Annotated in this window: 54 protein-coding genes and 1 tRNA gene (2 of these 55 cut by a window edge); 24 read left to right on the top strand and 31 right to left on the bottom strand. The window is 71.2% G+C overall.

The annotated features are described in order from the left end of the window. The 8 genes from ppk2 to CFRA_RS03675 form a co-directional block, all read right to left on the bottom strand. Window positions 1-704: the 5' portion of a polyphosphate kinase 2 gene (gene ppk2 / locus CFRA_RS03710; RefSeq protein WP_075663515.1), read on the bottom strand. 217 nt of this gene lie to the left of the window's left edge; 704 of the gene's 921 nt are visible here — the first part of the coding sequence; it begins with the start codon at window positions 702-704; the stop codon falls past the left edge of the window. Between the two features lie 40 nt (window positions 705-744). Beyond that, the gene (locus CFRA_RS03705) at window positions 745-1,068 is read right to left on the bottom strand and encodes a putative quinol monooxygenase (protein WP_075663514.1); all 324 of its coding nucleotides are present in this window, start codon (window positions 1,066-1,068) and stop codon (window positions 745-747) included. 19 nt (window positions 1,069-1,087) lie between these two features. After that, on the bottom strand, window positions 1,088-2,794 hold the full coding sequence (locus CFRA_RS03700) for an alpha/beta hydrolase (protein ID WP_075663513.1): 1,707 nt from the start codon (window positions 2,792-2,794) through the stop codon (window positions 1,088-1,090). Further along, window positions 2,795-4,648: an ABC-F family ATP-binding cassette domain-containing protein gene (locus tag CFRA_RS03695; RefSeq protein ID WP_075663512.1), complete on the bottom strand. Its 1,854-nt coding sequence runs from the start codon at window positions 4,646-4,648 to the stop codon at window positions 2,795-2,797. Window positions 4,649-4,654: 6 nt separating this feature from the next. Further along, entirely contained in the window at window positions 4,655-5,560 is a 906-nt protein-coding gene (locus tag CFRA_RS03690) for a 4-(cytidine 5'-diphospho)-2-C-methyl-D-erythritol kinase (RefSeq protein ID WP_075663511.1), read from the bottom strand. Next, the gene (gene rsmA, locus CFRA_RS03685; RefSeq protein ID WP_075663510.1) at window positions 5,560-6,417 is read right to left on the bottom strand and encodes a 16S rRNA (adenine(1518)-N(6)/adenine(1519)-N(6))-dimethyltransferase RsmA; all 858 of its coding nucleotides are present in this window, start codon (window positions 6,415-6,417) and stop codon (window positions 5,560-5,562) included. The genes CFRA_RS03690 and rsmA overlap by 1 nt, the downstream gene beginning before the upstream one ends. A 3-nt stretch (window positions 6,418-6,420) precedes the next feature. After that, complete coding sequence (locus CFRA_RS03680) at window positions 6,421-7,557, bottom strand: resuscitation-promoting factor (RefSeq protein ID WP_075663509.1); 1,137 nt, start codon at window positions 7,555-7,557, stop codon at window positions 6,421-6,423. 275 nt (window positions 7,558-7,832) lie between these two features. Next, entirely contained in the window at window positions 7,833-8,669 is an 837-nt protein-coding gene (locus tag CFRA_RS03675) for a TatD family hydrolase (protein WP_075663508.1), read from the bottom strand. A gap of 32 nt (window positions 8,670-8,701) precedes the next feature. On the opposite strand from CFRA_RS03675, the gene CFRA_RS03670 reads away from it, so the two are divergent. From CFRA_RS03670 to CFRA_RS03630, 9 genes are all read left to right on the top strand, one after another. After that, the gene (locus CFRA_RS03670) at window positions 8,702-9,688 is read left to right on the top strand and encodes a zinc-binding alcohol dehydrogenase family protein (protein WP_075663507.1); all 987 of its coding nucleotides are present in this window, start codon (window positions 8,702-8,704) and stop codon (window positions 9,686-9,688) included. Window positions 9,689-9,962: 274 nt separating this feature from the next. Beyond that, a complete protein-coding gene (locus CFRA_RS03665) occupies window positions 9,963-10,178 on the top strand; it encodes a hypothetical protein (RefSeq protein WP_245797670.1) in 216 nt (71 codons plus the stop codon). A gap of 6 nt (window positions 10,179-10,184) precedes the next feature. After that, window positions 10,185-10,889, top strand: coding sequence for a DUF981 family protein (locus tag CFRA_RS03660; RefSeq protein ID WP_075663505.1), 705 nt, complete (start codon window positions 10,185-10,187; stop codon window positions 10,887-10,889). Window positions 10,890-12,137: 1,248 nt separating this feature from the next. Next, the gene (locus CFRA_RS03655) at window positions 12,138-13,562 is read left to right on the top strand and encodes a hypothetical protein (protein ID WP_156887956.1); all 1,425 of its coding nucleotides are present in this window, start codon (window positions 12,138-12,140) and stop codon (window positions 13,560-13,562) included. Window positions 13,563-13,805: 243 nt separating this feature from the next. Further along, entirely contained in the window at window positions 13,806-14,897 is a 1,092-nt protein-coding gene (locus CFRA_RS11715; protein WP_245797669.1) for a trimeric intracellular cation channel family protein, read from the top strand. 12 nt (window positions 14,898-14,909) lie between these two features. Further along, complete coding sequence (locus tag CFRA_RS03645; RefSeq protein WP_083666808.1) at window positions 14,910-15,809, top strand: phosphotransferase family protein; 900 nt, start codon at window positions 14,910-14,912, stop codon at window positions 15,807-15,809. 14 nt (window positions 15,810-15,823) lie between these two features. Continuing rightward, window positions 15,824-16,558 (top strand): cyclase family protein, encoded by a 735-nt coding sequence (locus tag CFRA_RS03640; RefSeq protein ID WP_075663501.1) that lies wholly within the window; start codon window positions 15,824-15,826, stop codon window positions 16,556-16,558. A gap of 105 nt (window positions 16,559-16,663) precedes the next feature. Further along, on the top strand, window positions 16,664-17,563 hold the full coding sequence (locus CFRA_RS03635; protein ID WP_211272336.1) for an aldo/keto reductase: 900 nt from the start codon (window positions 16,664-16,666) through the stop codon (window positions 17,561-17,563). A 63-nt stretch (window positions 17,564-17,626) separates the two neighbouring features. Continuing rightward, a complete protein-coding gene (locus CFRA_RS03630; protein WP_075663500.1) occupies window positions 17,627-18,118 on the top strand; it encodes a GNAT family N-acetyltransferase in 492 nt (163 codons plus the stop codon). On the opposite strand, the gene CFRA_RS03625 is transcribed toward CFRA_RS03630, so the two are convergent. The 6 genes from CFRA_RS03625 to rsmI all read right to left on the bottom strand — a co-directional run bounded on the left by CFRA_RS03625 (window position 18,008) and on the right by rsmI (window position 28,447). Then, window positions 18,008-20,356, bottom strand: coding sequence for a hypothetical protein (locus CFRA_RS03625; protein WP_075663499.1), 2,349 nt, complete (start codon window positions 20,354-20,356; stop codon window positions 18,008-18,010). The two genes, CFRA_RS03630 and CFRA_RS03625, sit on opposite strands and share 111 nt — an antisense overlap. 105 nt (window positions 20,357-20,461) lie before the next feature. Further along, window positions 20,462-22,555: a RecQ family ATP-dependent DNA helicase gene (locus CFRA_RS03620; protein ID WP_075663498.1), complete on the bottom strand. Its 2,094-nt coding sequence runs from the start codon at window positions 22,553-22,555 to the stop codon at window positions 20,462-20,464. A 10-nt stretch (window positions 22,556-22,565) separates the two neighbouring features. Then, on the bottom strand, window positions 22,566-23,777 hold the full coding sequence (locus CFRA_RS03615; protein WP_075663497.1) for an MFS transporter: 1,212 nt from the start codon (window positions 23,775-23,777) through the stop codon (window positions 22,566-22,568). Next, window positions 23,756-25,588, bottom strand: a complete 1,833-nt coding sequence (gene metG, locus CFRA_RS03610) for a methionine--tRNA ligase (protein ID WP_075663496.1) — start codon at window positions 25,586-25,588, stop codon at window positions 23,756-23,758. Before metG ends, CFRA_RS03615 begins: the two co-directional genes overlap by 22 nt. Window positions 25,589-25,634: 46 nt before the next feature. After that, a complete protein-coding gene (locus CFRA_RS03605) occupies window positions 25,635-27,377 on the bottom strand; it encodes a BCCT family transporter (protein WP_245797739.1) in 1,743 nt (580 codons plus the stop codon). Between the two features lie 206 nt (window positions 27,378-27,583). Next, on the bottom strand, window positions 27,584-28,447 hold the full coding sequence (rsmI, locus tag CFRA_RS03600) for a 16S rRNA (cytidine(1402)-2'-O)-methyltransferase (RefSeq protein WP_075664844.1): 864 nt from the start codon (window positions 28,445-28,447) through the stop codon (window positions 27,584-27,586). A gap of 44 nt (window positions 28,448-28,491) precedes the next feature. On the opposite strand from rsmI, the gene CFRA_RS03595 reads away from it, so the two are divergent. Beyond that, the gene (locus CFRA_RS03595) at window positions 28,492-30,063 is read left to right on the top strand and encodes a dolichyl-phosphate-mannose--protein mannosyltransferase (protein WP_415684039.1); all 1,572 of its coding nucleotides are present in this window, start codon (window positions 28,492-28,494) and stop codon (window positions 30,061-30,063) included. 35 nt (window positions 30,064-30,098) lie between these two features. Here the strand turns inward: CFRA_RS03595 and CFRA_RS03590 are convergent, their stop codons facing one another. Together CFRA_RS03590 and CFRA_RS03585 are read right to left on the bottom strand one after the other, a co-directional pair. Then, the gene (locus CFRA_RS03590) at window positions 30,099-30,812 is read right to left on the bottom strand and encodes a zf-HC2 domain-containing protein (RefSeq protein ID WP_075663494.1); all 714 of its coding nucleotides are present in this window, start codon (window positions 30,810-30,812) and stop codon (window positions 30,099-30,101) included. Continuing rightward, the gene (locus CFRA_RS03585; RefSeq protein ID WP_075663493.1) at window positions 30,809-31,213 is read right to left on the bottom strand and encodes a DoxX family protein; all 405 of its coding nucleotides are present in this window, start codon (window positions 31,211-31,213) and stop codon (window positions 30,809-30,811) included. Before CFRA_RS03585 ends, CFRA_RS03590 begins: the two co-directional genes overlap by 4 nt. Window positions 31,214-31,270: 57 nt before the next feature. On the opposite strand from CFRA_RS03585, the gene CFRA_RS03580 reads away from it, so the two are divergent. Continuing rightward, on the top strand, window positions 31,271-31,879 hold the full coding sequence (locus tag CFRA_RS03580; protein WP_075663492.1) for a DNA-3-methyladenine glycosylase I: 609 nt from the start codon (window positions 31,271-31,273) through the stop codon (window positions 31,877-31,879). Window positions 31,880-31,942: 63 nt separating this feature from the next. Further along, a complete protein-coding gene (locus CFRA_RS03575; protein ID WP_245797667.1) occupies window positions 31,943-32,410 on the top strand; it encodes a DUF4442 domain-containing protein in 468 nt (155 codons plus the stop codon). On the opposite strand, the gene CFRA_RS03570 is transcribed toward CFRA_RS03575, so the two are convergent. Continuing rightward, entirely contained in the window at window positions 32,411-32,674 is a 264-nt protein-coding gene (locus CFRA_RS03570; protein WP_075663491.1) for a hypothetical protein, read from the bottom strand. It lies immediately after the preceding gene. Between the two features lie 289 nt (window positions 32,675-32,963). On the opposite strand from CFRA_RS03570, the gene CFRA_RS03565 reads away from it, so the two are divergent. Beyond that, window positions 32,964-33,584, top strand: a complete 621-nt coding sequence (locus CFRA_RS03565; RefSeq protein WP_075663490.1) for a DJ-1/PfpI family protein — start codon at window positions 32,964-32,966, stop codon at window positions 33,582-33,584. A gap of 83 nt (window positions 33,585-33,667) precedes the next feature. Here CFRA_RS03565 and CFRA_RS03560 read toward each other — a convergent pair. The 5 genes from CFRA_RS03560 to CFRA_RS03540 form a co-directional block, all read right to left on the bottom strand. Beyond that, window positions 33,668-33,740 (bottom strand) — tRNA-Ala (locus tag CFRA_RS03560). A 78-nt stretch (window positions 33,741-33,818) separates the two neighbouring features. Further along, window positions 33,819-35,003: a divisome protein SepX/GlpR gene (gene sepX / locus CFRA_RS03555; RefSeq protein WP_245797665.1), complete on the bottom strand. Its 1,185-nt coding sequence runs from the start codon at window positions 35,001-35,003 to the stop codon at window positions 33,819-33,821. 93 nt (window positions 35,004-35,096) lie between these two features. Beyond that, complete coding sequence (locus CFRA_RS03550; RefSeq protein WP_075663488.1) at window positions 35,097-35,789, bottom strand: GNAT family N-acetyltransferase; 693 nt, start codon at window positions 35,787-35,789, stop codon at window positions 35,097-35,099. Between the two features lie 6 nt (window positions 35,790-35,795). After that, window positions 35,796-37,094 (bottom strand): molybdotransferase-like divisome protein Glp, encoded by a 1,299-nt coding sequence (gene glp / locus CFRA_RS03545; RefSeq protein ID WP_075663487.1) that lies wholly within the window; start codon window positions 37,092-37,094, stop codon window positions 35,796-35,798. A gap of 57 nt (window positions 37,095-37,151) precedes the next feature. After that, complete coding sequence (locus tag CFRA_RS03540; protein WP_075663486.1) at window positions 37,152-38,099, bottom strand: UTP--glucose-1-phosphate uridylyltransferase; 948 nt, start codon at window positions 38,097-38,099, stop codon at window positions 37,152-37,154. Window positions 38,100-38,175: 76 nt separating this feature from the next. Between CFRA_RS03540 and CFRA_RS03535 the strand changes: the two genes are divergently transcribed. The 3 genes from CFRA_RS03535 (at window position 38,176) to mscL (ending at window position 39,999) form a co-directional block, all read left to right on the top strand. Continuing rightward, window positions 38,176-38,790 (top strand): 5-formyltetrahydrofolate cyclo-ligase, encoded by a 615-nt coding sequence (locus CFRA_RS03535; protein WP_075664841.1) that lies wholly within the window; start codon window positions 38,176-38,178, stop codon window positions 38,788-38,790. A gap of 84 nt (window positions 38,791-38,874) precedes the next feature. Then, entirely contained in the window at window positions 38,875-39,540 is a 666-nt protein-coding gene (locus CFRA_RS03530) for a CpaB family protein (protein ID WP_075663485.1), read from the top strand. A 42-nt stretch (window positions 39,541-39,582) separates the two neighbouring features. Continuing rightward, window positions 39,583-39,999: a large conductance mechanosensitive channel protein MscL gene (mscL, locus tag CFRA_RS03525; RefSeq protein WP_075663484.1), complete on the top strand. Its 417-nt coding sequence runs from the start codon at window positions 39,583-39,585 to the stop codon at window positions 39,997-39,999. On the opposite strand, the gene CFRA_RS03520 is transcribed toward mscL, so the two are convergent. The 5 genes from CFRA_RS03520 to CFRA_RS03500 all read right to left on the bottom strand — a co-directional run bounded on the left by CFRA_RS03520 (window position 39,996) and on the right by CFRA_RS03500 (window position 43,135). Next, window positions 39,996-40,235: a hypothetical protein gene (locus CFRA_RS03520; protein WP_075663483.1), complete on the bottom strand. Its 240-nt coding sequence runs from the start codon at window positions 40,233-40,235 to the stop codon at window positions 39,996-39,998. The two genes, mscL and CFRA_RS03520, sit on opposite strands and share 4 nt — an antisense overlap. Continuing rightward, window positions 40,232-40,837, bottom strand: a complete 606-nt coding sequence (locus CFRA_RS03515; RefSeq protein ID WP_075664840.1) for a MogA/MoaB family molybdenum cofactor biosynthesis protein — start codon at window positions 40,835-40,837, stop codon at window positions 40,232-40,234. Before CFRA_RS03515 ends, CFRA_RS03520 begins: the two co-directional genes overlap by 4 nt. A gap of 223 nt (window positions 40,838-41,060) precedes the next feature. Then, on the bottom strand, window positions 41,061-42,230 hold the full coding sequence (locus CFRA_RS03510) for a S1C family serine protease (protein ID WP_245797663.1): 1,170 nt from the start codon (window positions 42,228-42,230) through the stop codon (window positions 41,061-41,063). 431 nt (window positions 42,231-42,661) lie between these two features. After that, window positions 42,662-42,835 (bottom strand): 50S ribosomal protein L32, encoded by a 174-nt coding sequence (rpmF, locus tag CFRA_RS03505; protein ID WP_075663482.1) that lies wholly within the window; start codon window positions 42,833-42,835, stop codon window positions 42,662-42,664. Between the two features lie 21 nt (window positions 42,836-42,856). Next, a complete protein-coding gene (locus CFRA_RS03500; RefSeq protein WP_075663481.1) occupies window positions 42,857-43,135 on the bottom strand; it encodes a type B 50S ribosomal protein L31 in 279 nt (92 codons plus the stop codon). 358 nt (window positions 43,136-43,493) lie between these two features. On the opposite strand from CFRA_RS03500, the gene rpmB reads away from it, so the two are divergent. The 6 genes from rpmB (at window position 43,494) to CFRA_RS03470 (ending at window position 46,346) form a co-directional block, all read left to right on the top strand. Beyond that, a complete protein-coding gene (gene rpmB / locus CFRA_RS03495) occupies window positions 43,494-43,730 on the top strand; it encodes a 50S ribosomal protein L28 (RefSeq protein ID WP_075663480.1) in 237 nt (78 codons plus the stop codon). 3 nt (window positions 43,731-43,733) lie between these two features. Further along, window positions 43,734-43,898 carry a 50S ribosomal protein L33 gene (rpmG, locus tag CFRA_RS03490; protein ID WP_075663479.1) on the top strand — a complete coding sequence of 55 codons (165 nt, stop codon included), beginning with the start codon at window positions 43,734-43,736 and terminating at the stop codon, window positions 43,896-43,898. Window positions 43,899-43,901: 3 nt separating this feature from the next. After that, window positions 43,902-44,207 (top strand): 30S ribosomal protein S14, encoded by a 306-nt coding sequence (rpsN, locus tag CFRA_RS03485; protein WP_075663478.1) that lies wholly within the window; start codon window positions 43,902-43,904, stop codon window positions 44,205-44,207. Between the two features lie 19 nt (window positions 44,208-44,226). Next, window positions 44,227-44,475, top strand: coding sequence for a 30S ribosomal protein S18 (gene rpsR / locus CFRA_RS03480; RefSeq protein ID WP_075663477.1), 249 nt, complete (start codon window positions 44,227-44,229; stop codon window positions 44,473-44,475). A gap of 183 nt (window positions 44,476-44,658) precedes the next feature. Next, the gene (locus tag CFRA_RS03475; protein WP_075663476.1) at window positions 44,659-45,612 is read left to right on the top strand and encodes a putative nucleotidyltransferase substrate binding domain-containing protein; all 954 of its coding nucleotides are present in this window, start codon (window positions 44,659-44,661) and stop codon (window positions 45,610-45,612) included. 62 nt (window positions 45,613-45,674) lie between these two features. Continuing rightward, on the top strand, window positions 45,675-46,346 hold the full coding sequence (locus tag CFRA_RS03470) for a TetR/AcrR family transcriptional regulator (protein WP_075663475.1): 672 nt from the start codon (window positions 45,675-45,677) through the stop codon (window positions 46,344-46,346). A gap of 34 nt (window positions 46,347-46,380) precedes the next feature. Here the strand turns inward: CFRA_RS03470 and purH are convergent, their stop codons facing one another. The 3 genes from purH to CFRA_RS03455 are packed head-to-tail and all read right to left on the bottom strand — an operon-like array spanning window position 46,381 to window position 50,565. Next, window positions 46,381-47,958: a bifunctional phosphoribosylaminoimidazolecarboxamide formyltransferase/IMP cyclohydrolase gene (gene purH, locus CFRA_RS03465; protein WP_075663474.1), complete on the bottom strand. Its 1,578-nt coding sequence runs from the start codon at window positions 47,956-47,958 to the stop codon at window positions 46,381-46,383. A gap of 53 nt (window positions 47,959-48,011) precedes the next feature. Continuing rightward, window positions 48,012-48,590, bottom strand: coding sequence for a phosphoribosylglycinamide formyltransferase (gene purN / locus CFRA_RS03460; RefSeq protein ID WP_075663473.1), 579 nt, complete (start codon window positions 48,588-48,590; stop codon window positions 48,012-48,014). A 52-nt stretch (window positions 48,591-48,642) separates the two neighbouring features. Next, a complete protein-coding gene (locus CFRA_RS03455) occupies window positions 48,643-50,565 on the bottom strand; it encodes a cell division protein PerM (RefSeq protein ID WP_075663472.1) in 1,923 nt (640 codons plus the stop codon). Between the two features lie 291 nt (window positions 50,566-50,856). On the opposite strand from CFRA_RS03455, the gene CFRA_RS03450 reads away from it, so the two are divergent. Then, window positions 50,857-51,564, top strand: coding sequence for a M23 family metallopeptidase (locus CFRA_RS03450; protein ID WP_075663471.1), 708 nt, complete (start codon window positions 50,857-50,859; stop codon window positions 51,562-51,564). 171 nt (window positions 51,565-51,735) lie between these two features. Then, a complete protein-coding gene (locus CFRA_RS03445; protein WP_075663470.1) occupies window positions 51,736-53,361 on the top strand; it encodes an IS30 family transposase in 1,626 nt (541 codons plus the stop codon). Between the two features lie 68 nt (window positions 53,362-53,429). Here the strand turns inward: CFRA_RS03445 and pcrA are convergent, their stop codons facing one another. Further along, window positions 53,430-55,870, bottom strand: the 3' portion of a protein-coding gene (gene pcrA, locus CFRA_RS03440; RefSeq protein ID WP_075663469.1) for a DNA helicase PcrA. 106 nt of this gene lie beyond the right edge of the window; the window shows 2,441 of its 2,547 coding nt (coding positions 107-2,547); the start codon falls outside the window, past its right edge; it ends in the stop codon at window positions 53,430-53,432.

Below are 55,870 nucleotides of genomic sequence, written 5' to 3'. Positions count from 1 at the left end.
GAGATGACGTTGATGCGCGAGCGCTTCTTGTCCTCGCTCTCGACCGTGTACCAGGGCGCGGCCGGGATGTCGGTGTGGATGAACATCTCGTCCTTGGCGCGCGAGTAGTCCTCCCACCGGGTGATGGACTGCAGGTCCATCGGGGAGAGTTTCCAGCGGCGCAGCGGGTCGTTGCGCCGGGAGCGGAAGCGGGCGATCTGCTCCTCGTCGGAGACGGAGAACCAGTACTTGCGCAGCATGATGCCGTCCTCGACGAGCAGGCGCTCGAAGATCGGCGCCTGGTGCAGGAACCGGCGGTACTCCTCGGAGGTGCAGAAGCCCATCACGCGCTCGACGCCGGCCCGGTTGTACCAGGAGCGGTCGAAGATGACGATCTCGCCGGCGGTGGGCAGGCGCTCGACGTAGCGCTGGAAGTACCACTGGCCCTTCTCCCGTGAGTTCGGGGCGGGCAGCGCCTCGATGCGGCACGTGCGCGGGTTGAGGTACTGGGTGATGCGCTTGATCGCCGAGCCCTTACCGGCGGCGTCGCGGCCCTCCATGATGATCACGAGCCGCGCGCCCGTCTCGACGACCCACTGCTGCATGTCGACCAGCTCGGCCTGGAGCCGCTTGAGCTCCTTCTCGTAGGCCTTCTTGTTCAGCTTGGGCGGGTCGGTGGGCTCGTCGACGGTGCCGTGCTCGCCGGTGGTGGCTTGTGCGCTCATGTCACATAACCCTACCGCCCCGCGGGGAGGGGGTGAAACGTCAGTCGACCTTGAACTCGGCCATCGCGTCCCACTCGGTCTTGCCCTCGATCAGCGTGTTGATGATCTCCGGGGTACGGGTCAGGAGCTGCGGGAACAGCTCCTGGGCGGCCTTGAAGTGGTCGCTGCCCACGTGCGCCTCGGCGGCGTCGTCGTGGAAGGCCTCGACGAGGATGTACTCCTCCGGGTCGTCGGTGTTGCGGAACCAGTCGAAGAAGATGTTGCCCTCCTCGGCGCGCGAGGCGTCGGTGAAGTCGGCGACCTTCTCGCGGAAGTTCTCCACGTACTCGGGCTTCGGACGGAACTTGACGTTGATGAGAATCATGGGCCCGATGGTAATCCCTTTAGCTTGACGACGTCGCGGCCACGACCGCGCCGAGCGTGCGCTCGGCGTCGGCCACGCGCGCGGCGTCGTCAATCCCGCCGACGGCGGCGAAGCCGGCGACGAGGGCGTCGCCGTAGTTGTGGCCGTGGCCCTGCGGGACGTTCTGGCTGACGGGCAGGTCTGCCGAGACCTGCAGGAAGGTGACCACGGGCAGCCAGGTCATGCCGGGCAGGCGGTCCGCCCCGGCCGGCTCCCGGAGCCAGTCCGGCTCGGTGAACAGCAGCTGCGGCGACCACCACACCACCGGGTCGGAGGCGTGCTGGATGTAGAGCATGCGCGTCGGGCCCCACTCGACGTCGTCGTCGCTCAAGCCCCGCACCTCGGCGGCGTCCTGCGCGAAGCGGACGACCAGGCCCGCGGAGTACTCCGGGTCGACCTCGCGGGTGCCCGGGTCGCGGCGGTCGACGAAGGTGCGCCACAGCGGGTTGAAGTTCGGCGGGCCCGTCAGGAGGATCCCGTCGACGGAGTTGGCGATGTCGCGCATGCCGGAGAAGGCGGACTCGACCGCCGAGGAGCCCAGCGACTCGCCGTAGAGGTAGAGGCGCGGGCGGTCGTCCTCGGGCAGTCTGTTCCACCAATCGACCACGGGGGTGATCATCTCGCGGCCGGCCTCCTGGACGCGCTGGCCGCCGGCGAGGAAGTGGAAGGCCGAGGGCAGGTAGGAGTACTGCGCCGCGGCGACGGCGGTGTCCCCGCCGTAGAGCGCCTCGAAGGCCTGCGCGGCGTGCGGGTTGACCCAGCCGGTGCCCGTGGTCATCACCAGCAGCAACGCCTCCCGGTCGCGCGCGCCGGTGCGCTCGAGTTCGTCGATGAGCAGCTCCGCGCGCTCGCGCACGTCGGCCGCGCTGCGCAGGCCCGCGTAGACGCGCACGGGCTCGCGGGCGGGCCGCCCGGAGACCTCCTCGAGCTCGTGGGCGCGCAGGCCGCCGTCGACGAAGCGCATGCCCTGGGTGCCCAGGGTGTCGAAGGCGACCGCGGACTCCGGCGAGCCGGAGCGCTCGGCCTCGGCCGGGGCGTGCACGCCGGGCTCCGGGTCCGCGTCGCGGCCCGCGAAGACGGCCTCGCCGACGCGCACCGCCGTGCCCGGGATGACGCGCTCGACGGCGAAGACGCACAGCAGCACCACGGCCGTCCAGCCGACCAGGCGCCGGCCGAGCCCGCGGCGGTCGCGCTCGGAGACGGGCAACCGCGCGGTGATCGCGTGCGCCAGCCGGCGCAGCAGCCGGCCCAGGGCGACCATGGCCAGGAAGACCGCGAAGCCGACGGGCACGACCAGGAAGAACGTCCACACCGAGTAGGCCTCCGCGCCCGTCAGCGCGGCGATGGCGTGCTGCCAGCGCACGGCGAAGAGCACCCAGCCGATGACGACGGCGACCACGAGGACGGTCTCGGCGACCTCGAGTCGCATGCGGGTGCGCTCGGAGAGCCGGTCGAGGCGCTCGACGGCGCCGCCCAGGCGCGGGTGGATCCACCGGCGCCACACCTGGTGCACGCCGAGGGCGGTGACGTAGCCGATGCCGGCGGCGATGCCGGAGACCACGCCCTGGTAGAAGAAGTCGCGCGGCAGGAGCGAGGGCGTGAGCCCCAGCATGAACATCAGGCCCGCGCCGACGAGTCCCCACGGGTCCAGCCGGAAGCTGAACCAGAGCCGGGAGATCCGGCCCACCTAGCCCTCCATCTCCTCGGCGGTGGCCAGCCACTCGGTCTCGGCCTCCGAGTGCTTCTCGCGCACCGCGCGCAGCTCGCCGTCGAGCTCGGTCAGCCGCGCGGTGTCCGGGCCCTCGGGGTCCTGGGCCACCCGCGCCATCTCGGCCTCGAGCTCCTCGATGCGCGTGGAGTGCTTGGTCATCTCGCGCTCGAGGCGGCCGAGCTTCTTGGACAGCTCGTGGTACTCCTTGCCGCTCAGCTTCGGCGCGGGCTTCTCCTGCTCCTGCTCCTGCTCCTGGGGCCGGGTCGCGCCGCCGGCACCGCCGGCACCGCCGGCGCCGGAGAGGTCCACCGGGCCGCCGCCCCCGGCCCCGGCCGCACGCCGGGCGGCGAGGTACTGCTCGATGCCGCCGGGCAGGTTGGTCAGTTCGCCGTCGCCGAAGAGCGCCCAGGTCGAGTCCGCGATGCGCTCGATGAGGTAGCGGTCGTGGGAGACGACGACGAGCGTGCCCGCCCAGCCGTCGAGGAGGTCCTCGAGCTCCTGGAGGGTGTCGATGTCCAGGTCGTTGGTCGGCTCGTCGAGCAGCAGCACGTTCGGCTCGGCCATGAGCACACGGGTCAGCTGCAGGCGGCGGCGCTCGCCGCCGGAGAGGTCGCGGATGAAGGTGCGCTGGCGCTTGGCGGAGAAGCCGAGGCGCTCGGCCAGCTGCGAGGCCGAGAGCTCCTTCTTGCCCAGCTGGACGTAGGTGGCCACGTCCTCGACGGCGTCGATGAGGCGGCGGTCGCCGTCGAGGTCGTCGAGCTCCTGGCGCAGCCAGCCCAGCCGCACCGTCTGGCCCTCGACGCGCTTGCCCGCGGCCAGCGGGTACGCGCCGGCGAGCACGCGCAGCAGCGTCGTCTTGCCGGAGCCGTTGACGCCGACCAGTCCGATGCGCTCGCCCGGGCCCAGCCGCCAGGTCAGGTCCTCGACCAGCGTGCGCCCGTCCGGGGTCTCCACGCGGGCGTCCTCGAGGTCGATGACGCGCTTGCCCAGCCGGCGCTTCGAGAACGCGGTCAGCTCGACGGTGTCGCGCGGGGCGGGCACGTCGGCGATGAGCGCCTCGGCGGCCTCGATGCGGTAGCGCGGCTTCGAGGTGCGCGCCGGCGCGCCCCGGCGCAGCCAGGCCAGCTCCTTGCGGGCCAGGTTGCGGCGGCGCTGCTCGGCGGCGTCGGCCTGCCGGGCGCGCTCGGCGCGCGCGAAGGTCCAGTCGTTGTAGCCGCCCTCGTAGACGTCGACGGTGCCGTCGTGGACCTCCCAGGTGTGGTTGGCCACGGTGTCGAGGAACCAGCGGTCGTGCGTGACGACGACCACGGCGACCCGGCGGGCCAGCAGGTGGTCGGCCAGCCACTGCACGCCCTCGACGTCGAGGTGGTTGGTCGGCTCGTCGAGCAGCACCAGGTCCAGGTCGCGCACCAGCGCGGCGGCCAGGCTCACGCGCCGGCGCTCACCGCCGGAGAGCGAGCCGACGGGGGTCTCCAGGCCCAGCTCGGCCACACCGAGGCCGCCGAGGACCTCGCGCACCCGCGCGTTCGAGGCCCACTCGAAGGTGGCCACGCCCAGCGGGGCGAGCACGACGTCGGCGACGGTGGCCTCCGGGTCGAGCTCGGCGCGCTGCGTCACCACGGCCATGTCCAGGTCGCGGTTGTGGCTCACGCGCCCGGAGTCCGGCTCGATGATGCCGGCCAGGATCTCCAGCAGGGTGGTCTTGCCGCCGCCGTTGAGGCCGACCACACCGATGCGGTCGCCGGTCTGTACGCCGAGGCTGACGCCGTCGAGCAGGGTCTTGAGCCCGTAGGACTGGGAGACGTTCTCCAGGTTGATCAGGTTCTCCATAACGGCTCACCAGTCTAGGCCAACCACCCCGGGCCGCGGCCCCTCGGCCACGAACGCCGCGCGGCACAGGTTCGCGCCGGTCAGTTCGTCGGCCACGGCCTCCGCGTCCGCCCCCGAGGCGCACAGGAACGCCATCGTCGGGCCCGAGCCCGAGAGCATCGCGCGCAGCGCCCCGGCCTCCCGCGCAGCCTCGCGCAGCCGGCGCAGGTCCGGACGCAGCGAGAACGCGGCGGCCTCGAGGTCGTTGTGCATCGCCTCGGCCAGCGCGCGGGCGTCGCCGGCGGCCACGGCGGAGAGCACCGCGGTGGCGTCGGTGCGCGGGCCCGGGGCCTTGCCCGCCGCGCGCAGCTCGTCGAGCTTGGCGAAGACCTCCGGGGTGGACAGCCCCCGCGCCGAGATCGCGAAGACCCAGTGGAAGGTGCCGCGGGCGAGCACGGGCACGAGCTTCTCGCCGCGCCCGGTGCCCAGCGCCGTACCGCCGCGCAGGGTGAAGGGCACGTCCGAGCCCAGCTCCGCGGCCATCTCGAGCAGCTCGGCCTCGCCGAGCCCGGCGTCCAGCAGCCGGTCGGCGGCCACGAGCGCGCCCGCGGCGTCCGCGGAACCGCCGGCCATGCCGCCCGCGGTCGGGATGCCCTTGTCGATGTGCACGCCCAGCTCCGTCTCGCACCCCACGTGCTCCGCGACGGCGCGCGCCGCGCGGGCGGCGAGGTTGGTCGGGTCGGCCGGCACGCGCTCGGCGTCGAGTCCGGCGACGGTGACCTCGTCGCTCCCGGCGGTGACCGTCACGTCGTCGTGAAGCGAGACGGCCTGAAAGACGGTGGACAGCTCGTGGAAGCCGTCGGCGCGCCGCTCCCCCACCCCGAGGAAGAGGTTGACCTTGGCGTGCGCGCGCACGCTCACCGCATCCGCCATCACTCGACCCCCGCGAGGCGGACGAAGTCGGCGACGCCGAGCTTCTCGCCGCGCTGGCGCGGGTCGATGCCGGCGGCGACGAGGGCCCCCTCGGCCGCGGCGGCCGAGCCGAAGTGCCCGGCAAGTGCCGCGCGCAGGGTCTTGCGGCGCTGGGCGAAGGCGGCGTCTACGACGGGGAAGACGCGCGCCCGGGTCGCCTCGTCGGGCTCCCAGTCCACCGCGCCCGGGGCGTGGCGGGTGACGGACACGAGTCCGGAGGCGACGTTGGGCGCCGGCCAGAAGACGTTCCTGCCGATCGCCCCGGCCCGGCGCACCTCACCGTAGAAGGCGGCCTTCACGCTGGGCACCCCGTAGATCCAGGAGCCGGGCGCGGCGGCGAGCCGGTCGGCGACCTCGGCCTGGACCATCACGAGCACCCGCTCGATCGTCGGGAAGGTCGCCAGCATGTGCAGCAGCACCGGCACGGCGACGTTGTAGGGCAGGTTGGCCACCAGCGCGTCCGGGGCGTCGAGCTCACCGGCGCCGATGCGCAGCGCGTCGCGGTTGAGCACCTCCAGGTGCTCGGCGGCCTCGGGCGCACGCCAGGCGACGGTGGCGGGCAGCTCGGCGGCCAGGCGCGGGTCGATCTCGACGGCCGTCACGCGCGCGGCGGCGTCGAGCAGGCCGAGCGTCAGCGAACCCAGTCCGGGGCCGACCTCGACGACGTGGTCGTCCGCGCGCACGTCGGCGGCCGCGACGATGCGGCGCACCGTGTTCGGGTCGACGACGAAGTTCTGGCCGAGTTTCTTGGTCGGGGTCACGTCGAGGCGCTCGGCGAGCGAGCGGATCTCGGCGGGCCCGAGCAGCTGCGCGGGCACGCGCTAGCGCAGCCCGAGCTTGGCGGTGCAGGCGGGCCAGGCGCCCCAGCCCTGCGCGGCCTGGGTCTTCTCCGCGATGGCGATCTGCTGCTCGCGGGTGGCCTGGTCGGCGGTGGGCGCGTACTGGGTGCCGCCGTAGGCCGCCCAGGTGCCCTGGTTGAACTGCAGGCCGCCCTGGTAGCCGTTGCCGGTGTTGATCGACCAGTCGCCGCCGGACTCGCACTGCGCGATGGCGTCCCACACGGAGCCGTCGGCGACGGCCGGGGCGTCGTTGGACTTGGTGCCGCGCTTGATCGTGGCCGGGGTGGCCGGGGCGATCTCCTTCTCGTGGAGGATCGTGTTCTCGGTCTCGTGGCCGTCGACGGTGACGATCTTGCGGGTCACGGTGCGCTTGCCCGGGGCGCCCTCCTCGACGACGGTCTCCTCGCCCTCGGGGGCCTCCGGGTCGTCGACGTAGTTGGCCGGGACGTCGAACTCCTCGTCGCCGGTGACCTCGTTCTCCTCGACGCGGTCGATCTTGACGGTCATGCCCGCGCTGACGGTCTCGCCGGCGCCCGGCAGGACACGGTCGTGCTCGCCGAGCTTGACGCCGCGGTCCTTGAGCACGTCGCCGACGGTCTTGCCGGGGGTCGAGAGGTAGGAGACGGTGCCGCCGTCGTTGAGCGCGATGATCTTCGGGCTGGTGACCTCGAGCTTCATACCCTCGGTGACCTTGCCGTCGGTGTCGCCGGAGACCGAGGAGCCGGGGCGCACACCCGGGACCTCACGCAGCAGGTCCTCGACGGTCGCGGCGGTGGAGGTCAGCTCGTGCTCCTGGCCGTCGACGACCACGGCGACCGGCTTGGCGGTGCGCACGGTGACGGTCTCGCCGTTGCTCAGCTTCTCCGAGGGCGCCGGGTAGACCAGGTCCTCCGTGCCGACCTCGATGTCGGCCTGGTCGAGCACGCCGGCGACGTCGCCGGACATGCTGGTCAGCTCCATGGCCTCGCCGTTGACGTCGAGGGTGACGCTCTTCTGGGCGGCCGCAACACCCACGCCGCCGACCACGAGGGTGGCGAGCACGCCACCGGTGGCGAGCCGCAGCGGCACGCTGCGGCTGGCGTTGATCCGGGAGATCGGGGACTGGTGCTGTGCGGTCATTCGGTGCGGCATCCCTTGTCTGCGTCTGCGTCTGAGTATGTGGGGTCTGTGGGGCCAGGGTCCGTCCGTCCAGGGCCTGTCGGCCCGGGGACTGTGACCCTGGAAAACGTAGGTAACAGTACGGTAACGGTCCGCCGGTGTCCAGTCGCCGTTCCGGCCCCGTCACATGCCCGTGGGCAGGATCACAGGGGCTGCGACCACACCGGTCACAGCCGCCTCACCTGCACCTTGAATTCCGCGAACCGCCTCAGATCCCGTAGCCGCAGCCGCGGTCGTCAGACCCCGTAGACGCGGTCGAAGGTCGCCGAGACCTCCGCCGCCAGCTCCGCCGGATCCTGCCCGCGCGCCTCGGCCACGCAGTAGGCCGTGTGGCCGACGAAGGCCGGCTCGTTGCGCGTGCCCCGGTAAGGCTCCGGGGTCATGTACGGCGCGTCGGTCTCGATGAGCAGCTGGCCCGCCGGCGCCGCGGCCGCCGCCGCGCGCAGCTCGTCGTTGCGCTTGAAGGTCACGTTGCCCGCGAAGCTGAGCACGTACCCACGCTCGATCGCCTCGTGGGCGACGTCCAGCGGCGAGGAGAAGCAGTGCAGCACGGTCTCGCGCGGCTTCGGCGAGTCCGCGAGGATGCGCATCAGGTCCGCGTCGCCCTCCCGGTTGTGGATCATCAGCGCCTTGCCCGTGGCCACCGCGAGGTCGATGTGCCAGCGCAGCGCCTCCTCCTGCACCTCCAGCGGGGCGGTCTCCTCGGGCTTGTGCCGGATCCAGTAGGTGTCCAGGCCCGTCTCCCCCACCGCCACGCAGCGCGGGTCGCGCGCCATCTCCGCCAACCGGGCACGCGCGGCGTCGTCAAGCTCCCGTGCCCGGGTGGGGTGGATCGCGCACGCCGCCCACACGCGCGGGTTGTGCTGCGCGGCGGCGAGCGCGTCCTCGGCCTCGGCGAGCCCGTCGCCGACGGTGCAGATCTTGCCGACGCCCGCGGCCACGGCGCGTTCGACGAAGGCGTCGACCTCGGCGCCGGTGCGCGCCCCGCAGCTGGCCAGGTGCGTGTGGGCGTCGACGATGCCGGGCAGGGTCTCGGCGGGCTGCGGCGTGGGCTTGGGCTTCTTCTTCGACATGCGCCCGATTCTAAGCGGCTAGCCTGGGCGCCATGAGAGCCGTCGCCGTATTCGATTCCCTGCCCGTCGACGCCCCGGACGCCTTCCGCGACGTCGAGGTCCCCGAACCCACACCCGGCCCGCACGACGTGGTCGTGCGCGTGGCCGCCGCCTCGCTCAACCCCATCGACACGAAGATGCGGATGCGCGCCGGCAGGCGCGAGGAGCCGCTCGTGCTCGGCTACGACGCCGTCGGCACCGTCACCGCGCTCGGCGCCGAGGCCTCCCGCTTCGCCGTCGGTGACCGCGTCTTCTACGCCGGCGCCAACAACCGCCCCGGCTCGAACGCCGAGTTCCAGGCCGTCGACGAGCGCATCATCGCCCACGCGCCCGCCACGCTCTCCGACGCCGACGCCGCCGCGCTCCCCCTGGTCTCCCTGACCGCCTGGGAGGCGCTCTTCGACCGGCTCGCCGTCTCCACGCTGAGCCACGGCCGCCTGCTCGTGCTCGGCGGCGCGGGCGGGGTGCCCACCCAGGTCATCCAGCTCGCCCGCGCGCTCACCGGCCTCGAGGTCGTCGCCACCGCCTCGCGCGAGGCCTCCCGCGACTGGGTCCGCGGCCTTGGCGCGCACCGGGTCGTCGACCACTCGCGTGACCTGGTCGAGCAACTCGGCGAGAACTCGGTGGACTTCGTGTTCTCCTCGCGCACCGACGCCCGCGAGGCCGAGCTCGCGAAGACCATGAAGGCACAGTCGAAGCTGGTGCTCATCGACGACCCCCGCGACTTCACCGTCACGCCCTTCAAGTCGAAGGCGATCCAGGTCGGCTGGGAGTCGATGTTCGCCCGCCCGGTGCACAACACCCCGGACATCGCCGCCCAGGGCGAGGCGCTGCGCCGCGTGGCCGACCTCGTCGACACCGGCCGCATCCGCACGATCACCGGCGAGGTGCTCCACGGCCTCGACGCCGCGACCGTGCGCCACGGCCACGAGCTGATGGAGGCCGCGCGCGCCGTCGGCAAGGTGGCGCTCGTCTACTGAGGTTCTGCGACGCCGTCGCGACGGGTGTGTGACGCCGTCGCGGCCGGGACGTGACTCCGTCGTGGCGGGGGATGTGGCCCCCGTCGCACAGGTCCTCTGACCTGCGGGGGTAGCGCTTTTCTGACCGGGGGTAATGCATTGCCGTTTAAACAGTACGCATATACGGTAAGGGTGCCCTAGCTTTGGAGTTGCCTGGCAACTCACTGGGTTGATCATCACTTCTCAGAGAAAGAGTCGTATGTCTGCTAGTGACACTCGCGGCGATGCGACACCGGTGGAGATTGACGCGAAGACGGCCAAGTGGGCCGATCTCTGCGCGAAGCTCTCGCTGGTCGTCATCGCCCTCGGCGCCGTTGTCGGCGCGATCATCTGGGTGGCCGTCGACGGCGCGCTCGGCGAGGACCTCGGCGCACTGACCTGGGTCGCCGGCGGCTCCGGCGCCATCGCCCTGATCTCCATTCGCCAGGCCCTGCTCGCGGAAAGGATCTGACGCACCATGGAGATGCAAGGAATCACCTACAACACCACGATGGGCCTCGTCGTCGGTGTCATCATGATCCTGGTGCCGATCTTCCTGCGCACCGCCCTGGCCCGCACGGGCCGCACCCTGTCCGGCTTCGGCTACGCCTTCGTCATCCTGGGCCTCTACCTGGGGGCCACCGGCCTGCACATGACGCTGACCTGGCCGCTCGAGCAGATCGACGGCGCGTTCTGCTGCGCCGTCGACAACGTGACCTTCGGTGAGCCCGCCGCGTTCTACGGCATCATCACGCTCATCGCCGGCTTCGCCATCATCCGAGGCGAGGACCGCGCCGACCGCGGCATCCGCGACTTCGACCTCGTGGCCACGCTGCGCCCGATCCTCTACGTCGCCGCCGCCGGTGGCGTGGGCCTGATCTTCTTCGCCATCGCCGGCCTGCACTTCGGCCAGTGGCGTCCGCCGGCAGTCGAGCCGATCGCGCGCATGCTGGAGGGCAGCCTGCTTGAGCCGCTGACCGTGTTCACCATGTACTTCGGCACCGGTGTCGCGGCGATGCTCTCGCCGTTCGCACTGACCAACAAGAAGGTGCGCACCATCTTCATCTGCATCACCTGGTTCATCGGCATGATGTGGACGTTCCTGGGCTTCACCCTCTTCTACGGGCACGTCGGCTTCTTCCCGTTCCCGTTCAACGAGCCGGTCCCGCACCCGACGCTCTAGCCGTCGCGCCGTGACGCCCTCCCCTCCCGGGAGGGCGTTTTCGCGTATTCAGGGGCTTGCCGTTCTTGTGGTTCTTCAACTCAGGCGCGGCGTTCCCCGCGTTCAATTGCCGACGTCGTCGTGGTCACCGTCGGCGGAGTCCGTGCGGGTGGGTGCGGGGTACGTGGTCGGTGACACGGGTAGGTGCGGCGACTGCAGTGATGTACTGCGTCCCTCTTCCACACTCCCCTGCACCCCCTGCGCCCCTTGCACTCCTCCCCTGCTCCGGCTGACGCACAGTGATCCACTGCAGAGGCCTTCCCCGCCGCCAGACCCGACCGCAGTGATCTACTGCGACTCTCACCATGAGACTCCACCGCGACCAGCGATGCAGTATTCCACTGCAAGCCCCCTCCCCTTCCGGAGTCTGCTGCGGGCACAGTGCTCTGCTGCCGGGGACAGCGCCTCCGCCGCTCCGCCGTTTCCCATGCCGCAGTGCAGTGACCCACTGCAAAGCCACCAAGCGTCAGGACTTCGTTGACTCCCGTGGCCCGCGCAGTGATCTACTGCAAGCGCCTGCCATCAGAGTCCACCGAGTAGCCGTGCAGTGATCCACTGCAAAACCCAAGCCGGCACCGACGGCACCACGGGAACCGCCACCTCCGCGTCCCGACGCAGTGATCCACTGCAGCGCCCTCCGGAGTCCACCGCCGGCGGGGGATCGACTCCCCGGGATCGCGCCCCTGGGCTTCCACCAACCTTCGCCCCTGTTGCAGTGACTCACTGCAAGCCCCACTCAGTCCCCGTTGCCGCTCCGCCCCTCGGCACCGATGCAGTGACCTACTGCGATGCCACCTAGCGCCAGGACTTCGTCGCACCGGGTTCACCGCGCAGTGATCCACTGCGAGCCCCCTTTCCCGGTCCGCACCCCCTCCGACGCAGTGACCTACTGCAACACCCATCCAGTCCCGCCGATGTCGGCTTCGGGGCGGCAGTGCAGTTACTTACTGCAACCACCACCCACAGCAGTCAGGCGGCGTCTCACCTGAAAACCACAGCCCATGGTCGAACACATCAGCGAACCCTGTCACGCCCCTCCACTACACTGAAACCCGAACACACAAGACACAACAAAACACCAGCACACACCACATAACCAAGGGGGTAGAAAGGACCATGCGACACCACCTAGGACAACGCAAAGGCCACCACAAAAGATCGAACACCCACATCAGAAAACGACTCGGCCTCCGACGGGCCGGACACACGATGGCCGGGCAGGAGACCACCCGACGCCAACGCATCGCCGCCAAGAAAATCAAGACCAGACTGCGCACCCGCCAAGCCGCCCGCGACAAACGCGAAGAACAACTACTCCTCATGCGGGCCAACCGGTGGCGGAAAAACCAGACCCCCGCAGGACACATCCCACCACAAGACGGCACCAACCCACCCAACTACTTCTCCAATACCGACCAGACCGACCCGGTGGCGGTGAAAAGCCGGCTGAAGCGTCGTCTCGACTACGAGATCTGGATGGACAACCAACCCCGCGCGAATGAGACCATCACCGCCTACTCGACACGCATGGCCGCCTCCACCGCAGTCAGCCGCTACACCATCAAAGACTCCTACGTGACCTCGCTGGGTGCCTACACAGACAAACTGCCCCGCCTGAAGGCGCTGCAGGAGATGCTGTTCCACATCGAGGTCGGATCCCTTCGCACCATCGGGGCCGCGGTCATGGCCGTGAAAGACCCCGAGATACTCGCCCGCATCGATGAGGGCATCACCGACTTCCTCACCCCGACAGCACCCCGGCAGGCACTTCCCACCACCTCGAAGATCAGTGACAAGATCAACGAACTGGTCAACCTCTACGACCCTAAGATCCGCCTGCCCCGCGACTTCGACGACGGCGGCAAACCCGCCCCGGTGCCCGGCATCTTCGAAACCGACGACTCGATTCCCGGGCTGACCGAGTACCGCATCACCCTGCCCGATGACCAGGCCAGCATCCTCAACAGTGTGCTGCAGACGAAATCGATCTCCGATAAGACGAGTCTGACTGAGGCGTTCTACGACACGTTGACCGACAACACCACCGTCACGGTCACCAAGTGGGTCTATAAGGCAGCGGATCTGACTGACGCGCCGATGTGGCTGCCCGGTGCCGGCTGGTTGTCGCCTGCCGCGCAGGCCCGGTGGGAGGAGATGGTCACCGTCGTCAAAGACGCCACTGAAGGAAGGCAGGAGGAAACCCAGGCCCATGATCCGACGATGGGTCTGGTCGCCTGGGTGACGGGTGTGCACGACTGCTGTTCCGGTCCGTCGTCGACGACGAAGACACCTGCCACGCAGTTCGAGCACCGCATCCCACATGAGGAGGGCGGGGCCACGGCACTTGATAATGCCTCTCGGGTGTCGCAGCACTGGCACAACCTGAAGACCGACGGGCAGGTCAAATACCTCCATGATCCGGTCACGGGGATGACGGTGTGGTTGTTGCCGGGCAACATCTTCCAGGTCAGTGTCCCGGATGGTCCTCTGACGCCGGGTGGTGCGCGGTTGGCGATGACGGTCTCGGAGCACCGCCAACAGGCTGAGGAGCGGGCGCGTGCTCGTGGTGAGGCGAGGCGGGCTGTGCATAACGAGAAGATCGGTTACGACCCGGCAGCCCCGGTGCCCTTCTGAGCCGGTCCGGTCATGGACCATCGGTGCCGTTCTGGGGCACCTGGCCGGCGGCACCGGTCCCGTTCTGGGACACCTGGCCGGCGGCACAGGTTTCGTTCTGACCCGGTGCCCCGCAGACGAAGAGCACCGCCCAACCGCGGGGTCGGTCGCCGACGGCGACCGACGGGACGTCGGCAAGCGGTGGGAAAGGAGGGGTAAAGGGCCCCTGTGTACAGCACATTTACGGCAGCTAGGATGGTGGCCGTGGAGTTTGACTCGGAGTCGTTGTTCCGGTTAGTCGACGTCTCGGGCGTGGTGGCCAACGGCCTGCTCGGCGGAGTCGCCGCCCGCGCCTTCCGCTTCGACATGATCGGGTTCATCCTGCTCGCCGTCGTGACCGGCATGGGCGGCGGCATGATCCGTGACGTGCTCCTGGGGCACGGCTTCCCAGTCATGCTGACCGACCGGGCCTACCTCCTCGGTGCGCTGATCGCCGCGGCCGTCGCGTTCTTCATCGACCTCTCGGGCAAGTGGACCAACCGCGCGCTCGTGCTCATCGACTTCTTCGGTATGGGCTGCTGGACCGCCACCGGCGTCACCAAGGCACTGAGCCTCGGGCTCGGCTGGCTGCCGGCGGTCGCGATGGGCGTGGTCACCGCCGTCGGCGGCGGCATGCTCCGCGACGTGCTGCTCAACCGCATCCCGTCGATCTTCGGCGGCAGTGTCCTCTACGCGACCATCGCGATCCTGAGCTCGGCGCTCGCGGCGACCGTGATCGGGGTGCTCGACCAGCCGACGATCGCGATGCCGATGTGCATCGTGCTGTGCCCGGTGCTCGGCGTGCTCTCGCGCTGGCGCCGCTGGACCCTGCCCGAACCGCAGACACTCTCCGTGCCGCGACCGCGCCTGTCCTGGGCGCGCCCGCGCACCCTGCGACGCCTGCGCGGCATGGGCTGGGTGCCCGGCGAGCCGGTCAACCCGACCACCCATCCGGTCACCGCCGCGACGGGGGCGCCGCCGACGGGCGCCATGCCCGCGCAGCAGGCCGCGGGTCAGCCTGGCCAACCCGGGCATGACGGAACCGTCGCGGAGCCCGTGATCGACGCGACCGGAAGCTTCGAGGCGCAGCCCGGGCCGGGCGACGAACCCACGCCGACCGGCGAGTTCACCGTCCCCCACCAGTCGCTCTGGCCGCAGACCACCGAGTTCCCCGCGATCACGGATCCGGACCTCATCGAACGCCTCGAGACCGGCGAGCCCCCTGAGCCCGAGCCTCAGCCTGAGCCTGAGCCCGAACCCGAGCCCGGGAACGCCGACGCAGAGACGGACGACGGGAGCGCCGGGCCCCGCAACTAGAATTGCGGAACCATGGATCCGGATCGTCTAGTCAAGATGGTCGCCGAGACCTGGCCCGACCTCGGGGACCTCGGCACGGTGACCGTGCCGCAGCAGGGACTCGACCACGCGGTCGTCGTCTTCGACTCCGTCGTCGCCCGCCGCCCGCTCACCGACACCTACTGCGAGCAGGCCCGCGTCGAGGCGGTCGTCGTCGACCAGCTCGCCGACCGCACCACGGTCGCCCTGCCCCGCCCGCTGCGCACCACACCCGACGGCCGGCTGACCCTCCAGCGCCGCGTGCCCGGCGTCCCGCTGGACGCGGAGCTGTGGGCGGGACTGCCCGAGGACCGGCGCGAACGGATCGTCGCCCAGCTCGCCGACTTCCTCTCCGTGCTGCACACCGCCGAACCCGCCGAAGGGGTGGTGCCCTGGTTCCGCGACGGCCGCCCCAACGACCACCCGCGCAGCCTGCCGGCGAAGATGGACCTCCTCGACGCCCGCGCCGCCGAGGCCCTGCCCGGCGCGCTGGGCCCGGACGAACTCGACGTCGCCCGCGGCATCCTCGGCGAGGCGCGCAGCCTGCTCGACCCGGCGCGCGCGACGCACCCCGTCCACGGTGACCTGGCCGTCGACCACGTGCTCATCGACGACGACCGCGTGGGCGTCATCGATCTTTCGGACATGAACGTCGGCGACCCGGCCGTCGACTTCGCCAACCTGACCGACGTCGCCGACGACCTCGCCGACCGCGTTCTCGACCGCTACACCGGCCCCGCCGACCCGGGCATCCTCGACCGCGCCTGGCTCTACCACCGCTGGGACTCCGTGTTCCTGCTGGTCGACCACCTGACCACGGGGCGCACCGACGCCGCGCTCGCCCGCACGATGTTCGCGGCCGCCGCCGAGCCGACCCGCCCGGGGGCGCGGTGAGTATCGGGGACCCGGTGGGCGCCGCCGACCTGTGGGAGGTGGCCCGCCGGCTGCGCGCCGCGAGCTGGGTGGACCTGACCCACCGCTTCGCGCCCGGCCAGCCGAGCTTCCCCGGCGACCCCGACGAGACGGTCGAGACCGTCAGCACCGTCGACGACGGCGCGTGGGTGCAGCGCTTCGGGCTGATCGGCCAGTGGGGCACGCACGTCGACGCGCCCGCGCACTTCGCCGCCGGCGGCCGCACGCTCGCCGAGCTGCCGGTGCGTGACACCGTCCTGCCCCTGGTGGTCCTCCCGCTTGCCGACGTCGCGCAGCGCGACGTGGACCTCGAGGTCACCGCCGCGCACATCACCGCCTTCGAGACGGAGCACGGCCGCATCCCGGAGGGCAGCTTCGTCGCGTTGGCCACCGGGTGGTCGCGGCGCTGGGATGAGCCCGGCGACGCGATGCACAACCCGGACGCGGCGGGTGTCTTCCACTCCCCCGGCTGGGGTGTGTCGGCGCTCGAGGTCCTCGCCGCGCGCGGGGTGGTGGCCGTCGGACACGAGACCTGCGACTGCGACCCGGGTGTGCGGGTCTCGGCCGGTGACCTGCGTGCGCAGCGGTGGTGGCTCGAGCACGACGGCTGGATGATCGAGTCGATGCGAGGTCTGGCGGCCGTCCCGCCGACGGGGGCGATGATCGTGGCGACCTGGCCGGTCCCCGAGGTGGCCTCGGGGTTCCCGGCGCGCGCGGCGGCGGTGTTCTGACCCGCGCGGCGGCGCTGCTGGGCCCCGCGAGGCGGCGGTGTTCTGACACGTCGGATCCCGGTTCTGGCACGTCGGATCCCGGTTCTGGCGCGTAAGCTTCCGGGGGTGAATTCGACTGTGGGAACCGTGGCCGTCGGCGGCCGCGAGGTGAACAGGATCGGGCTGGGCATGAGCCCGCTGGCGCGCAAGGTCGCCGGCGGCGGAGACCGCGAGGCCGCCGTCGCGCTGCTGCGCCGGGCGCGGGAGCTCGGCGTGGACTACTACGACACCGCGCGCTTCTACGGCGGGGAGACCGCCAACGAGCTGCTGCGCGAGGCGTTCGGGGACCTCGACGAGGTATTCGTGGCCACGAAGGTCGGCGCGCGCCCGGTCACGGGCCGGTTCCCGATGACCGCGGCGCAGCTGCCCGCCGAGCTGCGCCGGGAGGTCGAGGAGAACCTCCGCTCGCTGGGCACCGACCGCCTGGACCTGGTCTTCCTGCGCCGCATGGACTTCCTGCCCGGGCTGGTGGCCGAGGGCGAGCAGGGCGAGGTCTCGCTGGCGGACCAGCTCGCTGAGCTGGTCGCGCTGCGCGAGGCCGGCAAGATCGGCGCGATCGGGCTCAGCCACGTCACCACGGAGCAGGTGCGCACGGGCCTGGACGCCGGCATCGCCGCGGTGCAGAACATCGACAACCTCGCCTACCCGCAGGCACGAGAACTGCGCGAGCTCTGCGGGCGCGAGGAGATCGCCTGGATCCCCTACTTCCCGCTCGGCGGCGGGGCCGGCGTGGGGCAGGCGACGGGTCTGACCCAGGTACGCGACCTGCCGGCCGTCCGCGAGGTCGCCGCGGAGCTCGGGGCGACCCCGACGCAGGTCGGTCTGGCCTGGCACCTGGCCGAGAACCCGACGACGGTCGCGATCACGGGCACCGGCAGCGTCGAACACCTCGAGGAGAACCTCGCGACCGACGACCTGCGGCTCACCGCGGAGCAGAAGGCGCGGCTCGACGCCGCCGCGGGATAGCGCCGCCCCGTGGCGGCGCGGTGGCTTCCCGTAGCGGCGCGGTGACGCGGTACCCTCGCCCGCATGGATATCCGAGACGCACGAGCCGCCGACGTCCCCGCGATCGTGGAGATCTACAACCAGGCGATCCGCGAGGGCGACGCGGTCTGGCGCGACGAGGAGGTCGACGTCGCCGACCGTTCCGCCTGGCTGCGCGATCACCAGGACCGGGGTCAGCCGGTCATCGTCGCCGAGGATGACGGCGAGATCCTCGGCTACGCCTGCTACTCGAGCTTCCGGGGCTTCTCCGGCTACGACCTGACCGTGGAGAACTCGGTCTACCTCTCCCCCGCCGCCCAGGGCCGTGGGCTCGGCACGACGCTGATGGAGGAGCTGATCGACCGTGCCCGGGCGGCCGGCATGCACGTGATGGTCGCGGGCGTGACCGCCACCAACGAGGCGTCGCTACGCCTGCACGCGCGTCTCGGCTTCACGGAGGTCGCCCGCATGCCCGAGGTCGGGCGCAAGTTCGGCAACTGGCTGACCCTGGTCTACCTGCAGCGCATCCTCGACTGAGCTGCGGGGCGGCTCCTCGCCGGCGGCCTCGCGCCTGCTCTCCATGCCGCACAGGAAGAGGAACTTGTTCCAGTTCCGCTTGATGAACGCCTTGCGGGTCCCCGGCGCCTCCATGAAGGTGATGAACAGCCCGACCAGCGCGAAGATCACGAGGGCGATGCCGACCGTCCACAGGAGCGCGAGCGGGTCCTTCTCGACGCCCATGATGTCCACGATCGCGGGCGCGCCGATGAACGCGGAGGCGCAGGCCAGGGCGAGGTTCATGCGGCTCGAGGACTTCTCCCGCCGCTGCTGTTCCTCCTCGCGCTCCTCCTGGCGCCTACGCCGGTGGGCGTCCTCCTCCTGCTGCTCCCTCGCGCGTCTCTCCTGGTCCTCCTGACGCTGCTGTTGCTGCACCTGCCATTCGTGCTCCCGTTTCTGCTCCTGCTTCCGTTCGTCCTCCTGACGCTGCTGCCGCCGGCGGCTCTCCGCCCGCTGCTGCTCGGTGCCGAGGATCGAGAACTGCGCGTTGTAGATCTCCTCGCGCAGGGCGAGCTCCTCCGTGAAGTCCTTGAACATGATGTCGAGCCCGAGCGAGCACTTCGTGTCGAGCATGAGCCGCTCGTCGAAGGGGTGCCGGTAGACGGAGCTGAACCAGAGTCTGTCCCGGAACTCCACGAAGTCCGTCTGGATCTGCTGCAGTCTCCCCAGGTTCCCGCGCACCTCGTCCAGGAAACAGCCTTCCGACTCGTTTCCGGGGGCCTTCCCCGAGACCCGGCAGTTCCTCAGGTTGGTGGTGAGCATGCTGATCGTCTCGAGGGCGCGCATCTGGAGGACGATCAGATCGACGTAGCGTGTCGGGACCAGAGACCAGAACTTGCCCGCGACCGGATCCGCGGTGTCTATCCGCACCATCGCGAAGCCCTCGGTCGCCGACGACACCCGCCAGTGCTCCAGGGGGACGTCGGTCGGACGCGCGACCGCGCGGTGGAAGTCCGGCACGGCGTCGAAATAGCGGTCCGCCCCCGTGGACAACTGCCATGCGCAGATGTCCGCGTCGGACCAGGCGACGTCCGTCTCCTCCCCCTCCTCCTCCGCGCGCAGCAGGTAGTTCTCGACCTCAGGGAACGGAGCGACCTGGGCCTTTGCGGGGATGGCCACGACGACGCGCTGCGGGCGGCTGTACTGCCGTTCTGAGAGCGTCGGGGCCCCGGGCTCATTTCCCTTGCCCGCTTCCCGGTCCTCCATGGTCACGTAATCGAGAAAACCGCCGGACTTCAGTTTGATCGGCGCCGACTTCTCCTCCGGCCAGATCCCGTCGATCGCGAGACCGGCGAAGTGACTGACCGGGGAGAACTTCTCGATCTTCTCCTCGTCACGGGTGTAGGCCGTGAACTTCCCGCGGGGCCGAGAGAGGCTCTGCGAGAGCCTCTCGAGCTGCCAGGAACTGCAGTTCTGCGCCCAGACGTGCAGCACGAGAAATCGGCAGATCACGGAGACCTCGCGGGCGGACTCGGTCAGCAGATTCGCGCCCGGCGTGGGTTCATCGGACTTCCTGTCGGAGTTCCGGAAGTCCTCGTGCACACGGACATCCTGGTACTCGAGTACCTCGACCGCCTTGAGCTCGCAGCTTGCGCCGTTTCTCCGCTCCTTTCCGTCGACTTCGTCAGCCAGCTCGAAAGTGACCTCGTCGTCACCGTCGAAGGTGACGTTGTGCATGTGCATCCTGTGCTTGTGCCGGACACCGACATCCGCCCACGTCTCCGGCGCGCGGAAGTCGTCACCGTCGTTCCGCGACTTGAGGTCGCAGTCCGAGAACTCCGCGCCCACCGCCTCACGGAGTCCTCCCGGGAACCGGGATTTTGCGCCGTGGTAGAACGTCGACTTCATGTTGTCCCACCTGTTTTCACCGGCGGGGTGCTCTCCCCACTTGGGCGAGTCCGAGCCCGAGTCAGAGTTCGAGGTACCCCGCTGCCACAGGACCTCAACGCCCTTCATCCCCTTGAAACGCCCGGGCCGCCACGGTCTCCCCGCGATCTCCTTCCCCGCGAGATCCAGCAGACGCTCATCACCCCCGTCTTCCGAGCACCCGCCGAAGAGCTGCGGCATGGGGAGGATGATCGCGAAGCTGGCGATCCGCCAGTCCGGCAGTTCATCGGTCAGGTACCCCTCGGGGACCCAGGCGAGCTCCCCCGCGTTCCAGGTCGAGTGGCTCCTCCCACCCGACTTCTTGCCGTCCGCTTCCGCACCCTTCGTCATGGCCCGCCTCCGGTCGTCTCTTCTCGTTTTGTCTGCCGAGGCAGAGGCTAAACGGCCGAGTCACCCACCGCTCCCCCGGTGCGGAGCGCTCCCCGGAGCGCCGGCTCAGCCCCGGAGGGCGAAGGCGAGCGGGAGCACCTCGGCGCCGGTGGCCTCGTGCAGACGCCAGCCGGCGACGGTGACCGACCACCCGGTGTCGACGAGGTCGGTGACCAGCAGGATCGGCCCCTCGACGGGCCCGGCCGCCGACCACTCCTCGATGTCGAAGTGGTCGAGCAGCGCGGTGACTCGGTAGGCGGAGTTCTGCGCGGCGACCTCGCCGCGTCCCGCGCGCACGGGCAGCAACCCCGCGAAGCTCATCTGGCCGACCTCGGCGAGCGCGCGGGCGGCGGCGAGCACCATCTCCGTGCGCGCCGGATCGGTCGAGCCGAGCGCGACGACGCTGACCGGCCGGCGGTCCCAGTCCCAGTCGGCGAGCACGGCGACCAGGCGCCGCAACCACTCGTCCGCGCGCCAGTTCGCACCCGGGCGCCACGACGCGGCGTCGAGAAGCTCCTTGAGCGCGGGCCCGCGCGCGATGTCGTTGAGGCGCCCCAACGCGCGACCGTCGCCGATTCCGGCGATCCTGCCGCGCACGGCGATGCCGGTGGGCCATTGCCGACGCCGCGCGACGCGCACCCCGGGTGCGGAGAGGCGCGCGTCGACGGTGGTGGAGACCTCGGCGTCGATCTCGGGCGACCAGTGCCGGCCGGTGCAGTTGTCGCAGCGCCCGCAGCCGGGCGTGTCCGCGTCGACGAGCGGGTCGTCGAGCTGGCGGCGCAAAAAGAGCATGCGGCAACCGTCGGTGGTCTCGTAGTCGACCATGGCGCGCTGCTCGGCGCGGCGGGCGACCGTCAGGCCGTGGTAGCGCTCGGCGTCGTAGCTCCAGGGCGCCCCGGTGGGCTCCCAGCCGCCGCGCACGCGACGGACCGCACCGTCGACGTCGAGGACCTTGAGGGTCTGCTCGAGGCGGGAGCGCGAGAGGTCGACGCGGGCCTCGAGTTTGACCGTCGAGAGCGTGCCCTCGGCCTCGAGGACGCCGAGCAGCTCGCGGACGGTGTCCTCGTCCGGGAAGGAGACGGAGGCGAAGTAGGCCCAGATGTCGGCGTCCTCGGCGCCCGGGAGCAGCAGGACCTCGGCGTGCTCGGTGCCGCGGCCGGCGCGGCCGACCTGCTGGTAGTAGGCCACGGGTGACGACGGCGCGCCGAGGTGGACGACGAAGCCGAGGTCCGGCTTGTCGAAGCCCATGCCGAGCGCGGAGGTGGCCACCAGGGCCTTGACCTCGTTGTTCAGCAGGGCGCGCTCGAGGCGCTCGCGCTCCTCGGCCTCGGTGCGGCCGGTGTAGGCGGCGACGTCCCAGCCGGCGGCCTCGAGGGCACCGGCGAGGTCCTCGGCGGCGGCGACGGTCAGGCAGTAGACGATGCCGGAGCCGGGCAGCTCGCCGAGGTGGGCGGCCAGCCAGGCGGCGCGCTCGGTGGTGTCCTCGAGGCGCAGCACGGACAGCGACAGCGACTCGCGGTCGAGCCCGCCGCGCAGCACCCCGGTGTCGGCGCCGAGCTGGGCCTGGACGTCGGCGACCACGCGGTCGTTGGCGGTGGCCGTGGTGGCCAGGACGGGGACCTCAGCCTGCAGCCCGGCGAGCAGGTCGCGGATGCGGCGGTAGTCGGGGCGGAAGTCGTGGCCCCAGTCGGAGATGCAGTGCGCCTCGTCGACGACGACCATGCCCACCCCGGCGGCCAGGTGCGGCAGGACCTCGTCGCGGAAGGAGGGGTTGTTCAGGCGCTCCGGGGAGATGAGCAGGACGTCGACATCGTCGGCGGCGATGGCGGCCTCGACGGCGTCCCAGCGGGTCATGTTCGAGCTGTTGAGGGTCTCGGCGCGGATGCCCGCGCCCGAGGCGGCGGCGACCTGGTTGCGCATGAGGGCGAGCAGCGGGGAGATGATCAGCGTCGGGCCACGGCCTGCGGCGCGCAGCAGCTTGGCGGCGATGAAGTAGACCGCGGACTTGCCCCAGCCGGTGCGCTGGACGACGAGCATGCGGCGGTGCTCGTTGACGAGGGCGTCGATCGCGCGCCACTGGTCGTCGCGCAGGCGGGCGTCGGGGCCGGCGATGCCGCGCAGCAGCTCCTCGGCGGCGGCGCGGGAGGTACGGGTGTCCATGTCCGCCAACCTAACAGGGGCGCGCGACGGCGAGTTCGTCGTCGACGAGCACCGGGCGGGCGGCGCGGCGGCCGACCACGCCCTTCGCCACGGCGAGGCCGGCGAGGACCAGGATGACGACGGTCCAGTCCATCTCCGGGCGGTAGACGAAGCCGACGGCCAGCGGGGCGAGCATGGCCAGGAAGTAGCCGACCGGCTGGACGAAGCCGGACAGGCGGGCGGCGACCTCGGGGTCGCGGGCGCGCACGACGATCAGGTTGAGCGCCGTGGGGAACGACCAGCCGCCGACGCCGAGGACGAAGGCCCAGAGGACCGACCAGGACGGGGCGAGGAGCACGCCGACCCAGCCGAGCGCGGTCAGCGCGGCGAAGAGGACCGGGTAGACCTGCGGCGACTCGGCGCGGGCGAGGGCGGCGGGCATGACCAGGCCGCCGAGGATGCCGAGCACGAGGGTGATCGACAGCGCCAGCGAACCGATCCCCCGGGACTGGCCGGAGTCGATGAGGATCTGCGGCAGCCAGCCCATCTGCGTGTAGGCCTGCAGGGACTGCAGCCCGAAGTAGGCGGTGAGTGCGACGGCCGTCGGCGAGCGGCGCAGCGGGACGGCCGGGCCGGAGCCACGGGTGCCGCTGCGCGGGAAGTCGTAGCCGGTACGCCAGGCGACGATCACCCAGGCGAGGACCTGGGCGACCGAGAGCCACACCCAGATGAACAGGGCGTGGCGCCAGCCGCCGGGCTCGTGGGCCAGGCCCGCGGAGAGCGGGCCGAGCGCGCCGGAGAGGCCGAGCACCGAGGAGTTGACGGTCATCAGCGTGACCATGTTGCGCCCGCCGTGGGTCTTGACCCAGGCGGGGATGAGCACGTTGGACAGCGCGATGCCCGCCACCACGCAGGCGGTGAGCACGAGGAAGGCCCACACCGAGCCGACCCAGGGGCGCACCCCGAGCCCGACGGTGGTCAGCACCATGCCGCCGAGCAGCGCGCGGGAGAGCCCGACGCGGCGGGCCAGCGGCACGGCGGCCAGGCCCATCACCCCGAAGAAGAAGCAGGGCATGGCCGTGACCAGGCCCGCCAGGGCCCCGCCGGCGGAGTACCAGGCGAGGACGTCGGCGAGGACGGGTCCGACGGAGGCGATGCCGGCGCGCAGGTTGAGCGCCGCGAGGAAGATCGCGACGAAGGCCAGCGCGGCGGTGACGCGCCCTACTCGGCGACGGGAGCCCATTCAGGTCCGGTCTCGGCGAGCTCGGGGTCGAGCTTGGCGATCAGGGGCTTCGGCTTGGCCAGCGGGGTGCCCGGCTCGACGTCGACGCGGGCCCAGCGGGCCTTCTCCTCGGCGTAGTCGCCCATGATCACCGGGTAGGTGCGCCCCTCCTCCGGCAGGCCGACGCCGACGAGGTCGACCGGCATGTCGTCGGTGACCTCCTCGACGCGCGGCTCGGCGGCCCACACGCCGGAGCGGCCGAGGGTCTCGTGGACGGCCTGGGCGGTGTGCGGCAGGAACGGGGTGAGCATCGTGTTGCAGTCGCTGACGACCTGCAGCGCGGTCCACAGCACGGTGGCCAGGCGCTCGCGGGCGGACTCGTCCTTCGCCAGCTTCCAGGGCTCCTGGTCGGCGATGTAGGCGTTGGCCTCGCCGACGACGTGCATCACGGCGGTGATGGCGGCCTTGAACTTCGACTGGGCGAGCAGCTCGCCGGCCTCGTCGAAGGTGCGCTCGGCCAGGCCGAGGATCTCCTCGTCGGCGGCCTCGAGCGCGGCCGGGGCGGGCACCTGGCCGAAGTTCTTGTGCGCCATCGACACGGTGCGGTTGACCAGGTTGCCCCAGCCGTTGGCCAGCTCGTTGTTGATGCGGCGGACGAACTCGTCCCAGGTGAAGTCGGTGTCGTTGTTCTCCGGGCCGGCCACCGCGATGAAGTAGCGCAGCGGGTCCGGGCCGAACTCGCGCAGGAAGTCCTTGACGTAGATGACCACGCCCTTGGAGGAGGAGAACTTCGAGCCGGACATCGTCAGGAACTCGGAGGAGACGACCTCGGTGGGCAGGTTCAGCTCGCCGTAGCGGTGGACCTCGCCGCCCTTGTCGCCCTTGCCGGCGTAGCCGAGGAGCTCGCCGGGCCAGATCTGGGAGTGGAAGGTGATGTTGTCCTTGCCCATGAAGTAGTAGCTGGTGGCCTCCGGGTCCTGCCACCACTTCTTCCAGGCCTCGGGGTCGCCGCTGCGCCAGGCCCACTCGATGGAGGCGGAGAGGTAGCCGACGACGGCGTCGAACCAGACGTAGAGCTTCTTGGCGTTGTTGTCCTGCCAGCCCTCGACCGGCACCGGGATGCCCCAGTCGATGTCGCGGGTCATCGCGCGCGGGTGCAGGTCGCCGAGGAGGTTCAGCGAGAACTTCAGCACGTTGGGGCGCCAGGAGTCGCGGGTCTTGAGCCACTTCTCCAGGGCGCCGGCCAGCGCGGGCAGGTCGAGCAGGAAGTGCTCGGTCTCGACGAACTCCGGGGCCTCGCCGTTGATCTTGCTCACCGGCTTGATCAGGTCCACGGGGTCGAGCTGGTTGCCGCAGTTGTCGCACTGGTCGCCGCGCGCGCCGTCGGCTCCGCAGATCGGGCAGGTGCCCTCGATGTAGCGGTCCGGCAGGGTGCGCCCGGTCGACGGCGAGACGGCGCCGAGGGTCTTCTGGCGGATCATGTACCCGTTGTCCAGCAGGCCGCGGAAGAGCTCCTGGACCACCGCGTAGTGGTTGCGGGTGCTGGTACGGGTGAACAGGTCGTAGGAGAGGCCGAGGCCCGCGAGGTCCTCGACGATCTGGCGGTTGTAGCGGTCCGCCAGCTCCTGGACGCTGACGCCCTCCTTGTCCGCCTGGACGAGCAGCGGGGTGCCGTGCTCGTCGGTGCCGGAGATCATCAGCACGTCCGCGCCACGCATTCGCTGGTAGCGGGCGAAGACGTCCGAGGGGACGCCGAAGCCGGCCACGTGACCGATGTGGCGCGGGCCGTTGGCGTAGGGCCAGGCAACCGAGACAAGCACAGTGTCGTTCATGGGTGACACTCTACTGGGCGCCCGGCCCGGCGCACCGGGGAGGGGTCTAGTCCTCCGCGGTGTCGGCCGCCGCGCCGCGCGGGCGACCGGTGCGCTCGGAGTAGCGCTCGGTCAGCGCCTTGGCGCGCAGCTGGGCGGCGCGGATGCGACGCTCGCGGGACAGGCGGCGGCTGAAGTCCGCGTCCTCGACGTAGTCGCGGTAGATGACGTCGCTGCTCAGGTCCTTCACGATGGCGAACATCAGCAGGATGATGATCACCAGGAAGGGCGCGGCCGCGACGATGGTGACGTTCTGGACGTTGTTCAGCGCGTCGTCGCCGCCGGAGATGAGCAGGGTCATGCCGATCAGGGCGGTGGCCAGGCCCCAGCAGGCGGAGACCCAGGGGTTGGCGTCGGAGCGGCCGAACATGGACATCGAGCCCATCACCGTGGAGGCCGAGTCGGCCGAGGTGATGAAGAAGGTGCCCAGCAGGATCACGGCGACGACGCCGACGATCTCACCGGCCGGCAGGTTGTGCAGCAGGTTGAACAGCTGGGTCTCGGCGCTGCCGTCGCCCCAGATGGACTCGCCCTCGCGCTCCATGGTGATCGCGGTGCCGCCGAAGATGGCGAACCAGATCATGGAGACGCCGGCGGGCACGAAGAGCACGCCGAGGCAGAACTCGCGGATGGTGCGGCCGCGCGAGATGCGGGCCAGGAACATGCCGACGAACGGCGACCAGGAGATCCACCAGGACCAGTAGAAGATGGTCCAGCTCGACAGCCACTCGCCGTCGGAGTTGGTCGCGGTGCGCGAGGCCATGTCGAAGAAGTCCGCCAGGTAGGCGCCGACGGTGCCCGGGATCAGGTTGAGCACGGCCAGGGTCGGGCCGACGACGAAGACGAAGATGGCCAGGATGGCGGCCAGCACCATGTTCGTGTTGGACAGGTACTGGATGCCCTTGCCCACGCCCGACATGGCGGACAGCAGGAAGGCCAGGGTCAGCACGGCGACGATGCCGACGATGAGCTGGTTGCCCACGGAGTCGACGAAGCCGGCGGCGGTCAGGCCGGCGCCGATCTGCAGGGCGCCCAGGCCCAGGGAGCAGGCGGTGCCGAAGACGGTGGCGAAGATGGCCAGGATGTCGATGAGCTGGCCGACCCAGCCGTTGGCGTTCTTCTCGCCGATCAGCGGCACGAAGGCCGAGGAGATCAGCTGCTTACGGCCGATGCGGAACGTGGAGTAGGCGATGGCCAGGCCGACAATCGCGTAGATCGCCCAGGGGTGCAGGGTCCAGTGGAACATCGCGGAGGCCATGGACGCGGAGACGTCCTCGGTGCCGCGGCCGGGCACGCCGTCGCGGTAGAAGTTCAGCGGCTCGCTGGCGCCGTAGAACATCAGGCCGATGCCCATGCCGGCGGCGAACATCATCGCGATCCAGGAGACCCTGTTGAACTCCGGTTCCTCGTTCACCTGCCCCAGCCGGATCGTGCCGAAGTGGCTGAGCGCGATGACGATGACGAAGACGACGAAGACGGTGCCGAAGAGCACGAAGGCCCAGCCCAGGTTGTTGACGACGACGTCGAGCGCGGAGGCCGCGAAGTCGGCGAAGCTGTCGGCGCCGAGCAGGCCCCACAGCACGGTGGCCAGGACGATCGCGCCGGCGATGCCGACGACGACCCAGTTGATGCGGTTCGAGTCGCTCTCGGCGGCGAGCTCGACCTTCTCCGGGTTGGCGAGCTCGGCCTCGATCTCCTCGCGGGAGTGCAGCATGTCGTCGAGCTGCGCGGTCGCGGAGCGCTTGTCCATCTGCTCGGCGACGGTCTCGTATTCCTCGGGGACCTGCCGGGCCACGACCGCCTCATCGGGGTCGGGAGCCGGCGCGGAAGCCGCTGTCTCTCTTTCTCGATCGGTCATGACGTCCTTCCCTGTCAGATTGATTACTTTTTCTGCACCGTCTTTTCAGGGTACGCGGAGAATGTCCCGCTGGCTAACCGGAAGTTGTCATGACCATCTCAGCCACGGGCGGCGAGAGCGGCCTCGTAGAGCTCGCGCGAGGAGACCCCGGCGGCCCCGGCGACGTCCTTGCACACGGCCTTGAGCCGCTCACCGGCGGCCACCCGCTCGAGCACCGCGTCGACGAGCCCGGCCACGTCTGTCTCCTCCCCGTCGGAGCCGTCGAGCACCACGGTGACCTCGCCCAGCACGCCGGCGTCGGCACGCTCCGCCAGCTCGCCCAGCGTGCCGCGCACGACCTCCTCGTGGGTCTTGGTCAGCTCGCGGCACACCACGGCGCGCCGCTGCGCGCCGAGCACCTGCGCGGCGTCGTGAAGCGTCTCGGCGAGCCGGTGCGGGGACTCGAAGAAGCAGACCGCACGCCGCTCCCCCTTCAGCGACTCCAGCCAGCTGCGGCGCCGGCCGGACTTGCGCGGCGCGAAGCCGTCGAAGATGAAGCGGCCGACCGACAGACCCGAGAGCGCCAGCGCCGTGGGCACGGCCGACGGTCCCGGGAAGCAGGTCACGGGCACGCCGGCGTCGAGCGCGGCGTCGACGAGGGTGAGGCCCGGGTCCGAGACGACGGGCATGCCGGCGTCGGTGACCACGAGCACGGTGCCGTGGCGCGCGGCGTCGAGAAGCGTCTCCGCCCGGCGCGCCTCGTTGTGGTCGAAGTTGGAGACCACGCGCCCGCGGATCTCCAGGCCCAGCGCGGCAGCCAGGGCCCGGGTGCGCCGGGTGTCCTCGGCGGCGACGACGTCGGCGCCCGCGAGCGCGGCGCGCAGGCGCGGGGAGGCGTCGTCGATGTTGCCCAGCGGCGTGGCCGCCACGATCACGCCCCGGGGCAGTGCCGGGGCGCCTGACTCTTCCTGACGCTCGTCCATGCCTGCCAGCATCCCACAGGCCCCGCGGGCCTACAATCAGCCGGGTGACCACCACCGCGAGCCACCGCCCCCTCCGCGTGGCGCGACCCGCGCCGCGCCCGCCCGCGACCCTGCCCTGGGGCCGCGCGGACACCCTGTCCTTCCTCGTCGTCGGCCTGCTGGCGGCGCTGACCCGCTTCCTCGGCCTCGGCGGCTCGACGTCCTCGGGCACGCCCGTCTTCGACGAGAAGCACTACGTGCCCCAGGCCTGGGACATGGTGCTCTCCCAGGACAACCCGTTGACCGGCGGCATCGAGTCGAACCCGGGCTACGGGCTCGTGGTGCACCCGCCGGTGGCCAAGCAGTTCATCGCGCTCGGCGAGCACGTCTTCGGCTACTCGCCGTGGGGCTGGCGCGTGGTCGGCGCGGCCTTCGGCGTGGGCGTGGTGCTCGCGACGATGGGCCTGGCCCGCCAGCTCAGCGCGAGCCGGCGGGTGGCGCTGATCGCGGGTGTGCTGGCCGTCTTCGACGGCGTGCTGCTGGTCGGCTCCCGCTTCGGCATGCTCGACATCTTCCAGGTCCTCTTCATCGTGCTGGCCGCCTGGGCGCTGGTCAACGACCACAGGCAGGTGCACGCCCGCCTGCACGCGGCGTGGGCGGCCGGTCCGCTGGCGGGCGGGAGGCTCGGGCCGCGGATGGGCTTCCGCTGGTGGCGCTTCACCGCCGGCGTGCTGCTGGGCCTGGCGTGCGGGGTGAAGTGGTCCGGCCTCTATTACATCGCGTTCTTCGGGCTGGCCTCCGTGGGCGCCGACGCGCTGCTGCGGCGCCGCTACGGTGTGCGCAGCCCCTGGTGGGGCGCACTGCTTCGCGACGCCGTGCCTGCCCTGGCGTCCCTGGTGCTGGTGCCGTTGCTGGTCTACGTCTGGTCCTGGCGGGCCTGGTTCGCCTCGGAGACCTCCGTCTACCGGCACGCGGCGGCCGACGGCAGCATCGAGCCGGGCTCGCTGCTCAGCCACCTGCCCGACGGGCTGGCCGGGTGGCTGTACTACCACCGCTCGGTGCTGGACTTCCACGCCGGGCTGACCACCTCCTCGGGCCACTCGCACCCGTGGGACTCCAAGCCGTGGTCCTGGCTGGTCTCGGGCCGGCCCATCCTCTACCTGTCCGCGGACGGGGTGGACTGCGCGGCCGGCGAGTGCCGGCGGATGATCTTCCTCTTCGGCACCCCGGCGATCTGGTGGCTGACCGTCCCGGCGCTGCTGTGGGGCCTGTGGTGCCTTCTGGTGCGCCGCGACGTGCGCTTCGCGGTGCCGCTGATCGGCTTCGCCGCGGGCTTCCTGCCGTGGCTGGCCACCTACGACCGCCAGATGTACTTCTTCTACGCCGAGCCGCTGGCGCCCTTCATCGTCCTGCTCATCGCGCTGGCGGCCGCGGGGCTCGTCGGCGCCGGGCGCCCGCTGCACTCGCGGGCCGTCACCGCGCTGGCGGGCCGGCCGCTGCGCACGGGCACCTTCGCCGTGGTCTGCTACCTCGGCCTGGTGGTCGCGATGTTCGTCTACTTCTCCCCGATCCTCTACGGGATCCTCGTCCCCGAGTTCTGGTACCAGCAGCTGATGTGGCTGCCGAGCTGGCACTGAGTCCCGCAGGCCCGGACACGGGCACAGCCGTGGGGTCAGCCGAGCTCCGAGGGCCCGGCGCCGAGGATGCGCCAGCCGCCGGCGCGCCCGGCGTCCCAGGACAGCCAGCAGGCGACGGCGGCGACGACGGTGGTCACCGCGTAGAGCAGCAGCCCGGCGACCTGGACGGTGCCGGCCAGGTCGAGGACCAGGTCGCGCATGGCGAAGCCCAGGTTGAACATGGTGCACGCGCACAGGAAGACCAGGAAGCCGGGCAGGATCCGCGGGCGCCACGCGCCGAAGAAGAGGGTGATGGCCGTGGCCAGGCGCACCGCGGCGGCCTGGCCGAGCATCGCGGCCAGCTCCGGCTGCGCGTCCGGGGCGAGCACCCCGGCCTCGGTGTCGGTGGTGGTCAGCCCGCCGGTGGCGGCCACCGTCATCACGGCCCAGACGGCGAAGAGCAGCCCGGCGACGACGAGCACGACCCGGCAGGTGGCCAGGAGCGCCTGGCGGGTGCCGGCGGCGCGGCGCCACTCGGTCTCGACCTCGGCGAGGATCTCGGCGGTCAGGTCGGGGGCCACGGCCTGCGGCTCGACCTTTTCGGGCTCGTCGGAGCCGAGCATGTCCTTCAGGGAGCGGGCGCGCTCGTAGAAGGCGCGGCACCGCTCGCAGGCGGCCAGGTGGGCCTCCACGACGTCGTCGGAGAGCCGGCCGGGTTCGCCGTCGAGGCGGGCGGAGAGCTCGTCCTGGATGTCCTCGTGGCCGATCATCGCGACAACACCCCGTCGACGCTCGCGCGCCCGGTGCCGAAGACGACGATGACCAGCAGCGCGGCGATGAGCACGAGCGGGTACTCGAGCCCGCCGTCGACGTTGAAGAGCCCGTTGTCCAGGTGCACCAGGTAGGCCGCGGCGGCGACGAAGACGGCGAGCACCCCGGCCACGGCGGTGGTCAGCAGGCCGACGCAGAGCAGCGCGCCGCAGAGCAGCTGGCCGAGCGCGGCGACCCAGGCCGAGAGCGCCGGCTGGGGCACGCCCCAGGCGCTGAACTGGCCGGTCGTCTCCGCGATCCCGTCGATGAGCAGGATGCGCCAGCCGTGGGCGACGAAGATGACGCCGAGCACGACGCGCAGAATGAGCAGCATGGCGTCTCTCACCGCGGGCCTGTCCATGAAGCCCAGGGTACCTTCCGTGGAACCGTAGACTGGTCTCCGGGAGTCATACCTGACATGAGAGATTCTGAGAACGACGGCACCGTGCTGTGCGACGACGGCCTGCGCCGCCCGCCGTGGGCGGCGCGCGACCCCCTGCTGCGCGAGTACTACGACACCGAGTGGGGCGTACCCGTGCGCGACGAGACGGGGCTCTACGAGCGCATCGTGCTCGAGGGCTTCCAGGCGGGACTGTCCTGGGCGACGGTGCTGCGCAAACGCCCGGCGTTTAGGGAGGCCTTCGCCGGCTTCGTCCCCGACGTCGTCGCCGCCTTCGACGAGGGCGACAGACAGCGGTTGCTTTCCGACGCCGCGCTGATCCGCAATGCGGCCAAGATCGACGCCGCGGTGCACAACGCCCGGGCCACCGTGGCGCTGCGCGCCCACGGCGGCCTGGTGGACCTGGTCTGGTCGCACCGGCCGGAGCGCACCCCGGAGCCGCGCACGATGTCGGAGGTGCCCACGGTCTCCCCCGAGTCCGAGGCGCTGGCGCGCGACCTGAAGAAGGCGGGCTTCCGCTTCGTCGGGCCGACGACGATGTTCGCGCTGATGGAGGCCGTCGGCGTCGTCGACACCCATCTGATGGACTCGCACCGGCGGGGCTGCTCCGGAATCTGGCCCCGCTAGGCCGGCGGGCGTGCTACATCTGTAGCGGACGTCACTGCCCCGACACGGATTGGAGCCCACACAGTGGCCCTGAACAAGAAGATCTTCAACGCGACCAACCTGCGCCGCTTCATGTGGCTCTGGCCGCCCTACCTGGGCGCCGGGGTGAAGGTGGCCGAGGCCGCCGAGGACGGCTCACGCTTCGTCATCGAGCACCGCCCGAACGTCCTGACGCGCAACGCGGTCAAGACGGCCTTCGGCGGCACGCTGATGTCGATGATCGACCCGTTCTTCATGCTCAGCTCGATGATGCAGCTCGGCGGCGGCTACTACGTCTGGGACACCGCCGCCGAGGTGCAGTTCCTCAAGCCCGGCCACGGGCGCATCCGCGTCGTCGTCGAGGTCACCGAGGAGGACCTGAAGGTCATCCGGGAGAAGACGGCGGACGGCTCGAAGTACCTGCACTGGTTCGAGGCCGAAGCCGTCGACGAGTCCGGCACCGTCATCGCCCGGCACCGCCGGCAGGTCTACTACCGGCTCAAGAAGCGCTAGTCAGGCGTCGAAGACGGGCATCGGCTTGAGGTTCATGTGGGTGACCCGCACGTCCTCGCCGTAGCCGAGCTCGTCGACGGTGCGCGCGGCGCGCTCGAGCTCGCCGACGACGAGCTCGCGGGCCGCGTCGTGGTCCGCGAAGCACTCCAGCGCCTCGAGCGGACCGCCGGTGCGCTGCCGCACGACGACGTAGCGGCTGCCCTCGGCGGCCTCGATGCGGCGCCTGCCGCCGTTGAAGGGGTCGTTGTAGTAGAACTCGCTCACGTGCTTCCTCTCCGTGCGTGGTGCCCACACATTAACGCGGTTCGGGCTCGCGCGGGCGGTGAAGAGAACCGGTTCCGGCCGAACAACCACCGGCCGCCGCCCGGGCCTCCCCTCCCCCGGCCCCTCCTCTGCCGTCAAGCCGGTGATTCTGCGGCCTCGTGGCGGTGGACCGCAGCGAGACCCGCAGCTGAACTGCAGACCGTCCGGTCAAGTGCTCCACCACGCCCGGCGGTACCCTTACGCTCGTCTCGACAAACCGCGTTCAGCTCCAGCATGTGAGGGAAACTTCGTGAAGCACATCTGCATCTACATCCAGGACACGATGGCCGACTGGGAACACGGTTATCTTCTGCAGGGGATCTCGCTTCAGAACGCACTGCCGAATCCCGTCTGCGACGTGCGTTTCGTGGCCGATACCCCCGACCCCGTCACCACTGTGGGCGGCATGACGGTCGTCCCCGACAGCATCGTCGAGGACGTTGTCCCGGCAGACCTCGACGCCCTCGTCCTGATCGGCGCAGACACCTGGTTGGCGGACGATCGACGCCACGTGCTCGACCTCGCCGAAGAAGTCCTTGAACACGACGGCACCGTCGCAGCAATTTGCGGGGCCACACTCGGCCTCGCAGGCAGAGGCCTGCTCGATACGCGCCGCCACACGAGCAACGCCCCCGAGTTTCTCACGGCGGTCGGGTCATACCGGGGCGAGCACCTCTACGAGCATGCGGCCGCTGTCGCGAATGAGCACGTTGTGACAGCCAGTTCAGCGGGGCCTCTCCTCTGGGCCAAACTGATCATCGAACAGCTGGGGCTGTATCCCCAGGAAGCGATCGACGCCTGGTTCGACTATTACGACACGGCAGATCCCACGCACTTCAGCCGCCTCTTGAGCGCTCTGGAGGCCGCCTGAACGCGTAGGCCCCACTGGCAACCGCTCATGTGCATAGACACGACGAAACCCCTGGTCTCTTCGACCAGGGGTTTCGTGATCTGTGGAGCTAAGGGGAATCGAACCCCTGACCTTCGCATTGCGAACGCGACGCTCTACCAACTGAGCTATAGCCCCAGTGCCGGGCACCCCCAACACCATAGTCGGCGGTACCTGAAACACCTAACCGGCAGGTGAGGGGATTTTTGAGCCCGTTCAGCCCGCGACGCGGTCGCGGTAGGAGCCGGCGCGCGGCTCGTCGTCACCGCCGTGGCCGAAGGGCGACTCGACGGTACGCAGGGTGGAGAAGTCCGGGCTCTCGTCGTCGAGCTCCACGACGATCGCGCCCGGGCGACGCAGCGCGCGCGGGATGGCGAGCGCCTCGTCGTCGCGGTGGCGCACGCCGAGGCGGGCGCGGCGCAGCTGGCGGATGCGGCGGGCGCGCAGCGCCTGCTCCTGGCGCACCTGGCTGCGCAGGGCGACCAGGTAGGCGGCCGTGAGCGCCACGGCGAGCACCGGGGCCAGCCAGACCCAGCCGCCGGCGATGACACCGAGGATCAGGGTGGCCACGACGACGCCGGCCAGTGCGTAGAGGGTGCGGCGGCGACGCTGGTAGCGGTCCAGGCTGTGACGCTCGTCGGCCTCGGGGTCCCAGCCGCCGCGGCCGCGCCGACTGGCGGCGAACTCGAGCTCCTCCTCGGTCAGCTCCTCCGCGGCGTCGGCGAGGCTCGACTCGTCGTCGACGCGGTCGGTGCCCGCGGCGGTCGCGGTGGCGGCGACCTCAGAGCCGGCGTCGGCGATGTCCGAGTTGTCGTCGGCATCGGCGTCAGCGTCGGAGTCGGCCGCGTCCCCGGCGGCCTCCTCGTCGCGCACGACGCGGATCGCCTCGCCGCGGGTGCGGCGGGTGGCGTCCGGGTAGAGCAGGTCCTCCGGGGAGGTGAAGGTCTCGGCCAGCTCGTAGGTGTCCTCGTCGCCGGGGGCGGGCTCCGCCTCCGGGAGCTCCCCGTCGTCGGCCTCGGCGACGGGCTCGGTGACCGTGTCCCCGGCCTCGAGTTCGCGGACGACGTCGCCGTCGATGACCTCGTCGGAGGTGGCGTGGTCGTCCTTCTCCTCACGCTCGTCGATGAGCACGTCGTCGACGTTCTCCTCGTCCGCGGCGTCGGCCGAGACGATCTCGTAGTCCTCGTCCGCGTCCTCCCCGCGGGCCTCGCGCACGTCGGCGGCACCGACGCGGGGGCCACGGGCGGCGCGCGGCAGCTCGGTGCCGCCCTCGTAGACCACGCGGGTCTCGTCGAAGGCCTCGCCGGCCTTGCGGATCGGCTTCTGGCCGCGCAGCCACAGCGGAGCGAGCACGAAGAGCCAGAGGACGATGACGAGCACCAGGACAATTCCACCGGACATGGCCGCGACCATCACCTTTCAGGACGACGGGGACAGTTGTTCACTGTCAGGTTATCCGTGGGGTACCGCTGCCCCGGCCCGCCACGCCGGGTGTCAGGCGATCCGGCGCGCGGCGCGCAGCCGCTCGACACAGGTGCCGCGGTGCTCGCCGGCGAGCTGGGCGACGAAGTTGTGGTCCTGCCAGCGGCCGTTGATGTGCAGGTTGCCGCGCAGCACGCCCTCGTCGTGGAAGCCGTTGTGGTGCAGCACCCGCCCGGAGGCGGGGTTGGCCGGCAGGAAGGTGGCGGTGACGCGGTGCAGCCGCACGCGTCGGAAAGCGTGGTCGGTGCCCAGGGCGCAGGCGGCCGTGGCCACGCCGCGGCCCGTGCAGGCGGAGTGGACCCAGTAGCCGATCCAGCACTCCGAGACGGGCCCGTGCTGGATGTTGCCCAGGGTGACCTGGCCGACGAAGCGGCCGTCGAGCTCGATGGCCATCGGCACAACGGTGCCCGCGTTCGCCGCGGCGCGCAGCTCCATGAAGTGCGCCCACCACTGCGCCGGGGTGTGGCCCTGGGCCCAGCCGCCGGGAAGCGTCGGCTCGACCGGGCGCAGGAAGGGCTCGTCGGCCACCCGCATCGCACGCCAGGGGTCGCCGTCGGAGCTGGTCATCGGGCGCAGGCGCAGCTGCCCGCCGTCGGTGAGCCGCACCGTCTCGGTGACCTCGGGCCAGCCGGGGTGGTCGGGGTGCGGGTCGCCGGTGGCGGGGCGCGCCCGACGCGCGCGCCGCAGCCCGAAGAGGTCGATCACCCGCGGTCAGCCCGCCTGGGAGAGGAAGATGACGTCGACGACGTCGCCGGGGCGGATCTCCGCGGCGTCGGCCGGCACCCGGATCATGGCGTTGGCCTGGGCGAGGCCGGCCAGCAGGTGCGCCGGGGCGCCGGTGGCCCCGCCGAGGCCCTCCACCAGGTAGTCGCCGGTGTGGGCGTCGCGCATGAGGCGGGCGCGGATGAAGCCGGTGCGGCCCGGGCGCGAGGCGACCTTGCCGAGGGCGCGGGCGCGCACCATGCGGCGCTTCGCGTTGCGCTTGCCCAGCGAGAGGCGGATGAGCGGGCGGGCGAGCACCTCGAAGATGACCAGCGAGCTGACCGGGTTCGAGGGGGTCAGGAAGACCGGGGTGCGCTCGTCGCCGAGCAGGCCGAAGCCCTGCACGGAGCCGGGGTGCATGGCCACGCGCGTGGTGTCCACGTCGCCGAACTCGCGCAGCACCTCCTGGACGCGCAGCGCCCCGCTGCCGCCGACGGCGCCGGTGACGACGAGGATCTCCGAGCGCATCAGCTGCGACTCGATGATCTCGCGCAGGCGGCGCGGCTCGCCGGCGGCGATGCCGACGCGGTGCACGTCCGCCCCGGCCTCCTTGGCCGCGGCGGCCAGCGCGTAACCGGCGACGTCGTAGGTCTGGCCGAGGCCGGGCTCGCGGTTGACGTCGACGAGCTCGGCGCCCACCGAGATCACGGAGAGCCGCGGCCGCGGGTAGACGAGCACGTTGGCCCGCCCGGCGGCGGCCAAAAGCCCCACCTGGGCCGGGCCCAGCACGGCACCGGAGGTCACCGCGACGTCGCCACGCCCGATGTCGTCACCGGGACGGCGCACGAAGTCGCCGGAGCGCACGGCGCGGGCGGCGACCACGCGCCGACGGCCACGGTCGGACCACGCCAGGGGCAGCACGGCGTCGGCAAGCGCGGGCAGCGCGGCACCGGTGTGCACGCGCACGGCCTGGCGCGGCTGCAGACGCAGGGGCTGCTGCGAGCCGGCGGCGACCTCCCCCACCACGGGCAGCGACTGCTCGAGCGGGGTCAGACGGGACGGGCCGGACTCCTCGCCGTCCTCGCGGGTCGGCCGCGAGCGGCCGGACAGGGCGCGCTCACCGCCGACGTCGACGGCGCGCACGGCGTAGCCGTCCACGGCGGCCTGGGCGAAGCCGGGCAGCTCGTGGGTCGCCTGGACCTCCTCGGCGCACATCAGCCCGAGGGAGTCGACGATCGACACGCGCACCGGCTCCGGCGTCAGCGCGGCGTCGGTGACCAGTTCCAGCTGTTCCTCGACGGATCGCACGGCGCGTTCCTCCTTCCGCGCGACCCCGTGGCGGGGGCGCGCTGTCGCTTGCGGAGTCTAGTCCCCCGCGCGGTCGGCGGCCCCGGCCGCCGCGGCGTCGTGTTCGGCGAGGATCTGGTCGATCGCCCGACGCAGGCCCGGCCCGTAGGTCGGGTGCGAGAGCCCGAAGTCGACGCAGGCGCGGATGTAGCCGCCCGGGTTGCCCAGGTCGTGGCGGTGCCCGCGGTGCACGACGACGTGCACCGGGTGGCCCTCGGAGATGAGCAGCTCGATGGCGTCGGTCAGCTGCAGCTCGCCGCCCTTGCCGGGGGTGATGCGGTGCAGCGCGTCGAAGATGTCGCGGTCGAGCAGGTAGCGGCCGGTGGCCACCAGGTTGGAGGGGGCGTCCTCGCGGGCGGGCTTTTCCACCATGCCGACCACGCGGCGCACGTCCTCGCGGCCGTCGACCTCGGCGACGTCGAAGACGCCGTAGTTGGAGACCTCGTCGTCGGGCACGCACACGGCACAGAGCACGGAGCCGCCGAACTCGCGGCGCACGCGGGCCATCTCCTCCATCACGCCGACCGGCAGCACCAGGTCGTCCGGCAGCATGACGGCGACGACGTCCTCGTCCTCGTCGAGCACCGACTCGGCCAGGCCCACGGCGTGGCCGAGGCCCAGCGGCTTGTCCTGGGTGACGGGGCAGGCCTCGATGATGCGCGAGGAGTGGCGGACCTTGTCCAGCTGCTCGGTCTTGCCGCGCGCCTCGAGGACCTCCTCGAGCTCCGGGGCGGCGTCGAAGTGCGCGAGCACCCCGGCCTTGCCGGGCGCGGTGATCACGGCCAGGCGGGAGGCCCCGAGGGCGGCGGCCTCATCGGCGATCAGCTCGATGCCGGGGGTGTCGACGACGGGGAGCAGCTCCTTGGGCACCGTCTTGGTGGCCGGCAGGAACCTCGTCCCCAGTCCCGCGGCCGGTACGACGACCGTCTTGACCGCGTGGGGGTGCTGCGCGATGGGTCTAGTCATAATCTTTCAGCCTACCCACCGCACGCCCGGGTCTGAGGGAGACACAGCGGCGCGCACCGCGACTAACTTGGAGTTCATGACGGACAACCCGCTGCACGCCGAGAAACGTGAGCTACGCCGACGCATCCGCGCCGCGCGCGGGGAGATAGGACCGGAGCGGCGCAGCGACCTCGACGCCGCGCTGCTGGCCCACCTCGCCGCCGAGCTGCGCGCGATGGACCGCCCGCCGGCCGCCGTGGCGGCCTACTTCCCCGTCGGCGCCGAGCCCGGCGGGCGCATGCTTGTCGACGTCCTGCAGGGCGAGGCCGAGCGCGTCGTGCTCCCCGTCTCCGGGAAGAACGGGCACCTGACCTGGGGCGTCTTCCGCGGCCGGGCGCGCATGACCCCCGGCCCCCTGGGCACCCAGGAGCCGCCCGGGCCGTACCGGGACACCGCTGCGCTCCTCGACTGCGCAGCGGTGATCGTGCCGGCGCTCGCCGTCGACCGCTCCGGGCGCCGTCTGGGCCAGGGCGGCGGCTACTACGACCGCACGCTCGCCGAGCTCGACGAGCTGGCCGCCCGCGAGGGCCGCCGGCGCCCGCGCACGATCGCGCTGGTCTACGCCGGGGACGTGCGCGAGGTCCCCGTCGAGGAGCACGACGCCGCGGTCGACGTGGTGGTCACGGACAAGGGGCTCTTCCGCACGCGTTGAGTCGCCGGGGCGCTGAGTCGGTGGGCCGCTGAGTCGTCGGGGCGCTGACGGAACCGAGCGGCTGGCGCGCGGGTCTAACCGGGTATGAGACCCCTTCCCCCGGCCCTGCGCGCGCTGGCCACCCCCGGCTGGCGGCGCACCGTGCTGCTGCGCCGCGTCGCCGCGGCCACGCTGGTTTTATTCGCGCTCGTCGCCCACCTCGCCCGCGGCGGGGAGGCCGACGTGGAGGTCGTCGTCTTCACCCACCGGGTGCCCGCCGGCACGACGGTCGCCGAGGGGGACCTCCAACTGCGTGCCACACCCCCGCACCTGGTGCCCGAGGGCGCGCTGACCGGACGGGAGGGACTCGAGTCGGCCGCCGGCGAGATCACCGTGACCACCCTCGGCGCCGGGGAGGCGGCCACCGAGGTCAAGCTGCTCGGCCCGGCCGGCGTGGCCGCCCTCGACGAGGGGCCACGCCACCTGGTGCCGCTGGCCCTGGCGGACCCGGGCGTGGCCGGGCTGCTGCGCCACGGCGACGAGGTCTCCGTGCTGACCGCGGAGGACGAGGAGCACGGCCCCCGCGAGATCGCCCGCGGGGCGCGGGTGGTGCTCACCGGCGGCGAGGACGAGGAGCCCGGTGCCCTGCTCGTCGCGCTGCCGCCGGAGGCGGCCGCCGCGGTGGCCTCGGCGGCGTTGGAGCGGCCCCTGACCGTGGTGCTCACCGGCGAGCGGGCCGGTCCCTCCCCCGGGAGGGGCCCCGTGGACTAAGATCCGGTAGGCAAAATCAGACATCCGATTTGGAGGGCATTAATGCTCAAGGGATTCCGCGACTTCATTCTGCGCGGCAACGTCATCGAGCTGGCGGTCGCCGTCGTCATCGGCTCCGCGTTCACGGCCATCGTCACCGCGTTCTCGGAGCACATCATCAACCCGCTGATCGCCTCCATCGGCGGCGGCCCGGACGTCTCCGGCATGGGTATCCACATCATCTCCGGCAACGAGGCCACGTTCGTGGACTTCGGTGCCGTGATCACCGCCGCCATCAACTTCCTGATCATCGCCGCGGTGGTCTACTTCATCCTGATCGCCCCGATGAACAAGCTCAACGAGCTCCAGGCGCGCCGCAAGGGCGTCGAGGAGGAGGGCGAGGAGGCCTCCATCGAGGCCAACCTGCTCTCCGAGATCCGCGACCTGCTCAAGGAGCAGCGCGGCACCGGCGTCAACTAACCGCCGTAGTGCGGGGGCCGCTGCTCGAGGAAGAACTCGAGCCCGCGCGGCTCGTCGTCCGCCTCGGGGTCCAGCAGGACCTCACGCGCGGCGTCCGCGTCCCCCGCTGACTCATCCCACGCCCCGCCCGGCCCGAAGCCGTGGCGGGGCGTGTCTGCGCTCCGGTCGATGTTCGCCGCCGTGGAGCGCCGGCGCACCGCGCGACGGCGGCGCTCCCGCCGCCCGCGCCCGGTCACCGGTGCGCCTCGTCGCGCGGGGCGACGTCGCCCATGCTCGCCCGCTGCAGCTCGTCGATGAGGTGGTGCACCAGCGGCGGGATGGTGGCCAGGCCGTCGCGGACGGCGGCCCGGGAGTCGGCGAGGTTGACCACGACGGTCTGCCCCGAGACCCCGGCGGTGCCGCGCGAGGTGCACGCGTCGATGGCGCCGCCGCGCAGCGCCGAGGAGCGCAGCGCCTGCGGCACACCCGGCACTACCTGGTCGAGCACGGCGCGGGTGGCCTCGGGTGTCTTGTCGCGGGGGCTGACCCCGGTGCCGCCGACGGTGACCACCAGGTCCACGCCACCGACCACGGCGGTCTCGATGGCCTGCCGGATCTGCGACTTGTTCGACGCCACGCGCAGCACCCCGTCGACGGCGAAGCCCGCCTCGCTGAGCAGCTCGGTGAGCAGGTAGCCGGTGCCGTCGACCGCCTCGGTGCGGTGGTCGCTGACGATCACGGCGAGCGCGTTGCGCTGCGCGTGCACCGGCTGCTCGCGCTCGGTGGCCAGCAGGTAGTCCGGGTCCGGGTCGCCCAGGTCCGCCAGGTCGCCGTGGGCGGCCGTGAAGTGCCGGTCCATCTCGTCGACCTCGTCGACCCCGTCAATCGGGTCGACCGTGTCCACCGGGTCGAAGTTCTCGGCCACGTCCGTCTCCGTCTCAGGCCCGTCCGTCATCTCGTGTCCTGTCCTACCCCGGCCCGCCGCGGGCGCGGTCCGGGGACCTCGATGTCTTTTCGCAGACTAATGCATCTCGCCTGCGCTGTCAGCACTTCCGCGCAGTGCGTCCGCGCGGCACCCCCGGTCACTCGCCCGTGAGCGTGACCTCGACCGGGTGGGGCTCGCTCTCGTCGGCGGAGCGGACCTGGAGGGTGACCGTCTCGCCGAAGTCGTGGGTGCGCACGGCGGCGATGAGCGCGTCGGCGGAGTCCACGTGGCGGTCGTTGACCTGGGTGATGATGTCGCCCTCCTCGATGCCGGCCTCCTTGGCCGGGCCGTCGGGAACGGCGGCGACGACGGCACCCTGCACGCGGTCGTCCGCGCGGACCTGCAGGCCGAGCATCGGCTGCTTGGCCTCGCCGGTGTCCACGAGCTGCTTGGCCACGCGCTGCGCGAAGTTCGAGGGGATGGCGAAGCCCAGGCCGATGGAGCCGGACTGCTCGCTGGAGCCGCCGCCGGAGAGCGAGGCGATCACGGAGTTCATGCCGATCAGCCGGCCGTCCATGTCGACCAGCGGACCGCCGGAGTTGCCGGGGTTGATCGCCGCGTCGGTCTGCACGGCGTCGATCAGGGTGGACTCGCCGCCCTCGGCCGAGGCGCGCACCGGGCGGTTGACCGCGGAGACGATGCCGGAGGTCACCGTCGAGGACAGCCCCAGCGGGGAGCCGACTGCGACGACGGGCTGGCCGACCTTGAGCTGGCTGGAGTCGCCGAACTCCATCACGGGCAGCCCGTCGACGCCCTGGATCTTGACCACGGCGATGTCGGTGGCCGTGTCCGCGGCGACGAGCTCGGCCGGGTGCGTCTGGCCGTCGTTGAGCGTGACCTGCATCTGGGAGCCCGGCTCCGCGGCGGGCGCGGCGACGTGGGCGTTGGTGAGCACGAGGCCGTCGGAGGAGATGATCGAGCCGGAGCCCTCACCTCCCCCGCGGGCGGTGGCGACCTGGATGGAGACCACCGAGGGCAGCACGGCGTCGGCCACGCGCTCGACACCGGTGGTCTCCCCGGTGGTGCCGCCCTCGCCCTCGCCGGAACCGGCGCCGGAGTCCGCCGAGGTGGGCTCCTTCTCCAGGGAGTTGACCGCGGTCTGCTGCTGGCCGGCGGTCTGCGAGACGACGAGACCGGTCACGCCGCCGCCGACGAGCGCGGCGACCAGGCACATCGCCGTGGCCGCGCCCGCGCCGACGACGCGGCGGGGTCGCTCGTGGCCGTGCTGCGGCTGGCCCTGCAGTTGCCCCTGGAACTGACCCTGCACAGGCCCCTCCGTCGGGGCCTGCCGCTCGCCCTGCGGCGTGTGCCACTGCTCCGGCCCTAACTGCGCCGGAGTCTCCTGCGTCTGATCCGGCGCGCCCCACCCGGCGGCCGGTCCGTTCCCCGGCCGGCCCGCAGAGGGGTGCCGGGGATCCTGGGAATTGAAGTTTTCCATGGCGCCCATTGTGGCGTATCCGCCTGTATGTTCGCTGCGAGAGGGGCCCGAACCAGGCCAGCGGTTCGCCCGGAGGATGCCGTGGGCGAGTCGCGGAACGCCTTAAGAAATAGGCACCGTCAAGAAATAGGCACCGCCCTAAGCAATAAGGGACGCGGGCAACGAAAAACCGGCCCACGCCGTGAGGCGGGGGCCGGCGGTGACGGGCGCGGCGTCGTCAGGCGCGCGCGGCGTCGGAAAGCGTCCGGGGACGCGGGGAGCTAGAACTCCTCGACGTCGACGAGGCCGAGCTGGGCGGCCTTGACCAGACGGCGCGGGATGCGCACGGTCTGGCCGTCGATGCGGACCTCCTGGAGGGCGGTGTTGTTGGCCTTCCACTGCGAACGACGCATGTGGGTGTTCGCGCGGGACTTCCTGAACTTCGGGGTTGCCATGGTCTCTTTCCCTCCTTTTTCCTAGTTGTTGGTGGTGGTGCGCTTCTTGCGGCGGGCCATGCCACCGAAACGCTTCTGGAACTTCTCGACGCGGCCGGCGGTGTCCATGAGACGCTGCGCGCCGGTCCAGAACGGGTGGGACTCGGCGGTAACGTCGGCGACGATGAGCGGGTACTCGTTGCCGTCCTCCCACTCGACGGTGCGGTCGGAGGTGACGGTCGAGCGGGTCAGGAACTGGTGACCGGTACCCGCGTCTCGGAAGACCACCATGTGGTAGTCGGGGTGGATGTCCTTCTTCATATACGATTCCCTCAGGGTTGAAACTTCAGGTCGTCTCCGCCGGTCGGGACCGCGCTGCGGCGGCCCGGACGGATCGTGCCTGAGTTGGGCTTCGATGAACCTCTGACACTGTACACGTGGGGGCGCCGTGGGCGAAATCGCCCCGGGCAGGGCCTTAAACGGCCGCGCGACCGGGGATTATGTCCCGCGGCGGGGCCCGTGTATGCTGTCCCCTTGCTGTTGTCGAAAATAATCGTCTACGCCCCGTACGCTGGCGACGGCAGCGCCCCGACCCCGCATCGAGCCGCCTCTCGATGCCTCCGGCCGGTGTGGCGCAGCCGTGGAGCGGACGTGGGCGGCTAGGAGAAAGAACCCAACCATGTCGGCTATTTGCCAGGTCACGGGACGCAAGCCGCAGTTCGGCAAGCAAGTCTCGCACTCGCACCGCCGCACCTCGCGTCGTTGGAACCCCAACGTCCAGCGCCGGCGGTTCTACCTGCCCTCCGAGGGCCGGACCATCACCCTGAACGTTTCCACCAAGGGCCTGAAGATCATCGACCGCGACGGCATCGAGTCCGTTGTCGCGAAGATCCGAGCACGTGGGGAGAAGATTTAACCAATGGCACGCAACGACATCCGCCCGATCATCAAGCTGAAGTCGACCGCGGGCACCGGTTACACCTACGTGACCCGGAAGAACAAGCGCAACAACCCGGATCGCATCACGATCAAGAAGTACGACCCGGTCGTCCGCAAGCACGTCGAGTTCCGCGAGGAGCGATAATTCATGGCCAAGAAGTCCAAGATCGCCAAGAACGAGCAGCGCAAGGAAATCGTCGCCCGCTACGCGGAGCGCCGCGCCGAGCTCAAGAAGATCATCAAGAACCCGAACACCCCCGACGAGGACCGTCTCGAGGCGCAGTTCGAGCTGAACCGCCAGCCGCGTGACGCCTCCCCGGTGCGCGTGCGCAACCGCGACTCCCACGACGGCCGTCCGCGCGGCTACCTCCGCCGCTTCGGCCTGTCGCGTGTCCGCATGCGCAACATGGCCCACCGTGGCGAGCTGCCCGGTGTCCGTAAGTCGAGCTGGTGAGAGGGAGTTCTGAGAAAGCATGAAGCGTAACAACGCCAAGCGCGGCCGCGTCGAGCACAGCCGCCGCAACAAGAAGAACCCGCTCAAGGCAGCGGGCATCGAGAAGGTCGACTACAAGGACACGACGACTCTTCGTCAGTTCATCTCCGACCGTCACAAGATCCGCTCGCGCCGCGTCACGGGCCTGACCCCGAAGCAGCAGCGCGAGGTCGCCGCCGCCGTGAAGAACGCGCGCGAGATGGCGCTCCTGCCGTTCACCAGCCGCTAAACCAGCACTGAGGACGTCTGACGCTTAGGACGCAACAGCGGCCCGATCCCGCTGGTTTCACCCCGCGTCGGTGACGGCCATGACCGCCCGCCCGGTTTCCCCCGAGGAGCCGGGCGGGCGGTTTTTCGTCTAGGCTCCGTGGGGTACCGCAACCGCGTCTTCAGGATGGTGAGAGAGACACTCATGCTGCACGCTTCCCTGCGGGCCCTCGAGGAGGCCGCGCCCGACTGCCGATCGGCCGCCCAGGCCCGCGGCGTCCTCGCCGAGTCCCACGAGCTTCTGCGCAACGCCCTGGCCCACTCCGACGACGAGTCCGAACTGGTGCACTGGTACTCACGCGTGCTCGCCGCGGTGCTGGCCTCCCCCGCCGTGGCGGAGATCGCCGACGGCGTGCGGCTGGTTCCGCTGGGTGCACTCGCGCGACGTGAGGTGCTGCCCGACAGCCCGCTGCGCTTCGCGGCCGTGCTTGACGACGCCGCGTCGGCCGGCGCGGGCGCGCACGACGCGGTGGGGCGCGTGGTGGCGCTCTTCGCCGACGCCGAGGTGTCGGCCGAGGCCGACGGGGGGCCCGTGACCGAGGCCGGGCGCGCCGAGCGCCTCGAGAAGGCCCTGGAGCGGGCGGACATGGCCACGGTGGCCGACGCCGCCGACTCCGCGCTCTCCGACGGGGAGACGCTCGACGAGCGCTCCTGGGCCCCGTTGGCGGCCTGCTTCGAGGCCGCCCGCCCCGTGGGCCTGCGGGTGCGCGACGGGCTGCCGGACCGTTCGGTGACCGTGGACGTGGAGCGCGACCTGATCGAGCCCGTCGCCGCGGTGGCCCGCTGGGCCGCCAACAGCGCGGGCACGCCCTCGATGACGACCTCGGGCCGGCTGGCCGTGGCCGCCGACCGCGGCGTGCTCTCCCCCGCCGAGGCCGAGGAGCTCGAGCTGGCCTGGCGCACGGGCGTGCGCATCCGGCTGCGCCGCTGGGACGAGCGGGTCAGCTCCCGCCCCGTGCCCGCCGAGGACCTCTCGGCGGTGCAGCGCAGCGCCTACGGCGCCTCCGCGCGCGGGCTGGCGACCGTCATCGACGCCGTGGCCGCCCGCGTGGAGGGCGAGGCCGCCGACCCCGCCGACGAGCCCGCCGCGCCGGCGTGACCCCGCTGCCCGGGTGGGTAGCATGGACGACGGCCGGAAAGACGATCAGGAGGTAGCAGAGCGTGGCAGGACAGGTGGGACGCCCCCGCAAGCAGAGCCCGCGGCGCCGGGGCGCGACGGCGCGCGAGGAGATCCTCGACGCGGCCAGTGAGCTGTTCACCCGCCAGGGCTTCGCCACCACCTCCACCCACCAGATCGCCGACGCCGTCGGCATCCGGCAGGCCTCGCTGTACTACCACTTCCCGTCGAAGACGGAGATCTTCCTGACGCTGCTGAAGTCCACGATCGAGCCGTCGGTGAAGTTGGCCGAGCAGCTGGCCGCCACCGACGAGCCCGCGCCGCTGCGCCTGTGGGCGATGGTGGCCGCCGAGGCGCGGCTGCTGCTGGTCAGCCGGTGGAACGTCGGGCGCCTCTACCAGCTGCCCGTGGCGGCCTCCGAGGAGTTCGCCGAGTACCACGCCCAGCGCGCGGAGCTCGCGGAGTCCTTCCGGACCCTGGCCGCCGAACTGGTCGGCGGGGACGACCCCCGGCTGACGCTCCCCTTCCACCTGGCGATGAGCGCGATCGAGATGCGCGACAACACGGGCACCCCCGCCGCCGACGCCGAGGCCGACGAGCTGCCGCAGATCGCGGTCACGCTCGCCGACGCGGCGCTCGACGTGCTGCACACCGAGCTGCCGGAGGGCCGCGGTCCCCGCACCGTGGCCCTCCTCAAGGGGTTCGCCGGCGAGTAGTGCGCTCGCCGACGGCTGGTTCGTCCGCCGGCGACTAGTGCGCGAAGTGGCGCGCGCCGGTCAGGTACATCGTCACGCCGGCCTTCTCGGCCGCGGCGATGACCTCCTCGTCACGGATCGAGCCGCCCGGCTGGACGACGGCCTTCACGCCGGCGTCCGCGAGCACCTCGAAGCCGTCCGCGAACGGGAAGAAGGCGTCCGAGGCGCCGACGGAGCCGCGGGCGCGCTCGTTGCCCTCGCCGCCGAGGGTGTTGGCGCGCTCGACGGCCAGCTTGGCCGAGTCGACGCGGTTGACCTGGCCCATGCCGGCGCCGACGGTGGCACCGTCGTGGGCCAGCAGGATGGCGTTCGACTTCACCGCGCGCACGGAGTGCCAGGCGAAGGCGAGGTCCCTCAGGGTCGCCTCGTCGGCGGGCTCACCGGCGGCCAGCGTCCAGTTTGCCGGGTCGTCGCCGTCGGCGTGCAGGATGTCGCGCTCCTGGACGAGCGCGCCACCGGAGATCTGCTTGACCTCGTAGCCGCCGCGCTGCGGGGCCTCGGCCTCGATGATGCGCAGGTTCTTCTTGGTCTCGAGCAGCTCGCGGGCCTCCGGCTCGAAGCCGGGCGCGACGATGACCTCGGTGAAGACGGGCTTGACCTGCTCGGCCATCTCGAGGGTGACCGTGCGGTTGGCGGCGATGACTCCGCCGTAGGCGCTCATCGGGTCGCAGGCGTGGGCCTTCTTGTGGGCGTCGGCGATGGAGACGTCCGAGATGGCGATGCCGCACGGGTTGGCGTGCTTGATCACGGCGACGCAGGCGTCCTCGTGGTCCCAGGCGGCGCGCCACGCGGCGTCGGCGTCCTGGTAGTTGTTGTAGCTCATCTCCTTGCCGTGGTACTGCTTCGCGCCGGCCAGCCCGCCGCCGGCCGGGTCGCGGTAGAGCGCGGCGGCCTGGTGGGGGTTCTCGCCGTAGCGCAGCTCGTGGGCCAGCTCGTGGGCCTGGCCGCGCCAGGCCGGGAAGGTCTGGTCCTCGCCGCGGGTCTGCTCGGCCAGCCAGCCGGCGACCGCGACGTCGTACTCGGCGGTGTGGCGGAAGGCCGCGGCGGCCAGCTCCGTGCGCTCGGCGAGGGTGAAGCCGCCGGCCTTGGCGGCCTCCACGGCGTCGCCGTAGCGGGCCGGGTCGACGACCACGGCCACCGACGGGTGGTTCTTCGCGGCGGCGCGCACCATGGACGGGCCGCCGATGTCGATCTTCTCGACGCAGTCGTCGAAGCCGGCGCCCGAGGCGACGGTCTCGGCGAACGGGTAGAGGTTGACCAACACGAGCTGGAAGGCCTCGACGCCGAGCTCCTCGAGCTGGGCGAGGTGCTCCGGCTTGCGGGTGTCGGCGAGGATGCCGGCGTGCACCTTCGGGTGCAGGGTCTTCACGCGGCCCTCGAGGCACTCGGGGAAGCCGGTGAGCTCCTCGACGCGGGTGACGGCCACGCCGGCGTCGGCGATGCGGGCGGCGGTCGAGCCGGTCGAGACGATCTCGACGCCGGCGTCGGCCAGGCCGCGGGCGAGCTCCTCCAGGCCGGTCTTCTCGTAGACGCTGATCAGTGCGCGCTTGATGGGCTTGCGGTCTTCGGTCATGGGGCAGACACTTCCTTGGGTCGTTCGGGTTCTGGTCGTCTCGCTCACGCGGGTCAGTCGGGGCTGGCCCCGGCGCGGTGGAAGCCCTCGAGGACGGAGACGATGAGGCGGCGCTCGACCTTCTTGATGCGTTCGTGCAGCTCGGCCTCGTCCTCGCCGTCGACGACCTCGACGGGCTTCTGGGCGATGATCGGGCCGGTGTCCACACCGGCGTCGACGAAGTGCACGGTCGATCCGGTCACCTTCACCCCGTAGGCCAGTGCGTCGCGCACGGCGTGGGCGCCCGGGAAGGAGGGCAGCAGCGCGGGGTGGGTGTTGACGGTGCGCGCGCCGAAGCGGTCGAGGAAGGGCGCGCCGAGGATCTTCATGAATCCGGCGGAGACCACGTAGTCGGGCGCGGCGGCCTCGACGGTGTCCGCGAGCCGGACGTTCCAGGAGTCCCGGTCCCCCTCGAGCGGGACGGTCAGGGCCTCGATCCCCGCGCGCCCGGCGCGCTCCAGCGCGGGGCAGTCCTTGTCCGCGACGACGCGGACGATCCGGTAGGCGGAGCCCTGGTGGTCGATCAGCGACTGCAGCAGCGTTCCGGTTCCGGAGACGAGTACGACGATGTTCAGCGGGTCCCTGAATGTCACGGCTCACAGCCTAGCGCGTCGGCCTGGCCCCTCCCCCGGCCGGGTCAGGCCGTCAGTCGCGCGGCCGCGGGGACCGCGGGTCATCGCCCTCCCCTGCGGCCTCCGGGTCGACGGGGGTGTCCTCCTGGAAGTCCTCGTAGAAGCCGTCGAAGTCGGGCCCGGTGGTGTCGGCGTCGAGGAGCTCGCTGACGGGGACGGCCGAGCCGCGCGGGGCGGCGTCGGTGTCGCTGTCGGTGGCTTCGGTGTCCGCGGCGGCGCCGTTGTCCCCGAGACCGTCGTCTACGGTGTCGTCGGTGTCGGCGTCCACGGTGTCTACGGCTTCGGCGCCGGTATCAGCGTCCCGGTTGTCCGCGGCGTCGCCATCCTCAGCCTCAGCTTCATCGGCATCGGCATCGTCGGTGTCGTCGCCGCCGGCGTCGTCAGTGTCTTCGTCGCCGCCGACCGTTTCCGTGTCCTCTTCCGCCACTTCCTCGGTGACGTCCTCCTCGGAGTCTTCGGCGGCCTCATCGTCGATATCCGTGGCCTCATCGTCGAATTCCGTGGCCTCATCGTCGAGGTCCTCGGCACCCTCGACATCCTCGACATCCGCGATGTCCTGCGCCGCGCGTTCGTCGGCGGCGAGGGCGTCCTCGGAGAGCCCCGCGGCCAGGCGGCGGCGCCGCACCTCGGCCAGGCCCGCGGCCACGAGCCCGACCACGCCGAGCCACACGGCGGCGAGCAGACCGGCCAGCCAGGCCATCGGGCCCGTGGGGCCGTAGACGCCCATCTCGCCGCCGGCGAGGTAGCAGGCCGCCCACGCGAAGACCGCGGCGAAGCCGGCGCCGGCCAGCGCCTCCCGCCAGTCCGGCAGGCGCCGGTAGGCCAGCCACGCCCCGGCCAGGGCCGGCAGCAGGAGCAGGACCATCGCCCAGGCGGGCATCTCGGCGGGCACCGCGGAGAAGATCGGCAGCGGCGGCAGCGGCACCAGGTGCACCGAGAACAGCGAGATCGAGGCCGCACCCGCGTGCACCTCCGAGCCGAGCAGCACCGCGCCGGCGGAGATGACCGCATTCGGCAGGTACAGCAGGGTGATCAGCACGATGAGCAGCGCCTCGCCGACGCCGTGCGCGGAGCCGAAGATCTCGGCGACCGCACCGCCGTGCAGGGCCAGGCCCAGCAGCCAGGCCAGAAGCCCCGCACCCGCGGTGAGGCCCAGGAACTGCGCCGCGGTGCGCGCGGCGTCGACAAGCCAGTCCGGGGAGCCGAAGCGGTGCGCCAACGCCCGCCACAGGCGGGCCCGCATGCCGGTGACCAGCGCGCCGAGGTGCACGAGCACCGTGGCGAGCACGGCGTGGCCCACCGGGGGCAGGTCGACCGGGTAGACGGAGGCGGCGTCGTAGACCATGAACAGCGCGATCAGGGTGAACACGAGCGGCAGGCCGACCACCCCGGCGGTGAGCACGCCCAGGTCCGCAAGGCTGACGCGGTCCTTGACCGCGCGGTGCACCCGCCGCGAGACCACCCAGGCGAACAGGATCGCCGGCACCAGCGGCACCACGCCGAGGGTCACCCCGTCCAGCGAGATCGGCGCGGCGTTGAGCACCAGCCAGGCGCTGCCGACGCTCGCCGGCAGGGCCGACAGCGGTGTCGAGGTCACCAGGAGGGTGACCGCGGCGATCACGACGATCAGCAGCACCGCCACGATGTGCGGCAGGATCGCCGTGGGCAGCTTGCGCCGCAGGCGCACCGGAAGGCGCCAGGAGCGCTCGCTGACGGTGCGGGCGGTGTCCGTCGCGACGTCGGCACGCGTGCCCACCCGCTCCGCCGAGCGCGGCGGGCGCCCCTCCTGCACGGGTTGGGTGCGCGGACGGCGCCGGGGCCGCTGGCGACCCCGGCCGGTGCGGCCGGAACGGGCTGTGGCGCGCGCGTCGCGGCCGCCCCGGGCTCCCGAGGGGCCGGCGGCGGCGCGCGGCGTGCGGTTGGACTGACGGTTCATCTCCTTTACTGTGCCACGCCCGGGCGCCCGCGTGGCGGCGGCGCGCGCCCGCGTGAGGCGTTCACCACTGTTTCTCCGGGGGCCGGGACAGGCCGGATCACCGTCCTGTAACATTCCCCGGAGTGCGTGCGATAGGCCTGTTTTCGCCCGCAACCCCGAGCGGGCTTGCTCCCCTCAAATCGAGACGCTATTGTTATCCGGCGTAGATAACGAGAAGGTCACGACGCGGTCACGGAATGTGATACATTCCGGGCCTGCAGTCGTAAAGAACGTGAGACGGAAGTAGGAACGTTGGGTAGGCACCGCAAGATCACCTCGGCCCAGACGACCAAGGGTCGCATCGCGCTCGTCGCCGCCACCGCCGGCACGGTCTCCACCGCCGGCATCGGTGGCGCGGCCGCCGCGACGATGCAGAACCCGGCCGAGCAGGACGCGCACTCCTATGAGCTGGCCGCCGACGCGGCCACCATCGACGACGCGACCGCCGCCGAGGCTGCCCCGCAGATCCTCAACATCTCCGAGTTCAAGCCGGCCTCCGACATCCAGGACCAGCTGGGCAAGGCCATCGCCTTCAACGACGAGCGCATGGCCGCCGACGCCGCCGCGCGCATGCCGCAGGTCATCAAGCCGGCCGAGGGCTCCTTCTCCTCCGGCTTCGGCGCCCGCTGGGGCACCGTCCACAACGGCGTGGACATCGCCAACGCGCTGGGCACCCCGATCGTGGCCGCCATGGACGGCGTCGTCATCGACGCGGGCCCGGCCTCCGGCTTCGGCAACTGGGTGCGCATCAAGCACGAGGACGGCACCATCACCGTCTACGGCCACATGTCCACCATCGACGTGACCGTGGGCCAGCCGGTCACCGCCGGCACCAAGATCGCCGGCATGGGCTCCGAGGGCTTCTCCACCGGCTCCCACCTCCACTTCGAGGTGCACCCCGCCGGCAGCGGCCCGATCGACCCCCAGCCCTGGCTCGCCGAGCGCGGCATCACGCTCTAGGACGCCGCACGTTCAGACGCCCCCGGGTGTCTGAGCTGCCTCATCCCGTCGGGAAACCGTCCCGGCCTCTCCCCCGCCCCTTCCGGGACGGGGGCCTTCTCATGTCCGGAGGCCGGCTTGGCTTCAGAGGGTCGTTGCAACTTTCCCCCAATTGGAAGGCTGCCAACGACCATGCCGACAACCAGCCCCTTTCACTCACTGACCCAGTCAGACAAGAACCGGCTGACCCGACTGATCACCACCGGCTTAAGCGTGCGCGCCGCCGCGCACCGCATCGGCTGCAACTACAAACACGCACTCAACTTCGCCCACCACCACAAACTGATCACCCCGACACAACCGCCTGTCCTGCCCACCGGCGCCGCGGACGCGTTGATCACCGCGATCAAAAGCGGGGCAAGCATCCACGCGGCGGCGATGATGGTCGGCATCTCCCCGTCGATGGGCTACCGCATCGCATCCAGGGCAGGACTGCACACCCGGCTGACCCGCCGGCAACAACACATCCGCGCCACCGCCAGGCGCATCGACTTTCTCTACCTGCGCCTGGCCGGCATCCCGCGGGCCCAGGTGTGCACCACACTTGCGATCGGGCCGCGCCAGGGCCGCGACTTCGAGAAAGGACTGGTCAAGACTCGAGGACAACGCCGCCGCTTTATCCCCACCGGGCCGGACGCGGCGACGTATAACAGGTTGATGGACGCCCTGATTGAAACCTGCGACGTCATCGAGGAAGGCCGCCGGGCCATCCCCGCCCTGCCCGAGGGGGTTAACCCCTACAAACCGGTCAGCAGCAGGTACCTGTCGGTCAGCCAACGTGCGGTGATCGCCGACATGTACCGCGAAGGGGCGACGAAAGCCGCCATCGCCCGCGCCGTGGGCGTGCACCCGTCGACCATCGGGCGTGAGTTGTCGCGCAATCGCACCCCGCACGGCCCGTATAGGGCTGAGGGCGCCCAGCTCAAGGCCGCCGCGCGCAGGTTGCGGCCGAAGACCTCGAAGATCCTGTCAAACAGACGCCTGTATGACTATGTAGTCGAGGGTTTGCGGCGACAATGGTCCCCGCAACAGATCAGCGGGCGTATCCGCCTGGATTTTCCCGATGACGAGGAGATGCGCATCAGTCACGAGACGATCTACGACGCGTTCTACCTGGACGCGAAAGGCCGGTTGAAGGATCTGGGGCTTGCCCTTCCGACCGGCAGGAAGAAACGTCGACCCCGCGGTCGGCCGCGCGGCGGTGGCGGTATCCGGCGCTTCGTCGATGAGATGGTGCTCATCGACGACCGTCCCGACGAGGTCGCCGAGCGGGTCATGCCCGGTCATTGGGAGGGTGATCTGATCCTGGGCAAGAACAACGCCTCGGCGGTGATCACCCTGGTTGAGCGTGTCAGCAGGTTCGTCGTGCTGGGTCATCTGCCGGCCAGGCATGACTCGGTGGAGGTCACCCGGGTGTTAAAGGAGCTTGTCGGTGGTATCGATGAGTTGATCTTCTCGTCGATCACGTGGGATCAGGGCTCTGAGATGGCAGGCCACAAGGCGTTTTCGATGGCGACTGATGTTCCGGTGTATTTCTGTCATCCCGGATCCCCGTGGGAGCGGGGCACCAACGAGAACACCAACGGCAGGCTGCGGCGTAACCTGCCGAAGTCTTCGGATCTGTCGGTGTATTCGTCGATGGATCTGGAGATGATCGCCAACATTCACAACAACACTCCGCGCAAGGCGTTGGGGTGGCGTACTCCTGCTGAAGTGATGGCTCAGGCGCTTGCAGACGTCGGTAGCATCACCGACTAGAAATACCCGTCGTTGCGACGACCCCTAGAAACCACCCGGTCCCCGGCCCCGCGCCAACCCCGCCGCGCCTAGAGCTTCTCCATCGGCACGCCGCCGATGAGCATCAGGCGCACGGTGCCGGCCGAGCCGAAGTCGATGGTCACCGTCGCCCGCGGGCCGCTGCCGTCGGCCGCGGTGACCGTGCCCAGCCCGTACTTGGCGTGGTTGACCCGGTCGCCCACGGCGAGGGTGAGGTGGTTGTTCTTCATCGACTGCTGACGCTCGCGGTTGCGCCGCGCGCGCCCGCCCGAGCCGGATCCGGCCCCCGCGCCCGACCCGGACCGCGAACCGGAGCCGCCACCGGAGCCCGAGCGGGAACCTCCGTGGTAGCCGAGCCCCGAGGAACCCCAGGCCGGCTCGGTCCACCCGCCGCCGGAGGGCTCCTCGCGCACCCAGTCGATCAGCTCGTCCGGGATCTCGCCGAGGAAGCGGCTCGGCGGGTTGGTCATCGGGTTGCCCCAGGAGCTGCGCACCAGCGCGCGGGTGATGTAGAGGCGGCGGCGGGCACGGGTGATGCCGACGTAGGCCAGGCGGCGCTCCTCGGCGAGCTCCTTCGGGTCGCCCAGGGCGCGCAGGTGCGGGAACTGCCCGTCCTCCCAGCCGGTCAGGAAGACCACGGGGAACTCGAGCCCCTTGGCGGTGTGCAGGGTCATCAGCGTGACCACGCCCTGCTCGTCGTCGGGGATCTGGTCGGCGTCGGCGACCAGGGAGACCCGCTCGAGGAAGGCCTGCAGGCTGCCCGGGGCGGGCTCGCCCTCCTCGAGCTCCGGGGCGGCCGAGCCGTCCATGGCCTGGTAGGCGGCCTCGTTGGCGGCCTGCGAGGAGAACTCACGGGCCACGGAGACCAGCTCGTTGAGGTTGTCCAGGCGCGCGCCGTCCTGCGGGTCGTTGGAGGCCTCCAGCTCGGCCTTGTAGCCGGTGGCGTCGAGGATGCGGGCGACCAGGTCGCCGATGGCCGGCAGCCCGGTGTCCGGGTCGACCAGCTCCTCGGCCTCGGCGCGCAGGCCGTCCATCAGCTCGACGAAGCGGCCGATGGCGTTGCGCCCGCGCGAGCCGAGCATCGAGATCTTGCCCTCGGCGGCGTCGCGCAGCGCCTCGCCGAAGGAGATCTCGGCGTTCTCGGCGTGCAGGGCGACGAAGGACTGCGCCCGGTCGCCCACGCCGCGCTTGGGGGTGTTGACGATGCGCCGCAGGCTGACCGTGTCGTCCGGGTTGTCCAGCACACGCAGGTAGGCCACCAGGTCGCGGATCTCGCGGCGCTCGTAGAAGCGGGTGCCGCCGACGACCTTGTAGGGGATGCCGGAGCGGATGAAGATGTCCTCGAGCGCGCGCGAGGCGTTGTTGGTCCGGTACATCACGGCGATGTCGGAGTAGGCGGTGCCGCGCTCGGCCAGCGAGTCGATCTCGGCGGCGATGTAGCGCGCCTCGTCGTGCTCGTTGTCGGCGACGTAGCCGGTGATCCGCTCGCCCTCGCCGAGCGCGGTCCACAGTTTTTTCTCGCGGCGGTGCTCGTTGCGCGAGATCACGGAGTTCGCCGCGTCCAGGATCGTCTGCGTGGAGCGGTAGTTCTGCTCGAGCAGGATCGTCTCGGCCTGCGGGAAGTCGCGCTCGAACTCCTCGATGTTGCGGATGGTCGCGCCGCGGAAGGCGTAGATGGACTGGTCGGAGTCGCCCACCACGCACAGCTCTCCGGCGTCCCCGCCGCGGCCGACGAGGGTGGAGACGAGCTCGTACTGGGCGTGGTTGGTGTCCTGGTACTCGTCGATGAGCACGTGGCGGAAGCGGCGCCGGTAGTACTCGGTGACCTCGGGGTGCTCGCGGAAGACGCGCACGACCTCGCCGATCAGGTCGTCGAAGTCGACGGCGTTGGCCCGGCGCAGGCGCGCCTGGTACTCCGCGTAGACGGCCGCCACGGTGGACTCGAAGGGGTTGCGGGTGTTGCCCGCGTCCTCGACGGCCTGCGCGGGGTCGACCAGCTCGTTCTTCAGGTTCGAGATCTGGTTGGCCAGGGTGCGCGCGGTGAACTTCTTCAGGTCCAGCTGCATGTCCTTGGCGATCATGGTCAGCAGCCGGCGCGAGTCGTCCGAGTCGTAGATGGTGAAGTTGGAGTTCAGCCCCGGGACCAGCTGCGCCTGGGCGCGCAGGATGCGCACGCACACGGAGTGGAAGGTGGCCACCCACATGCGCTCGGCGACGGGGCCGACCAGGTCGGCCACACGCTCGCGCATCTCGGCGGCGGCCTTGTTGGTGAAGGTGATCGCCAGGACCTGCCAGGGGTTCACCCCGCGCACGCGCATCAGATAGGCGATGCGCCGGGTGAGCACGGCGGTCTTGCCGGAGCCCGCGCCCGCCACGATGAGCAGCGGCCCGCCCGCGTGCTCCACGGCGGCGCGCTGGGCGGGGTTGAGCCCCTCGACCAGGTCCGCCCCGCTTGCCGACGTCGCGTCCGTCCGCGTCGGCGCGGACGTGC

The sequence above is a fragment of the Corynebacterium frankenforstense DSM 45800 genome (genome assembly GCF_001941485.1).
GTDB lineage: Bacteria > Actinomycetota > Actinomycetes > Mycobacteriales > Mycobacteriaceae > Corynebacterium > Corynebacterium frankenforstense.
This window is presented reverse-complemented; position numbering and strand designations above follow the sequence as displayed.

Bases quoted from the DNA above. Each gene is read 5' to 3' on its own strand.
- metG (WP_075663496.1), bottom strand. From the start codon at position 25,588: ATGAACGACACTGTGCTTGTCTCGGTTGCCTGGCCCTACGCCAACGGC.
- CFRA_RS03675 (WP_075663508.1), bottom strand. From the start codon at position 8,669: ATGTCGAAGAAGAAGCCCAAGCCCACGCCGCAGCCCGCCGAGACCCTG.
- CFRA_RS03515 (WP_075664840.1), bottom strand. From the start codon at position 40,837: ATGGACCGGCACTTCACGGCCGCCCACGGCGACCTGGCGGACCTGGGC.
- CFRA_RS03500 (WP_075663481.1), bottom strand. From the start codon at position 43,135: ATGAAGAAGGACATCCACCCCGACTACCACATGGTGGTCTTCCGAGAC.
- CFRA_RS03660 (WP_075663505.1), top strand. From the start codon at position 10,185: ATGGAGATGCAAGGAATCACCTACAACACCACGATGGGCCTCGTCGTC.
- CFRA_RS03590 (WP_075663494.1), bottom strand. From the start codon at position 30,812: ATGATCGGCCACGAGGACATCCAGGACGAGCTCTCCGCCCGCCTCGAC.
- CFRA_RS03645 (WP_083666808.1), top strand. From the start codon at position 14,910: ATGGATCCGGATCGTCTAGTCAAGATGGTCGCCGAGACCTGGCCCGAC.
- CFRA_RS03705 (WP_075663514.1), bottom strand. From the start codon at position 1,068: ATGATTCTCATCAACGTCAAGTTCCGTCCGAAGCCCGAGTACGTGGAG.
- CFRA_RS03695 (WP_075663512.1), bottom strand. From the start codon at position 4,648: ATGGAGAACCTGATCAACCTGGAGAACGTCTCCCAGTCCTACGGGCTC.
- CFRA_RS03585 (WP_075663493.1), bottom strand. From the start codon at position 31,213: ATGGACAGGCCCGCGGTGAGAGACGCCATGCTGCTCATTCTGCGCGTC.
- CFRA_RS03655 (WP_156887956.1), top strand. From the start codon at position 12,138: ATGGCCGGGCAGGAGACCACCCGACGCCAACGCATCGCCGCCAAGAAA.
- CFRA_RS03535 (WP_075664841.1), top strand. From the start codon at position 38,176: ATGACGGACAACCCGCTGCACGCCGAGAAACGTGAGCTACGCCGACGC.
- CFRA_RS03580 (WP_075663492.1), top strand. From the start codon at position 31,271: ATGAGAGATTCTGAGAACGACGGCACCGTGCTGTGCGACGACGGCCTG.
- CFRA_RS03540 (WP_075663486.1), bottom strand. From the start codon at position 38,099: ATGACTAGACCCATCGCGCAGCACCCCCACGCGGTCAAGACGGTCGTC.
- CFRA_RS03625 (WP_075663499.1), bottom strand. From the start codon at position 20,356: ATGACGAAGGGTGCGGAAGCGGACGGCAAGAAGTCGGGTGGGAGGAGC.
- CFRA_RS03530 (WP_075663485.1), top strand. From the start codon at position 38,875: ATGAGACCCCTTCCCCCGGCCCTGCGCGCGCTGGCCACCCCCGGCTGG.
- CFRA_RS03620 (WP_075663498.1), bottom strand. From the start codon at position 22,555: ATGGACACCCGTACCTCCCGCGCCGCCGCCGAGGAGCTGCTGCGCGGC.
- CFRA_RS03455 (WP_075663472.1), bottom strand. From the start codon at position 50,565: ATGAACCGTCAGTCCAACCGCACGCCGCGCGCCGCCGCCGGCCCCTCG.
- rpmB (WP_075663480.1), top strand. From the start codon at position 43,494: ATGTCGGCTATTTGCCAGGTCACGGGACGCAAGCCGCAGTTCGGCAAG.
- CFRA_RS03615 (WP_075663497.1), bottom strand. From the start codon at position 23,777: ATGGGCTCCCGTCGCCGAGTAGGGCGCGTCACCGCCGCGCTGGCCTTC.
- CFRA_RS03605 (WP_245797739.1), bottom strand. From the start codon at position 27,377: ATGGACAAGCGCTCCGCGACCGCGCAGCTCGACGACATGCTGCACTCC.
- rpmG (WP_075663479.1), top strand. From the start codon at position 43,734: ATGGCACGCAACGACATCCGCCCGATCATCAAGCTGAAGTCGACCGCG.
- rpsR (WP_075663477.1), top strand. From the start codon at position 44,227: ATGAAGCGTAACAACGCCAAGCGCGGCCGCGTCGAGCACAGCCGCCGC.
- CFRA_RS03475 (WP_075663476.1), top strand. From the start codon at position 44,659: ATGCTGCACGCTTCCCTGCGGGCCCTCGAGGAGGCCGCGCCCGACTGC.
- rsmI (WP_075664844.1), bottom strand. From the start codon at position 28,447: ATGGACGAGCGTCAGGAAGAGTCAGGCGCCCCGGCACTGCCCCGGGGC.
- purH (WP_075663474.1), bottom strand. From the start codon at position 47,958: ATGACCGAAGACCGCAAGCCCATCAAGCGCGCACTGATCAGCGTCTAC.
- rpmF (WP_075663482.1), bottom strand. From the start codon at position 42,835: ATGGCAACCCCGAAGTTCAGGAAGTCCCGCGCGAACACCCACATGCGT.
- CFRA_RS03670 (WP_075663507.1), top strand. From the start codon at position 8,702: ATGAGAGCCGTCGCCGTATTCGATTCCCTGCCCGTCGACGCCCCGGAC.
- CFRA_RS03680 (WP_075663509.1), bottom strand. From the start codon at position 7,557: ATGACCGCACAGCACCAGTCCCCGATCTCCCGGATCAACGCCAGCCGC.
- mscL (WP_075663484.1), top strand. From the start codon at position 39,583: ATGCTCAAGGGATTCCGCGACTTCATTCTGCGCGGCAACGTCATCGAG.
- CFRA_RS03690 (WP_075663511.1), bottom strand. From the start codon at position 5,560: ATGGCGGATGCGGTGAGCGTGCGCGCGCACGCCAAGGTCAACCTCTTC.
- sepX (WP_245797665.1), bottom strand. From the start codon at position 35,003: ATGTCCGGTGGAATTGTCCTGGTGCTCGTCATCGTCCTCTGGCTCTTC.
- CFRA_RS03445 (WP_075663470.1), top strand. From the start codon at position 51,736: ATGCCGACAACCAGCCCCTTTCACTCACTGACCCAGTCAGACAAGAAC.
- CFRA_RS03630 (WP_075663500.1), top strand. From the start codon at position 17,627: ATGGATATCCGAGACGCACGAGCCGCCGACGTCCCCGCGATCGTGGAG.
- rpsN (WP_075663478.1), top strand. From the start codon at position 43,902: ATGGCCAAGAAGTCCAAGATCGCCAAGAACGAGCAGCGCAAGGAAATC.